Source organism: Haloplanus sp. GCM10025708 (assembly GCF_042663985.1).
Lineage (GTDB): Archaea > Halobacteriota > Halobacteria > Halobacteriales > Haloferacaceae > Salinirarus > Salinirarus marinus.
This window is the reverse complement of the sequence record NZ_JBHSZA010000011.1, coordinates 1,564,873-1,619,022: the sequence shown is the minus strand read 5'-3', so window position 1 is coordinate 1,619,022 and position 54,150 is coordinate 1,564,873. Positions and strand designations below refer to the sequence as shown.

The following is a 54,150-nucleotide window of genomic DNA, read 5'->3' as shown; positions in this document are numbered from 1 at the left end:
CAACGCCCCGAGCGAGTCACCGGCGACGACGCCCGCGACGGCCCACGGGAGTTCGCCGATCGCCGTCCCGACGACGAACGCGCCGGGCGAGACGCCGGCGACGCCGGCCCCCGCCGACACCACGTCCGACGGGGCCGGCATCAGGCGACTCGCGGTGACGCCGCGCAGATCGCCCGTCTCGTCGACGAAGCGTTCGCCGATCGACGCGAGGCGGCCGTCGCGGAGCCGATGGGCGAACAGGAACGGCGGGACGCTCGTGAGGACGATGAGCGCGAGCGCAAACGGGATCGCGGCGAGGCCGAACCCGTAGCCGGCCGCGACGGCGATGAGCGTCGTCGGCCACGCGAACAGTGGGCGGACCAGCGCCAGCACGCAGAGCGCGACCGCCAACCGAAGGGGATCGGCGGCGATCCACGACAACCGCGAGAGGGCGGCGTCGGGCGAGACGACCCACCCCAGTGCCGCGATCGCGCCGACCAGCGCCGAACTGACGGCCAGTCGCCTCCGGCGGTCCATGGGCGCTCTCCGTCCTCGGGGTGCAAACCGCTTGCGTTTCCTCCACATTCTTGCTCGTCGGCTCCGAACCCCCGTCCGTGACGGACGCACGGGAACGCAAACGCGAACTCGCGCTGGAGCTGCTCGCCCACGTCGAACGGGAGGAGCTCCCGCTTTCGGACGCCGTCGACCGCATCGAGACGGTGACGACCGACCCCGGACTCGTCCGCGAAATCCTCGACACCGCGGAACTGCGGGGTATCGTCGATCGGGAGGACGGCCGCCTCCGCGTCCGCCGGGGCGACTACGTCGCCTTCGAGCGACAGGTAATACGGAAAGAGGGGAGTTCGACTGCCGACGGTGCGGGGCCGGCCTCTCGACCGGGCATTTCGTCCGGTTCGACGCCGGTGAACTCGGCCCGTTCGGGCCGTCATGCGTCCGGAAAGTGATGGGACGGGAGTAGCAGACCGACCCGATGTCGGAGCTTCGCGACTCTCCCGGCGGGATTGCCGGTCGAGCTAGCGACTATCGGCCTTGCCGGAGTTCCTCAATCAACCGCTCGATGACCTGCTCCTGTCGTTCGAGTTGCCGGCTCTGCGTCTCGACGGCCTGCCGGAGGCGAGCGAGTTCCGCTGCCACCTCGTCGTCGACGACGCCGGCGGATTCGAACCCCGATCCGGCGAACCCCTCGTCGGTGGTCGCCCGCCTCTCCGGCGGGTCGCTCTTCTCGGCGGCGACCCCCGTCTCCGGCGAATCGACCTTCTCGGCGGCGACTCCCGTCTCCGACGAATCGACCTTCTCGTCGCCGTTCGACGCCACGAGGGGGTCGTCCGTCTCCGGCGTCCCCGTCGAGAGCGGATCGGGTCCGTCGCCGAAGGAGACGTTGTCTTTCGCCTCGGTCTCGCCGTCGTCGTCCGGCGTCATCTTCTCGCGGAACGCCTCCAGACCGTCGACGTCGTGGTAGGCACACAGCGCCGAGACGAGTCCCTCACGCACCGCCCGCGCCTGGTCGTTCGGCGCTTTGAAGCGCTCCTGCCCGCCGTCGACGGTGACGACGACCGACGTCGCGACGCTGCCTTCCTCGAAGTCGAGGTCCGTCACGTCGTCGTAGTGGTACTCGTCGTACTCCTCGTCCCAGACGGCCTCGCCGATGTGGCGCACCAGCCGCGAACTCGTGATGACGACGGTGAGTTCGCTGAAGCGGAAGGTCTGTTTGACCGTCTCGCCGCGGTCGGTGATCCCCGTGGCGTTGAGGACGCCCGCGAGCACCGGGTGGAGCGCCTGGTCGAGACGGGCCGTCGGGACGGCGAACGTCTTCTCGCCGTCGAGGCCGTAGTCGAGCGTCACCTTCGACTTGCGTCGCCCCTCCGACACCTCGATTCGCTCGGCTCCGTGGGGGTACTCGTCGACCGATTCGTCCGAGAGCAGTCCCTCCGACCGGTAGACGACGGTCCGCGTCGGGGTCACGAAGAGCGCGTCCTCGCCGCCGAGGCTCACCCGGGCCGCGACCGACTCGTCTCCGAGGGTCGACTGGACGATGTCCGGCAGGTCCATGCGTTGGGTGTCCCCGTGTTCAGCCATAAATCCGGTGGGTCCCGTCGGTCGATATGGGAAGCTTAAAGGTGAACATCCGGCTACGAAGAGACGAGCCCGGGTGGCTTAGCTGGACATAGCGCCGCACTCATAGGGTATTCGAGCTTCGGTGCGGTACCGCCTTGGAAGCCTCCGCCCCTTCGAGGCCCGCCGAGCCTCGATTCCTGGGTTATGCGGAGATCGTGGGTTCGGAGCCCACCCCGGGCATGTTTCGATCCGTCGACGACCACCGAGTCGCCGCGCTCCGCCGCCGCGTTACGACCCGCTTCTTCTGCCCGATTCGGCTCGGAGCGACGCCCCCGATCGCTTCCAGTGGTTGCCAGCGCGATCTCTTTATTCAGAGAGGTACTAACGCGGCTGAATCGGCGAGTAGAACAGCGAAGTTACCGTTTCCCCGTCACTACTAGACGGTATTAGCGGAGGGCGCGTCGAAGGGAGCATATGCAGCAGACGAGGGTGGCAGAGAGAAAGACGGTCCGGCATCCTTATTTCACTTATCGTTGTGTAACGGGGTGTGAGAGCAATTCGATATCACGATGGCGGTGGCCCGGACGTTCTTCGCGTCGACGAACTCGAGCGTCCTGAACCGGCGCGCGACGAGGTACTCGTCGAGATGCGTGCGGCGAGTATTAACCCCGTAGACGCGGTACTCCGCGAGCAGGGGGCGCCGAGGGTGCCGAAAACCACCGGGTCGGACATCGCCGGGGTCGTCACCGCGGTTGGGACCGACGTCGACGCCTACGAGGAGGGTGACCGCGTCTTCGCGACCGGCTTGCACGTGGGGCGGTTCGCGGGCGGGTCCTTTGCCGACTTCGCGGTCGTCCCGACTGACCTGCTCGCTCCCCTGCCCGAAGGTGTAGACTTCGAAGAGGGCGCTGCCGTCGCCCTCGTCGGTGTCACTGCCTGGCGGGCGATGGTCCACCACGCCCGCCTCGAGCCGGGCGCGACGGCGTTCATACACGGGGGCAACGGTGGCGTGGGTCACGTGGCTATCGGCCTCGCTGACGCGCTGGGAGCCACATCTGTCTCGACGGCACGTCCGGAGTACCACGACGCGGTTCGAAAGCTGGGCGCCGAGACGGTGCTCGACTACACGCGTGATGATCTGACCGAGGCGGCTGTCGAGGCGACGGGGGTGCGGACCTCGTTCTCGACTCCATGGCCGGAACCTACTTCGAGATGGACGTCGAACTCGCGGCGTTTGGCGGAGACGTGTCCGTCATCGCGGGTGGAGAGGCGACACTTTCGGACGTCTCGGCGGCGCGGTCGAAGGAACTCGACATTCACATGATGAGCATGTCGAATCTCGCTACCCACCCGGACGCCCCGGATATCGGACCCATTCTCGCCCGTCTCGGACGACTCGTGGCGGAGGACCGACTCGAGGTGGTCATCGACCGCACCTATCCGTTAGAGGACGCCGCTGCGGCCCATCGGGCGGTCGTGGAGGAGAGTTTCCTCGGCAAAATCGTTCTCACTCCCTGATCTCGCGTCCCGGCAGATCCGTTCCGTAGACTTCTTGTGCTGCCGTTACTGGTCCGCTGCATGTCTTCCGGTGTCTCGCGTCCTTCTGCCGAAGGGACGAAACCAGCACCGAGGGCCAGAAAGCCCGCGTTGGCAGCCAGACGCGATCAGAGTTCGGTGTGTATCGAGCCGCTGTTTCGACCTTGACTCCGAATAAAGAAACCGTACTGGCAACTACTGCTTCGTAGGGGTCCGCGATGCGGCCGCCGTCTCCGACGTGCGTCGGGTATAGAGTTTTGTATCTCCGCCCCGCCGTGACGGATGTTCACACGGGGTGACCGATGTCGGACTGGCTAGCGAAACGGCGCGAGTACGAGGAAGAGCGCGCCCGGGCGGCGGGCATGGAACGGGTAGCCGACCCGCCGGAGAGCGTGCGGGCGGCCGTTCCGGACTCGCTCGCGCGCCCCCGAAACGAGGGGATGTACGAGACGTTCGAGGACGACGCCTACGCCTATCGCGCCGTCTCGACGGGCGACGACTGCGTCTTCTTCCGGGCGCGAAAGAGCGACTACTACACCACCACCCGGAACGCCGGCGTCTGTCCCGACTGCCAGTCCACCGTCCGCCGCTCCGCCGACGAGCCGTTTCTCGCCTGTCGCCGGTGCGAGTGGACGGTCGGTCACAGGCTCTGGCGGTGGATCAGATATCCGTCGTGGATCTCCTATCTCGCGACGAGCGTGCGCGGGTGAGCATCGCCGGTCCACACCGGAAGCAGTGAGTCGTGACGAAAGGGTGCCCAACGGCCCGACAGGCCAAGAGTGTCCTGGCCTGCGAAGGGATGGGGTGCCTCCTGTGGGGAAAGGGATGGGCCGCGGACGACTGTCCGTTGTGCCAAACTTATTATAAATGTAGGGGGTCGCCTTTCTCCACGTTAATGGCTATCATTATACGATATATGCCATATCCCCCCATGATAGAACAAACATGTAACGGCGCTCGCGTCGTCAGCGGTGGGCGTCAGTACGATCGGGGGAGACCGAGAACGTTCTCGCCGAGGTAGTTGAGGACGAGCTCCTGTGCGATGGGGACGAGCCGAGTCAGACGGGCCTCGCGCATGTAGCGTTCGACGTCGTACTCACGGGCCACGCCGAACCCGCCGTGTGTCTGTACCGCGGCGTCGGCCGCTTCGAACGCCGCGTCCGCCGAGAGGTACTTCGCCATGTTGGCTTCAGCCCCCAGTTCGCGCCGGGACGTACCGGCCTTCGACGCTGCGTTGTAGGTGACGTGTTTCGCTGCCATCACCCGCGCGTACGCCTCCGCGAGGGGGTGCTGGATGGCCTGGTTCTTGCCGATCGCGCGCCCGAACACCTCGCGTTCGTTGGCGTAGTCGATGCCCGCCTCCAGGGCCGCCTCGCCGAGGCCGACACACTCGGCCGCGATGACGAGTCGCTCCTCGTTCAGTCCGTCGAGGACCTGATAGAACCCCTCTCCCTCCTCGCCGACGAGGCGGTCCTCGGGCACGCGCAGGCCCTCGAAGAACAGTTCGTAGGAGTGGACCGGGCCGCTCACCGTCTTGGGTATCTTTCGCATCTCCATCCCGCCGGAGTCGAGCGCTCGCTCCTTGTCCACGAGGAACATCGAGATCCCGTGGGTGCGCTTTTCGACCTCCTCTTTGGGCGTCGTCCGCGCGATGACGAGGACGTAGTCCGTGGCGTCGACGCGAGAGATCCAGATCTTCTGGCCGTCGATGACGTATTCGTCGCCGTCTCGCTCGGCGAACGTCTCGATGGACGTGGAGTCGGACCCCGCGTTCGGCTCCGTCAGCGCCATCGACTGGATGGACTTCTCACCTGTAGCGACCTTCGGAAGCACCTCCTCTTTGAGTTCCTCGGAGGCGTGGTTGACGATGGTCGGCGAGTTGTAGATACCGCCGTGGACGGCCTGTGCCGCGCTGAATCCGCCGCCGCTGGCGGCGATCTCCTCCATGATGACGACGGCTTCGGCCGTTCCCATCCCCGCACCGCCGTACTCCTCGGGGACGAGCGCGCCCATCCAGCCGTGGTCGGCCAGCGTGTCGACGAACTCGTGTGGATACTCCTCGTTTTCGTCTTTCTCGCGCCAGTACTCGGCGTCGAAGTCCTCACAGACCTCGCGAACGGCGTCTCTGACCATCCGCTGTTCCTCGTTCAGTTCGACCGTCTCCATCGCGGACAACATCGTCTGAGGGTGGGGTACTGTGGGTGATAAATCCTCTCAAGCACGCCCGCGACGGCGTGGAAAGGTTCTTTTGCGGTGCGAGATTCGAAGGCACATGGAATCGCGCGACGATACCGGACCGACGCGACGGGAGCAGCGATGACCGGCGAAGCCAGGGAGCCGAGCGGGGAGACGGGCCCCCTCGACGGCGTGACCGTCCTCGACGCCTCGCGAGTCCTCGCGGGGCCGTTCTGCGGGATGCAGCTCGGCGACCTCGGCGCGGAGGTCGTCAAGGTCGAACGCCCCGATACGGGCGACCAGACGCGCGGGTGGACGCCGCCCGCCTACGGCGACAGCGAGGAGGCCGCCTACTACCTCAGCATCAACCGGAACAAGCGCTCGTTCACCCTCAACCTCGCCAGCGAGGAGGGGCGCGACCTGTTTCGCGAACTCGCCGCCGAGGCCGACGTCCTCCTCAACAACTTCCGGGTCGGGAAGATGGAGGAGTGGGGGCTCGGCTACGACGAGCTGCGCGCCGAGAACCCCGGCCTCGTCTACTGTTCGATCACGGGCTACGGCGAGTGGGGTCCCGACAAGGACCGGCCGGCGTACGACCTCGTCATCCAGGGCGAGAGCGGTATCATGAGCTACACCGGTGATCCCGACGGCGACCCCGTCCGCGTCGGCGTCGCCATCGCCGACCTCGCGACGGGGCTGTACGCCACCCAGTCCGTACTGGCGGCGCTCCTCGACCGCGAACTCGGCGACGGGGAGGGACAGAAACTCGACCTCAGCCTCCTCGACTCGGCCGTCGCCCTCGACACCTACATGGCCGAGGCGTACTTCGCCACCGGTGACTCGCCGGGGCGACAGGGCGGCAAGCACAACAACATCACTCCGTATCAGGTGTTCGAGACGCAGGACGGCTACGCCGTCGTCGCCGTCCCCTCGGAACACATGTGGCCCGACTTCTGTGCCGCACTTGACCGCGAGGACCTCGTCGACGACGAGCGATTCGCGACCAACTCCGACCGCGTCGAACACCGGGACGTCCTCGATCCGATGCTCGAAGCCGAAATCGCCGCGTACGAGACCGACGAGATCGTCGCATTGATGCAGGAGTACGACGTGCCCGCGACGCCCATCAACGACATGGAAGACGTCTTCGACCACCCGCAGGTCCGCGCCCGCGGGATGCGTGCAAAAGTCGACCATCCGACCGCCGGCACCGTCGAGATGCCCGGCGTCCCGATGCATTTCTCGCGGACGCCCGCGACGGTTCGCTCACACCCGCCGCTCTTGGGCGAACACACCGACGAAATCCTCGCCGAACTCGGTTATTCGAGGGACGAAATCGAGCGGTTCCACGAGGACGACGTCGTCTGAACTCCCCGACGGGTCCCCGCTTACAGCGGTTCGAGGTCGGTAAAGCCCGACCGACGCACCCGTTTCGGATCGACGTCCTCCAGCAGTCGCAGTTCCTCGTCGGTCGGTCGGGGCGTCCGCCGGTCATCTCCGACTGTCCGCCGGTCATCTCCGACTGTCCGCCGGTCGTCCGCGAACGTCACATCCCATCCCGTTCGCTCCCGCACCGTCGTCCGCGAGACGCCCGGATGTAGCGAGACGACCCGAAGTTCGCCGTCGAGTCGTTCGAACTCACAGAGCGGCGTCACCAGATACGTCAGGTTCCCCTCGGCGGTCACGAAGTCCACGTCTTCGGGGAGCGACCGGGCGGTGTGTTCCGTCCGCCACGCCCACGCCTCCTCGACGAGGGGTAACAGCGACCCGCTTCCGCCCCCGCCGCCGAACTTCACCTTGGGGTCGTCCCACGACCCGACGACGGTGCCGTTCATGCGCCCGCGGCGGTCGAACTGCGGACTGCCGACGAACATCACGTCGACGCCGCCGCGCGCGGCCAGATCGAACGCCTCCGGCGAGGTGAACTGCGCCGTCGACCCCGCCAGTAGTCGCTGGTCCTCCGTCGAGAGCGGGGCCGTCTCCGGCCGGCCGTTCACCGCACCCGACGCGCTGAGGTGGGTCACGCCGTCCCGTTCGTGGGCCATCCGCAACGCCACCGTCGGCAACGGCGATGCGAACCCCTGAAACGCCGTCTCGACGGACGCGAGCCGGCGGGCGATGGCCGCACACATCACCTCGGCCACCGTGACGTCGGTCGCCGGCGCGGGGTCGGTTGCGGCCACCTACGCCACCTCCGGCGTCCACGCGAGGGCGTCGGCCCGACCGTCGAGTGCGCGTTCCCGGTAGTCGGCCTCGCCGTCGCCGAGATACGCCGACAGATACGCTTCGAACGCCCCCGATTTCGATCGGTTGAGATACTCGCGGAGGTGGTCGGCGTCGTAGTCGTACGTCCCCGGACTGCTACAGGGGTGTGCGCCGTAGGGGACCTCGGCGACGCCGTCGACGAGAAACCCCGGGACGTCCGTCGCCGCCGGGTCCGCGGCGAACGTCTCGGTGTCGACGATCCGCTCGGCGGTGACGAACACCCGGTCCGCCGCCTTCGCGACGAGGCTCTCGGTCAGGTCCGCGCCGTCGTAGCGGACGTTCCCCTCTTCGTCGGCCTCGGTGGCGTGGACGACGCCGACGTCGGGCGTCACCGTCCGCACGGCCGCCGTCCGTTCGCCGGTGAACGGCCCCGTCGTCTCGGTCAGCCACTCCCCGCTCACGTCCAGCAGGTCGCTCCCCTCCAGGCCGGCGACGGGGAGGAAAGGAACCCCTGTTTCGCGCCGCGGAGCATCGTCGCGACCGTGTAACAGGTCCCTTCGCGCGCGTCGACCTCATCCGCCTCGACGCGCCGGCGGAAGTTGGGCGCGAGGCCGAGCGCCTCGAACCCGACGTAGCCGTAGTGGACCGCCGTGGCCTGTCCCGTCCCACAGAGGAGGTCCACGTCCATCGAGTTGGCGAGCCCCATCAGCGTCAGGTCGCTCACGTCGCGCCGGGCGAGTTCCCGGACGAACGCCATCGGCGCGCGGTGGAGCGTCTTGCCGCCGAGTGCCACCACGTCGCCGTCGTCGACGGCGGCCGCGAGGTCCGCGAGCGGGCGACGCTTCACGACGGCCCCCTCCTCGACCAGTCCTGGAACGTCCGGGTCGACGTCGAGCGTGTCATCTCCCGCGAGGTGGGATACCAGTCGGTATAACAGTTGTGTCTGGTCTTCCGGACGGCGCTCGCCGCCTCGAATACGGCCCGTCGCCTTCCAACCCGAGGCGGTTCAGGCTGGTCGGCCGCCGACGTCGGTGCCGATGAAGTAGGTGCCGAGCGTCAACAGCGCCGTCGCCGCGACTGCCAGCACGTAACTCGTCGTTCCCGCCGCCGGTCCGATGGTGGGGAGAAACGCCGCCGCGCCGATCACCATCAGTATCGCGCCCGTCGTGCCCTTGCCGGAGAGTCCGAACATAGTCGACTCGTCGTCCCCGGCGACGTAATGAATTTCGTTTTTGCTTCGCGAAGGTCGCTCGTCCCACCCTGTCGGCGACTCCTGGGTCGCGCGGCTACTGTCCGTAATCGTGGCCGAGTACCAGCGCCACGACGTTGACCACGACGAGCAGGCCGAAGACGAGCACCTGCTGGCCTTCCAGTCCGCCGTAGAGCAACGGGAGGTAGAGAAACGGCAGTGCGACGGCGGCCCAGAACGAGACGAAGCGGAGCGGGGCCGTGATCAGTTCGACGCCCAAGTGGAGCTGCTGGACGTCGAGCGATTCGCGGAGGCGGGCGGTCGGAACCGTCGGGGAGGAACTGGACATGGTGGGGGGACTCCTCACTCACCCAGTGGACCCGGAGGGTCATATAGTCGCCAGAGCGTTGACGTCGTTTCCGGTCATTTCACCCACTCGACGTTCGCCCGCGGACGTTTCACGAACGGCGCAAAATAGCCGAGACGTTTTATCGACGCGTCTTACTCTTTTACCTCGCGCCGAGACGGGCGAGTTTAGTCGTTCACGAACGCGCCGAGCCCGGCGGACGAGCCGGCTCCCGGCGGCTCGCGTCGACTCGCGTACGCCGTCATTATTTATATCGGTGCTACGTACGCCGCCACGAGTCTACATGTCCCCTGACTCCGCGAGCGACTCCACGGCCGACGAACGGCCTCTCGATACGAACCTCTTCGTCACCGTCTCCGGACCGCCGGGCTGTGGGGCGACGACTCTCGCGGCGGGCCTCGCCGACGCGTTCGACTGCGCGTACGTGAGCGGCGGCGACATCTTCCGCGAACTCGCCGACGAGCGCGGCGTGTCGCTGTCGCAACTCATCGCCAAGGCCGACGAGGACGACGAACTCGATCGGGCGCTGGACCGGCGACTCCGGCGCATCGCGGAGAAGTGGGGAACGTCGAGCAAGCCGTTCGTCCTCGAATCGCGCCTCGCCGGCTGGCTGGCGGGCAATCGCGCCGATCTGCGCATCTGGCTCGACGCTCCCGAGGAAGTACGCGTCGAACGAACGTCGAACCGGGTAGAGACGGAGGCCGAGATGCGGGTCCGCGAGGTGAGCGAGGCCGGCCGGTACGAGAGCTACTACGGGGTCGACGTCGACGACCGATCGTTCTACGATCTCTGTATCAACACCGCTCGCTGGGACGCCGACGGCGTCCTCGACGTCGTCCTGACCGCCGTCGACAGCTACGACCCCGACGCCGACGAGGGCGCGTTCGAGACGGAGGACGTCGACGTTTAATCTTCGAAGAGGGAAACGGCTTCCCGGCGGAGTTTCGGCAGTTCGTCCCGGATGGCCCGGCGTTTGATGAGGACGAACCCAGCGAAGACGAGGAGAAATCCGCCGGCGGTCGCGGGCGTCGGCTGCTCGCCGAGAAACGCCCACCCCGCCGCGGCAGCGGAGAGAGGTGCGACGTACGAGACGAGGTTGATCTCGATGGCTCCGAGTCTGTCGAGCAGGTCGAAGTAGATCAGAAAGCCCACCGCGCTCGCCGCCAGCGAGAGATAGAGGAGGGCGACGACGGCCTCGGTCGACCAGACCACCTCGGCCGTCGACTCGCCGATGCCGACCGAGAGGCCGTGCATCAACAGCGCACCGCCCAGCATCGACCACGCCTCCATCGATTCGATGTGCATCGACGCGTCCACCCACCGCGTGAGCACCGATCCAAGGGCGAACGACGCCGCCGCAGCCAGGACGAGGAATTTGGCGACGAAGCCGCCCGCGAGGAGGTTGTTCGGGTCGGGCTGTGAGAGGACGACGATGCCGACGAGACCCAACAGGAGGCCGACGACGCCGGCCGCCGTCAGGCGTTCGCTCGGCAGGAACGCCCGGGCGAACCCCGTCGTCAGGACGGGGCTGAGGCTGACGATGACCGCCGCGGCGGCGCTCGTCACCGCGGGGTCCGTCTCGCCGACGAACAGGAGGGCGTGATAGCCGGCGATGAGGAACACCGATCCGATGGCGACGAGCGTCCACTGCCCGCGCCCGCGCGGAACCGGGTCGTCGAGGACGTAGGCGGCGTATCCCAGCATGACGACGCCCGCGACGTCGTATCTGACGGCGGCGAACAGCACCGGCGGGAAGTACGCCAGCCCGGCCTTGATGGCCATGAACGCCGACCCCCAGACCGCTGCGAGGATCAGAAAGAGCGCGAGGTTCCGATATCGTGACACACCCGACCTCGGGCGGGATTTCGTCTCAAGCTTTCGTTTCGCGACGTTCGTCACGGACCGCCCGGAGGACGTCCTGTCGGGCGATTATCCCGACGAGTTCCCCGTTCTCGACCACCGGCAGTCGGTTGATGTCGCGGTCGTCGTCCGCCAGCAGGTCGAGGATTCGATCGAGGTCGGCGTCGGTCGTGACCGTCACGACGTCCTCGGTCATCACCTCGCGCACCGGCCGGTTCGCGTTCTTCGCGAGGTCGATGCCGAGGTCGAGGTCCTCCCACGAGACGTCCACCGCGTAGGTGAGCGTCTGCGTGAACGGCGGGAGGCCGACCGGGATCCAGAGCGTTCGGTCTTCCGTCTGGAAGAGGTGGACCAGGTCGTGTTGCGTGACGATTCCGACGACGCGACCGGCGTCGTCGACGACCGGAAAGCCGTTGAACTCCACCTCGGCGAGACGGGCGAGCACCTCGCTCACCTCGTCGTCCGGTGCGACCGTCTCCACGTCCGTCTCCATCAGCTCGCGTGCGTTCATACGTCGTCCCGACGGGCGGCCGCGTGGTAGATGTTCCGGGTCGGGCGCATTTCCCCCACGCTGCCGTACGTTTAAGTTGGGTGACCGCCAACGACGAGTATGGCCGTTCACGGCCGGTCGACGCTCCGGGACCTGTTCGACGAGTCGCCGACGCCGCACATCGCCCATCCGCCGCGGACACATCACCGACACTTCTACGTCGCCAGCGACGGCTCGTATCGCTCCGACGGCGGCGGCCTCGGCGCGGTCATCGAGACGCGGGACGGCACGCGCGTCGCCCGGGTCGCCCTCCCGGACGCACCGCCGAACAACAACGTCGCCGAGTACCGCGCGCTCCACCTCGGACTCGACGTCCTCGCCGCCCGCGCCCCACCGGACGCCCGCGTGGGCGTCCTCGTCGACCACGACGACCTCGCGGCGAACGTCAACCACTCCGTCCTCGCGGCGGACCACCCCGACTGGCGACCCGCCCACCCCGTCTCGGTTCCGTCGGGGAGCGAACACCACTGGCGCGGCATCCGCGCCCGCATCGCCGGCTTCGGCGAACTCCGGGCGGCGCGCATCGACAGCCGCGTCAACCCCGCCCACCCCCTCGCCAACGCTCCGGAGGAGTACGCCCACGTCAACCACCGGCCCGACCGTTGTGTCGTCCCCGACGTCGCCGACCCTGACGACGACCCGCAGATTCCGCCACCGTCCCGTCACGAACGCCAGGCGAGCGACTGATCGCTCGTCGCTCGGCTCCCTGACCGACGGCTCCGTGTTTCGAGACTGCGAAAAACCGCTATCCGCGTCGCGACGGTCGTCAGTTTTCCTGTGCGTCGACGACGGCGACGCCAGCGAGGTTGACGATGTCTTTGACCTCGTCGCCGCGCTGGAGGACGTGGACGGGTTCGTCCATGCCGACGAGCATCGGGCCGATGGCGTCCGCGCCGCCCAGGCGCTGGAGGAGTTTGTAGGCGATGTTCCCCGATTCGAGGTTGGGGAAGATGAGGACGTTCGCCGGATCGTCCAGCTCGGAGAAGCCGTAGGTGCCTTCGAGGATGTCCTCGACGACGGCGGTGTCGGCCTGCATCTCGCCGTCGACGGGGAAGTCCACTGCGGGGTCCTCGCGGAGCATCTCCGCCGCCTCGCGGGGTTTTCGCGTGCCTTCGTTGTCGACGCTCCCGAAGTTGGAGTACGAGAGGAACGCCGCCCGCGGTTCGACGTTGAACCGCCGCGCGAGTTCGGCGGTGTGCCGGCCGATCTCCGCGAGTTCCTTCGATCCGGGGTTCAGGTTGACCGTCGCGTCGGCGACGAAGACGACGCGGTTTTTGAACGTGAGCATGTAGACGCCGGCGGCGTAGTCGGCGTCCTCGGCGGTGCCGACGACCTGTAGCGGCGGGCGGAGCGCCGACGGGTAGTGGTGCATCAGGCCCGTCAGCATCGCGTCGGCGTCGCCGACCTCGACCATGACGCTCCCGAGGTAGTTGCCGTCGCGGATCAGTTCCTCCGCTTCGTGGCGGGTGACGCCCTTGCGCTGGCGCAGTTCGTGGAGCCGCTCCGCGTAGGGTTCGAGGCTGTCCTCGCTCGGATCGACGATCTCGGGGGTGAAGTCGAGCCCCAGCCGTTCCATCTTCCCCCATATCTCGTCGCGATCCCCGATGAGGATCGGATCGGCGATGCCCTGTTCCTGTATCTGGTAGGCGGCGCGGATCATCTTCTCGTCGCTCCTCCGCGAGAACGACCCGCTTGGGGTCGGTCTTGGCCTTGTTGATGACGACGCGCATCATCTCGCGGGACTTGCCCAGGCGGGCCTCCAGTCGCTCGCGGTAGGCCTCGGCGTCGATCTCCTGGCGGGCCGCGCCGCTCTCCATCGCCGCCACCGCGACGGCCGGCGCGAGTTCGAACATGACGCGCGGATCGACCGGCTTGGGCAGGATGTACTCGGGGCCGTAGTGGAGCGGTTGGTCACCGTAGGCCTTGACGACGGCGTCGGGGACGTCCTTGCGGGCGAGTTCCGCGAGGGCGCGGGCCGCGGCGAGTTTCATCTCCTCGTTGATCTCGGTCGCGCGAACGTCGAGCGCGCCCCGGAAGAGGAACGGGAACCCGAGTACGTTGTTCACCTGATTCGGGTAGTCGGACCGCCCCGTCCCCATGATGACGGTGTCGTCGCGGGCCTCCTTGGCCTCGTGGTAGCCGATCTCCGGTTCGGGGTTGGCCATCGCGAAGATGATCGGGTTGTCGGCCATCGAACGGACCATCTCCTGGCTGACGATGCCGGCGACGGAGAGGCCGACGAGGACGTCCGCGCCTTCGACGGCGTCGGCCAGTCCGCCCTCGGGCACGTCGCGGGCGAACTCGGCTTTGTAGTCGTTGACGTCGCCGGCCTCCGCGCGCTCGCGGGTGATGATGCCGGTGGAGTCACACATGGTGATGTTCTCCCGCTTTACGCCGAGCGAGACGTAGAAGCGCGCCGTCGCCAGCGCACTCGCGCCCGCGCCGGAGATCGTCACCTCCAGCGTTTCGAGGTCCTTCCCGGCGATGTCGGCGGCGTTGATGAGGCCGGCCCCGCTGATGATGGCGGTGCCGTGCTGGTCGTCGTGAAAGACCGGAATGTCCATCTCCGCGCGGAGCGTCTCCTCGATCTCGAAGCACTCCGGCGCTTTGATGTCTTCCAGGTTGATGCCGCCGAAGGTGGGCTCCATCGCCTTCACGCTGCGGATGATGTCCTCGGCCGTCGTCTGGTCGAGTTCGATGTCGAAGACGTCGATGTCGGCGAAGCGCTTGAAGAGGACGCCCTTGCCTTCCATGACGGGTTTGGAGGCCTGTGCGCCGATGTCGCCGAGTCCGAGGACGGCCGATCCGTTCGAGACGACGCCCACGAGATTGCCTTTGGCCGTGTAGTCGTAGGCCAGATCGGGGTTCTCGTGGATGTCCTTACACGGCGCGGCGACGCCCGGCGAATACGCCAGGCTCAGATCCCGCTGCGTGTTCGTCGGCTTCGTCGTCGAAATTTCGATCTTCCCCGGCGGATCCGTCCGGTGATACTCCCGAGCGTCGTCGTCGAGTCCCATGAACGCGTTCACATTGGGGGCAAGCAAAAAACTATCCGTATCTGTCGATTGTTAAATTCGTCAATCGTCGAATAATGAACGGGGTCACTCGACGAGTAACACTCGGTGTCGCGGGAGCGCCGCGTCGTAGTCCCACGAGACGACGGGGCTCGTGGGCCACTCGCCCGTCTTCGTCAGTACCTCGATCCCCTCGTCGGCGACGAGGACGGTGTCCTGACTTCGGGCCCCGCCGACGACGGGGCCGAACGCGCAGGCGACGGGCGTCTGCACCGGCACGTCGGCCCCCGGCCGCGCGGTCCACTCCTCGGCGACGTACCCCGTCGCGCCGCCGACCGGGCCGTCGCGCCACCCGTCCTCGTCGTCGAGGAACTCGTAGGTGGCCTCGACGCCGTCGAAGACGCTCCCCACGTCCCCGCCGAGGCGACCGACGGCCCGTGTGGCCCCCAGCGCACTCACCTCGATCTGCGCCGCGCGCGTCAGGTCGTCCGCCAGCGAATCCGGCGTGTCGAAGGCGACGTGGCGGGTGAGCGGCGCGTGGAGGCCGTCGCGTTCGGCGACGACGGTGACGCGGGCGTACCCCTCGACCGGTTCGTCGGTCGGCGTCGGCGTCCGGTACCGCTGCGCTCGGCGTTCGCCCCCGACGAGGATCGTCGGCGCGGCGACGTCGCGTTCCGCGAGGAGGGTCCGGACGCCGAAGGCGATGTCCCGTTCGCTGTCGTCCGGGTCGACCGCGCGGCAGGCGCGTTCGACCGCCTCGGCGGCGTCGTGGCCGAGTGCGCGGTACCGGTCCACCTCGCCGTCGGTCAGGGGCAGGCGAATCTGCGACCCGTCGACCCGTTCGAACCCCGGCACGTCGACGTCTGCGGCCGCGGGCGTCGGTGACCGCTCGGCCACCGCTTCGGCGAGGGTCGTCGCGTGCCACTCGACCGTCTCGACGTCAATCCGTTCGGGGAGTTCCTCCGCCCGCAACCGGTCGGCTTCGGCGTTCGTCGAGACGACGGTGAACGACCCGTCGTAGCCGACGGCGGCGTCGCCGACGCGCGCCGCCCGGTCGGTCGCCACCGACCCGCCGGTCAGCCACTTGACCGTTTCCGGTCGGCCGAACCACACGGCGTCGAGGCCGGCGGCGTCGAGGTAGTCGTCGAGACGATCGGCTCGCCGGTCGAGTTCCGTCGCGTCCATAACGGGCGATTCGCGGCCACCGACTTGAAACGGGCGTTCGCGCGGCGGTTCGGACAGGTCTAAGTACGCGCGGGGCTGAACCGCGACCATGAGCCGTTCGCGCCTGCGGTCCGCGCTCTCGTTCCCCCGCTTCGCCGCGCTCACCACGGGGCTGACGCTCACGCTCGTCATGCTCGGTATCTACACCGCTGCGACGGGGTCCGGGCTGGCCTGCTCGGCCCAGTGGCCCCTCTGTGACGGCGGCCTCCTCCCCCAGACGATTCCGAGTTTCGTCGAGTGGTTCCACCGCCTCGTAGCGATGATCACCGGCTTTTTCATCCTCGGAACGGCGCTGTGGGCGTGGCGACGACCCGACGCCCGGACGCGATCGGCGGCGACGCTGGCCGTCCTTCTTCTCCCCTACAGATCAGCATCGGGGCGGTCACCGTCACCCTCAGCGGAATGTTCCCGTCGGGCTACTCCCCGCCCGCGCAGGGCGCACACCTCGTCGTCGCGCTGACGATCTTCACGCTGCTGGTGTTGACGACGCTCTACGCTCACGAGGGGCGCTTCTCCGCTCCCCGCTCGCCCTGGCGCGACGAGCGCTCGCCGTCGGCCTCGTCGCGCTCGTCGTCAGCGTCCTCTTCAGCCGCGTCGTTCCGGTGCCGGCGTACACGCCCGCCGCGCAGGCGGCCTACTACGGCGCGTCGCTCGTGCTGTTCGCCACGCTCGTCGCCGCCACTCGCTGGCTCGGCGCGTCGCCGTCGCCCGCCCTCCGGTATCTCTCGGGGAGTGCGATCGCGCTCGTGTTCGTCGGCATGCTGCTCGGCCGTGACCTGGTCTACTACACGCCGACGGTCCGGACGCTGAACGCCGGCCTGTTCGTCGCCGCAGGGGTCGTTCTCGCGGCGACGACGTGGCTCGCCGGCCGGGTGGACGCGTCGAATGGGGGCGTGGTTCGGGCGTCCCCGTCGACTGACCGAACGCGGGGAGCGGTTCCTCTCGAAACTGCTCTAGAACTCCGTCACGACCTCGACGCCCGTCGTCTCGTACTCCGTCATCGCGGCGAGTCGCTCGGGCACGTCTTCGAGGGACACCTCGCGACGGACGAGCTTCCCGGGGTCGATCTCGCCCGACTGCAGGAGGCCGAGCAGTTCGTCGTACCGCGTCGGCGGCATTCCCCGCGCGCCGTGGAAGTCAGCCTCCATCATCGCCATCCGTTCGACCGGGAGCGACACCTCGCCCGCCTCTTCCTCCGTGGTGAGGCCGACCTGCACGTGGGTCCCCCGTCGCCGGAGGCTGAAAACCGAGTTCGTACAGGTCTCGGCGATGCCGAGGGCGTCGACGGAGACGTGCGCGCCGCCGTCGGTCGCCGACCGAACCGCGCCCGTGACTTCGCGCCCGGACTCGCCGTCGGCGTTCACCACGGCGTCCGCGCCGAGTTCGGTCGCCAGATCGAGCGCGGCCTCGCGGACGTCGACGGCGACGACGCGCGCGCCGAGCGCGTCGGCGACGTGGACCGCCGAGAGGCCGACCCCGCCACATCCGTGGACGGCGACCCAGTCGCCCGCGCCGACGTCGCCCCGGGCGGTCAGGGCGTGGAAGGCGGTCATGAACCGACAGCCCAGCGCGGCCATGTCGCGCGCCGAGACGTCCTCGGGGAGGGCCATCGCGTTGTAGTCCGCGTGGGGCACGTGGACGCGCTCGGCGAACGCCCCCGGTGCCGACGGCTGGAAGCCGAGGGCGTAGCCGTCCTCGCAGACGTTGCCGTGGCCGCTCAGACACTGCGGGCAGGTGCCGTCGCCGAGGTTGAACGGGACGGCGATCCGGTCGCCTTCCGAGAGGCGGTCGACCCGCTCGCCCACCTCGACGACGTGGCCGGCGGGTTCGTGGCCGAGGATCTGTCCCCGCGGGACTCTGTCGCCGACCCACTCGCCGTGGCCTTGCCAGGCGTGCCAGTCGCTCCGGCAGATCCCGCAGGCCGTCACCTCGACGACGACGCCGTGCGGTTCGACGTCCGGCGGCGCGACCTCCGTCAGCTGTAACGGCTCTCCGTACTCCTCCAGTACTATGGCGCGCATGGCCGTCCCACGACGGGAGGGGACAAAAAGCGTCGCCCGGGTTCACATGAAGTCCGTCAGCCCGGCCTGTCCGTCGTCGCCGTCGTCCGCGTCGTCCGCGTCGTCGCCGCCGTTCGCCGCGGCGGCCAGTTCGTCGGCCGCCGTGGCTTCGTCGGCCGCCGTCGCTTCGTCGTCCGTCTCGACGTCCGCCGTCGCCTCGGCGCCGTCCGCGCCGTCGGCCGACTCGCCCGCCGGGATGCCGCCGAACGCGCCGGAGTGGTCCTCCATCGCCTCCTCGCGGAGCGTCTGGGCGTCTTCGACGATGGACTGGACCTTGTTCGTCGTCTCGCCGCTCCCGGTGACGAAAGAGACGTGGTCCTCCTCGAAATCGTAGTAGGCGGCCATCGCGACGGTCAGTTCGCGGGGCTTGCAGTGGTGGGTCATCGCGGCGAGGTACGGGAGCAGTTCGCGCCGCGCCGTCGCCATGCTGGTGCCCGCGGACTCGGCGACTCTCCGCACCACTTCGTCGGCCGTCCCGTCCGACGAGGGCCAGAACTGCGGGCGCGAGAACCGCGTCCACCCGCCCTTGGTGTCGTCGCGCGCGGCGGCGACGCCCGCGGCGAGGTTGTCCGTCGCGTAGCGCCAGTAGCCGTACTCCTGCGTGGCGCGCACCCGCCCGAGCCACCGGTCGGCGTTCGCGAGGAACTCGTAGGCGCGGGCGAGTTCCTCGCCCTCGCACACCTTCGGGGCGTTCTCCGCGACCCACTTCGTCAGGTCGTCCGGCGTCTCGTCCACCCGGTAGGCCGACTGGAGTGCCTCCTCGGGTGACTCCTCTTTCAGGACGGCGTCGAGAAACGGAAAGACGCCGAGGCTCCGGTCTCGGTCGCCGTCTAACACGTCGTCGGTGGTGAGGCGTCTGTCCTCCTCGGCGGCGGCCTGCAGATCGTTGACGGCCGATCGCAGGTCGCCGCTGTTTGCCTCCGCGATGGCTTGCAGCGCCTCCTCGTCGAACTCGACGTTTTCGCGCCGGCAGATGTCGCGGAGGACCGGAACGATCGAGCGCGCGGCGACGTCGCGAAACTCGATCTCCTGGCAGGCGTTGCGCAGGCCGCGGCTCATGTCGTAGTAGTCGTTGGCGATGAGCACGATCGGCTGATCGGCCTCTTTCACCAGGCGAGTGATGGCGCTGGACCCGCCCCGGTCGTAGTTGCCGTGGATGTTGTCCGCCTCGTCTACGATGACGAGCTGTCGCCCGCCGGTCTCGTTCGCCGCGCCGGCGAGCGTCGCGTTCTTTGCCGCACGGCCGGCGTAGCGTTCGATGACGTCCGCCGTTCGCTGGTCCGAGGCGTTGAGTTCGACCGTCTCCCACCCCTCGTCGGACGCGAGGGCGTGTGCGGCCGACGTCTTGCCGACGCCGGGGCTCCCGTAGACGACGACCGCCTCGCGGTGGTCGTCCCACGTCTCCGCCCACTCCCGGAGGGCGTCACGGGCCTTGTCGTTCCCCCGGATCGCCGAGAGCGTCGACGGCCGGTACGTTTCGGTCCAGTCGGTCATTACCGTAGGAAGGCGCGAGACGCGTTTAGTGGTTGCGGAGGCGGGACAGCGGCGGCACCGGACGGCGAGCGATGCTCCCCGTTTGCCACCAAGCACTTGCCGACACGCGCCGTCGCCTCCGGTATGTCCGACAGCGCCGCGCTGACGACGCGAGTCGACGGCCGATCCACCCCATCGACGGTCGCCGCTGGCGTCCTCGGCGGCGGCGCGTATCTCCTCGGCTACGTGGCGACGTATCTGCTGGCGAGCGACCCCGTCCGGGCGTCGGTCGCCCGGCGACTCGTGGAGTTCGTCACCGGTGACCCCGCGACGTGGAAACTGGTCGGCTGGGTGTTCTACGCGGCCCACTTCGTCGAGACGGTGCTCCCCGGTCTCTTCGGGTCGTCGCGCACCGTCGACCTCGTCGCCGCCATCGACGCCGTCCCCGTCCTCGTCTACCTCGTTCCGCCCGTCGCCCTCGCCGCGTCGGGCGCGTTGCTCGCGCGGTGGGCCGGTGCGGCCGGCGTTCGTCGGGGGCCACGGCGGGCGCGGCCGTCGTCCTCGGCTACTTCCCCCTCGCCGTCGCCGGCGCGTTTCTCTTCGTCGTCGTCGCCGGCGACGCGACCGTGCGCCCCGACCTGATACCCGCCGCCTTCGTCGCCGGCGTGGCCTACCCCGTCGTCTTCGGCGCGCTCGGTGGCGTCGTCGGCGCGGCCGCTACAGGTCGCGAGCGACCACCTCGCCCCAGCGCGTGAAGCCGTGGCGGCCGTGGAACGCTCTCGCCCGTTCGTTCTCTGCGTCGAGGACCGGTCGGTCGCGCGGCAGGTCCTGCTCGCGGGCGAGGTCGACTGCGGCGGCCAGCAGGTCGTCGGCGACGGTCACGCACAGGGGGTCGGAGCCGACGCAGCGGTCGACCCGATCGAGATAGCACGCCCGGTAGTCGTCGGTCCGTTCGGGTTCGTAGGCGGCTTTCCCGTCGCCGTCCGTCTCCGTGCCGATGCCCCGCTCGAACGCGCGCTGCATCGCCTGCATCCGCCGGCTCGCACGGTCGAACGGGCGTGTGAGACGGTCGCCGAGACGCGACGTGAATCGTTCGGACTCAGTCCCGCCGCTCGCTCTCCAGCAGCCGACCGCCGACGGTCAGCGCGCCGAGCAACACGACGAGCAACTGGAGGCCCGACCGGACCACGGGGAAGACGCGCTCTACGCTCTCCGGTTCCTCCCCGCGGGCCACGTCGACGCCCGTCCAGTAGTGGGTGTTCCCCGTCGTTCGGGGCTGTTCGGGCGGCGACAGTTCGACGAACGTCTGGACGAGGCCGCGTTGATTCGAGAGCAACAGCTCCCCGTCGACGGTGTAGAACTGGTCGTGGAGCGGGTAGAGGACGTTCACGCCGTTGGTCATCAGGTCGGGGAGGATGCCGCCGAACAGGAGCGACAGCAGCGCCACCCCCGCCACGCGGACGCCGCGGGCCCCCCACCGGTCCCGAACGATCGATCGGGGTCGGGCCCGGGCGTCGTAGAGGAGGACGCCGCCCACTGCCGCCGGCAGCACGAACGTGTGCAACAGCGCCCGGTGCGTGCCGAGCAGGTAGATGCCGGTGAAGGTGTCGAGGTCGGGGACGGCCGCGGCCACCAGGACGACGGCGACGCTGCGGCGGTCGAACTCCGCCGCGAGCAGCGCCGCACCGACGATACCGCCCACCGCGACGTGGACCAGTGTCGATGGCATATCCGCCCGTTAGACGCTCTCGTTTGAATCGTTATCGCCTCGCACACCTCGGCTTTCGGTAGCCTTTTGCGACGCCTCGCCCCAGTGCGATCATGGAACGCTCCGACGGGTGGGAGGTGAGATGAGCGAGGCACCGCGCGACGACCTCGCTCGACGCATCGCCGGCGAGATCACGCTGAGCGAGGACCCTGGGGCGACCCTCCGGAAGTGGCGGACGGACTTCGGCGTCTCCCAGACCGAGCTCGCCGACCGCCTCGACGTCTCGTCGTCCGTCATCTCCGACTACGAGAGCGGGCGGCGCGAGAGCCCCGGCATCGGCGTCGTCTCCCGCATCGTCCGCGCACTGCTCGACATCGACGAGTCCCGCGGCGGCGCGCGCATCCGCCAGTACGCCCGCGTCATCTCGGCCGGGTTCGAGAGCGACATCGTCCACGACCTGCGGGAGTATCCCACGTCGGTCCCGCTCGACCGATTCTACGAGGCGATGGACGCGACGGAAGTCGTCAGCGGCGACGACGACCGGGTGTCCGGCCACACCGTCATCAACAGCATCCAGGCGATCACCCGTCTCTCCAGCGAGGAGTTCTACCGCCTCTACGGTCAGAGCACGAACCGGGCGCTCGTCTTCACCGACGTCACCCGGGGGAGTCGCCGCTGGTCGCCCTCCGCGTCGTCGACCCGACGCCGAACGCCGTCGTCCTCCACGGCCTCACGCCCGAGAACCTGTGGGAACACGCGCCGAAACTCGCCACCATCGACGGCTTCTCGCTGGCCGTCTCGACGCGACCGCTGGAGGACTGTCTCGCCGACCTGCGCGAGTTGCCCAGCAGACCCGACGCTGGAAGAACGGCGAGGGGGCGAAGCCTCGTTCGGCGAGCGCTCGCGTCGTCGTCGACGAGAGGAACTGGTCGTCGCCGTGGCTGAGCCACCCGCTTTGGGTGTGATAGCCCGCGTCGACTTCCCCGGCGACGTTGTGGAGGAGTTCGTGAGTGATGACCGCCACGCGCAGGCTCACCTCTCCTTCGCGCCGGGTGAGGCGGCCGTCGACCATCGACGCGTAACCGGGAGCGGTAGCCCGCCCCGCGAGGTTCGCCGGGCGCACGACGCCCATCACGACGTGGCGATACGTGCAGGTCCGGTTTCCGAGTCGGTCGGCGGTGTAATACTGCCGGAGCGTCCCGTCGCGGGGATCCGTCACGTCGACCGGTTCGCCGAGCGACCCGCCGCGGGGCGCGTCGGCGTCGAGGTGGATGGCGATGCCGGTGCTCCCGTCCGGGTTTTCGAGCGGCATCGACGCCCACACCTGCCGGAGTTGTCGGCGCTCGGCCGCCGAGAGCGGCGGGACGTTCGTCCCGTGATTCACCTGTACGTAGAGGTCCATCCGGCCGGGGTTCGCGTCCGGAAGGGCCGTTCCGTCGGGCGTCCGCCCCCGCCGTTCCCAGTCGTCGTTCAACAGGTCGCCGTCGACGTCCGGTTCCGGTCGGCTGACGGCTTTCGTCTCGACGTCGTGGGTGACCGCGTCCCGGCGGACGATGGATTCGGGGCTCGATCCGGATTCGGAGAACGCCCCCTCGACGGCGGTGTCGAGCGTCGGACCGAGCGAGGGTCCACCCGCCGACCCGGCTACGGCTGCGGTGAGCGACCCGCTGATGCCGAGAATCGATCCGAAGACGCCGACCACCAGGATGCCGCTCAGCAGGAACGCCGTCCCCATCGTGCTCTCGGGCCGGACGAACCCCCGACCGTTCGGACCACGCTGACGACGCGGTGGACCACCGGTACGACGACGCGCAAGAGGAGCAGGCCGACGACGACCGCGACGAACAGACACGCGACTGCGGCGACGGCGACCGTTCGAACGTCGAGACCGGCGTTCACACCCTCGCGTTCTCCACACGGTGTGAAAAGTGTCCCGTCGGCCGTGGGTCCCGCTCGGCTGGCGGCGTTGCGAGCTTCAGCTCGACATCTCGGTCACGTCGTTCGAGAGACACTCGGGGCAGCTGGCTCGTTCCGGCGTCTTCGCCGAGTCGTGCGTCGCACCGCAGTCTCGACACTCGTAGGTCCGGACGCCGGCTTCCTCGTCGCTTCCGATAGCGCTTTTGATCTTGTTGACGAGTGACATCACCGGAAGGTGGGGCGCTGGCGGTTTCAACCCGGCGTGTAGTTACGGAGGCTGAAAACGCGCCCAAAGGGTTTTTCAGCCTCGCTCCCCGTCGGTTTCGTGTGAGCACCGATTGGGAGCCGGAGAACGTCTTCGACGTGTTCGGCAACGAACACGCGAGGGACATTCTCGTGCTGGCGAGTGCGAAACCGATGTCAGCCGAGGAGATCGCCGAGCAGTGCGGCCTCTCGCTTCCGACCGTCTACCGGCGCGTGAACGTCCTCGAATCGTGGGACCTCCTGCGCGCGGACGTCCAGATGGACGCCGACGGCAACCACTACCAGACCTACGAGACGAAGTTCCGGGAGGCCCGGTTCGCCGTCGAAGACGGCGGGTTCACCATCGACGTCGAGCGCAGACACGACCTGATCGACAAGTTCGAATCGTTCTGGGAGGGTCTCGAATCGGACGGTGGTCGGCGTGGCTGAACCCCCGAATTCTGGGCGTTCATCGCCTCGAACCTGCTCGTCCTCGCGGCGGGGACCGTCCTGACCGTACTCAGCTACCGGGCGTATCGCCGATCGCGCACGCTCGCCTTCCGGACTGCTGCCGCCGGCTTCGGGTTCATCACCGCGGGCGCGCTCGCCGAAGCGGTGTACGAACTCGGCGTCCGGCGGAGTTACCACCTCGGCGGCCGGGAACTCCTCTTGCTTCACACCGTCGAAGGCATCCTCATCGGTGCCGGACTGATGTCGCTGTTCTACTCGCTCCATCGGTACTGACCGGACCGCGTTTTCGCGGCGTGAAAACGACCCGTAGGGCGGGAGAATCGTCGGTCCTCGACCCGCCGACGCTCGTTACTCGACGTAGTCGTACTTCCGTTCGTTCATCCGACCCCAACCCGTGAAGACGAACTCGCCGTCGGGCTGGGTGAACTCCTCGAGTTCCGTCTCCTTCTCGTGGTTGTGGACGTCGTGGACGCGTTCGTACTCCTCGAAGGAGAGTTCGTACCGGCGCGAGAGCTGCTCGTCGAGCGTGAGCGCCTGGATCTCCTCTTTCCAGCCGTCGGCGACGGTTTCGGCGTGGATCTCGGCCTGTGCACCCGAGCCGTAGGAGCCGACCAGCAGATGTTCGCCGGCGAGTTCACGCCCGGTTTCGGCGGCGGATTTGAGCGCGCTCGCGCGGGCGACGTGGACCGATCCGGTGTACCAGTTGCCGACCTGTCGGGCGATGTTGAGCGTCGGTTCGATGGTTCGGGCGTACCAGTCGCGGTACATCTCGGTCCGCTTCAGCGAGTCCATGTAGTCGCGAATCGCCTCCTCGTACTCCTCCCACGAGTCGAACGCCTCCTCGCGGGGCTGGCGGCCGATTTCGTCCGTGAGTTCGTCCTCGATGTCAGTCCCGCGGAGCGTGTGGCGATAGCCGAACAGCCCCGCCTTGCGGACCATCCCCGGGAACGGGGTGTGGAACGGGACGTACGCGAAGTCGTCGGGGTGGGTGTCGCCGGCGACGCTCTCGAAATCCTCCAGCGCCTCGCGCATCCGCGCGAGATACACCTGCACCGAACGCTTGCCGTCGACGCTCGGAAACTGCTGGTTCGGCTTCAGGAAATCCGTCTCGTCGGCGCTCCCGTACCCCTGCTCCGTCGAGAGTTCGACCAGGCTCGGATTCTCGGTGATGAGCATCGCCACCGCGCCCGCGCCCTGCGTCGCCTCGCCCGGATCGCCGCGTTCGTAGAGCGCGGTGTCGGTGGCGACGACGAGGGCGGCCCGTCCCCGGTTGCGGCCGGCCTTGATCCAGTTGTACGCGTCGTCGATGCTCTGGGTGCCGGCGACGCAGGCGAACTTCCGCTCGCCCTTGTTCGCGTGGTGGAAGTCGCCGTCGAACACCTGCTCTAAACACCCCGCGATGTACGTCGAGACGGGCTTGGAGTTGTCGAACGCGCTCTCGGTCGCCACGTCGATGCGGCCGATGTCGTCGGGCGTCAGCCCCTTCCGGTCCATCAGTCGCTTCGCGGCGTTCGCCCCCATCGTGACGATGTCCTCGTACGTGTCGGGGAACGACGACGTGACGAGGCCGAGCCCCTTCGTGTACTTCTCCGGGTCTTCGCCTTTCGCCTGCGCGAACGTCCCCGGGAGGTCGAGCTCGAGTTTGCCCGTCCAGATCTCCATGGCGTCGATGCCGACGGCTGTCATGCCAGGAGCTACTGCCAGCCGATATATGTTTTTGTCGATGATTATTTCGTCATATGTCGAAACTCCCCGGGAGAGTCGCCGCTCGCGACGCCCGGCGCGTCGTCGCCGACGTTCGAGAGGGCGTAGTAGCCGACGACGCTCGCCAGCACCACGGCCGTCGCCGCGAGGAGCACCGTCCCAGGAGTCCGGAGCCGCCGCGACACCGATCGCGGATGTGGGGCCGCTTCGACGCGGAGTCCTCCCGTCCGTCGGTAATAACCGTTCGGACGCCGGTGCAACAAGCCTTTACTCCCGGCCCGACTCTCCGCCCGTAATGAGGCTTCGCGCCGACGACCGCGGACAGACCGTGCAGGTCGGGGTGATTCTCCTGTTCGGCATCCTCGTCATCGGCCTCTCGATCTACCAGGCGACGGTCGTCCCCCAGCAGAACGAGCGCGTCGAGTACGAGGCCTATCAGCAGGCCACGGAGGACCTGCTCTCGCTCGGAAACGGCGTGACGACGGCGGCCACGCGGGACGTCGTAACCGGGACGAACGTCCAGACGGGCGCGCGGTACCCCTCGCGCACGATCTTCGTCAACGCCCCGCCGCCGACGGGGTCGATCGGCACCGCGAACGCGCCGAACGTGACGCTCCGTGACGTGCGCGCCATCGGGAGCGAGCCGCGAAACGTCCGCGAGTTCTGGAGCGCCGTCGGCGCGAACCAGCAGTACGAGGCCAGCCGCGTACGGTTCAGCCCGAACTACAACCACTTCGACGCCTCGCCCGTCGTCCTCACGGGGTCGGGCGCGTACCGGTCGGTCGACGACACGGTCGTTCCGCTGACCAGCCAGACCCTGGTCTCGGGGAACCGTATCACCGTCGTCACGCTCCGCGGCGACATGAGCACCGCCGGCTACGTTACGCCCGTCACCGCCACTCCGGTGACTGCGTCGACCCGGACGGTGACGATCACGGGCGACGGCGAGGACTTCTCCATCACCGTCCCGACGCCGGACGACGCCGCCGCGTGGAACGAGCGGGTCGGCCAGTCGCTGGTCGACGGCAACCCGAACGTCGTCTCGGCGACGCCGCACGGAAACGGGTCGGCGACGGTCACGTTCGACGGATTGCGGCAGTACGAACTCCGCCTCGCCGCCGTCGAACTGCGCACGCGGTCGGATTCGAGCGTCGTGGCGTCGCCCGGTCCGGCGTATCTCCTCGGCGTGACCGAAAACGAGACCGCCTTCTCCGGGAAGCCGAAGACGCTCGTCGTCGAAGTGCGCGACCGATACAACAACCCCGTCACCGGTGCGCCGGTGAACTTCTCGGTGACGGCGGGGAGCGGGACGCTCTCGTCGAGCGTCGCGAGCACGGACGACGAGGGCGCGCACGCGTCACGTTCACGCCCGACGGCGACTACACGGGGAACGCGACCGTCGAAGCGTGGCGTGACTACGACGGCGACGGGACGAACGACTCCTACGAGACGACGGCGTTCGAGTTGGTCGTTCTCGACGCTGGCAACCTCGCGGGCGGTGCAGACGACGTCAGCGAGGATATCAATCCGTCCGGCCCGGACGATATGCTGTTCGTTAGTGCGAGCGAAGCCGCGAAAGATAGGGTGAATATGACCTTCGATGCCGGCGGGTCGACGAGGACGCTCACGCACGCCCGCGTCTCGTTTTACTACCCCGACAGTTCGCCGATTGCCAAGTCGTGGACGCTCCAGAACAATCAGTACCTCGCCATTGGCGGACCGCTGACGAAGCTGAACAACAACATTACAATCTCCGGGACGACGTCGATCTCCATCACGTTCGACGACGATACGAATCAGAACAGCAAATCGAAGGTGGACGTCGACCTGGACTTCTTCATCATCTCGTTCAAGTTCGCCGACGGCTCGACCGATTCCTACTTCGTGCCGGTGCAGAAGTGACGTTCTGTTAGCCTTCGTCTTCTTCGACGACTTCGGGGTCGCTCATCGCGCTCTGGAGGCTGTCGAGCCCGTTGACCCACTCGGAGACGAGACCGTATTCGAGTTCGTCCACGAGTTCGATGTCGAGTTCGTCGCCGTCGATGATGCGGGTGCCGGCCTGCACGAGGTAGCCGAGGGCAGCGTCGACGTCGTCCTCGGCTTCGGCGTCGGCCGCGGCGCGGACGTACTCCTCGACGCTCGCCTCCTCGGCCGCCCCCGCGTGGACGTACTCCTCGGCGGCGTAGAAGACACAGACGAGGCTCGTCTGGACGCCGTCGATGAGCATCCGCTTTTCCTCGTCGTCGAAATCGACCTCCGCGAGGACGATCTCGCGGACCTCCTCCAGTTCCTGGACGGCCTCCTCCTCGTCGAGCTGTCCCTCCCGGTAGGCTTTGAGTATCTTCGCGACCGCGATCGCGGCGTCGTCCTGTAGGTTCAACAGGAGGCGCGCGGACTCCTCGTCCTCGGGGTCGAGATCCTCCTCCGCCACCCGATCGAGCCAGTTTTGCCAGCGTTCTTCGGTGTAGAACGTATCCTCCGCCTCAGTCATACCTTGACCGAGCGCACCACGACTCAAATGCCTTTCCTATCTCACGTTCGGTGGAGAACGGCAAACGATTACGTTCCCCGCGAGAGCGTCGCTTCCGTGTCGATTCCGTACACCGACTCCGGCGTCTCGACGTGGGCCACCCTGACGGCGTCGTCGTATCCCTCCGAGCGGAGCCACCGCACGCGCCGCGGGACGGTCTTCGGCCCGAGCACCGCGCCGGGTCGGTCCGGGTCGTCGACGAAATCCGTCTCCATCAGGAACGGGTCGCCCCGTTCGGCCGCCTCCCGGAGCCACTCCTTCCGGCTCATCACGCTCGGCGTCGGCCCGTCGAGTTTCGGCCCGGCGTAATGTTTGACCACCTTCGAGGGGTCGAGACCCCGCTCGCTCGCCCACGCCGCGACGTCGGTCAGGTCTGCCGTCTCCTCCGTGTGGAGCTGGACGGCACAGCCGCGGTCGGCCCCGAGCGACAGCGCGTGTTTCAGAACGGCGTTCGACGCCTCCCACGCGTCGTCGGACACGTCGTAGTGGGGCCGACCGGACTTGAGCGCGAGCGCGCGCCCGTCGGCGACGTAGTCGGCCGCGACGTCGAGACCGGCCTGCATCAACTCCCGCGCCTCGGCGGGCGAGAACCCTCGCTCGTCGGTCAGGCGCGTCATCAGGCCGGGGTGGACGCCGAGGACGGGCCACGCGCGGCCGTCGAGCACCTCGCTCGCCGCCGCCACCGTCTCCAGCGTCTCGTCGAAGACGGCGCGAAAGTCCATGCCCGTCTCCGCCTCGACGCCCAGTTGCCACGAGGGTTTGTTGACCACGAGCAGGTGCGTGCCGCCGAGGTGGGCGAACTCCCGTGCGGCGTCGACCCCGCGCCCGTTCGCCGGATCGAGGTGCAGGTGATTGTCCAGAACGGGCGTGTCGAGTTCCTCCATACGCCCCGTCGGCGTCGCGGGCGAAAAAGGCTGTCACTCCCCGAGCGTGACGCTCTCGGCGGCGGCGTTCCGGAGGGCGTCGGACCGGCCGTACGCGCCCGGCGCGATGGCGATGGTCCGCAGACCGCAGGCGTTGGCCGTCTCGATGGCGGGCTTGAAGTCCGTGTCGCGCGAGGCGACGGCGACGACGTCCGCCTCGCCCTCGACGGCGATGCGCGTCAGATCGACGGCGAGTTTCACGTCCACGTCGCCGCTGGTGACGACGACTTCGAAGCCCCGCGCCTCCGCCGCCTGGATGAGTTCCGGCGTCGCGTGTTCGTCGACGTAGAGGCGCGTGACGGCCGGCCGGCCGACGGCCTCCGCCGCCTCCCGCACGTCGTCGAGGTCGACGTCGAACTCCTCGCGGAGGACGTTCGGCCCGTCGACGAAGAGGGCGACGCGCACGTCGCCGCTCCCCTGCACTGGTTCGTCCATACGTCCGATAGGTGGTCGTGCGCGCAAATACTGTGCGATTCCGGAGCGACGGATGCGGTGCGATCTCCACTCGCCTCGAAACGTTCGACCGCGAACTCTACGCCGCCGAAGTCGCCCTCCGAGCCACCCCAGAGCACGCGTATCGCCGGCTGTCGGATTTAATATAGCGGATAGTAATTTATCAGAGGGCGACACCAAAGCATTACTTCTCCGTGTTCCGAGTAGGTAATATGGCCTTACGGAACCCACCTCTCCGCGACGTCCACACAGCCCGTGGCGCGAAGTTCACCGAGTTCGGCGGCTGGGACATGCCGGTCGAGTTCGACTCGATCCGCCAGGAACACGAGGCGGTCCGCGAGTCCGCCGGTATCTTCGACGTCTCGCACATGGGTGAGATCTCGGTGTTCGGCCCCGACGCGACGACGCTGATGCAACGGCTGACGACCAACGACGTGACCGAACTCGATCCCGGCGAGTCGCAGTACGCCTGCATCACGGACGAAGAGGGTATCATTCTCGACGACACGGTGGTCTATCGCCTTCCGGACGACGTCGACGGCGACGCCGACACGCCGTCGTATCTGTTCATCCCGAACGCGGGCCACGACGACCAGATGTACGACCGCTGGGAGCGCCACCGCGCGGAGTGGGGGCTCGACGCCACCGTCCGCGACGACACCGAGGAGTGGGCGATGTTCGCGGTGCAAGGATCGGACGCCCCCGGACTCGTCTCCGACGTCGCCGGGGGCGACGTTCTCGACCTCTCGCGGTTCGAAGCGGCGTACGCGACGGTCGCGGGCGTGCGGTGCTGGGTCGCCCGAACGGGCTACACCGGCGAGGACGGCTTCGAACTCCTCTGTCCGTGGGACGACGCGGAGACGGTCTGGTCGGCCATCGACTGCCAGCCCTGCGGCCTCGGCGCGCGCGACACCCTCCGCATGGAGATGGGCTTTCTCCTCTCCGGGCAGGATTTCGACCCCGAAGCGAACCCCGGAACCCCTACGAGGCGGGCGTCGGCTTCACCGTCAAACTCGACACCGAGTTCGTCGGCCGCGACGCCCTCGAACGGATCGACAGGGAGGGCGTCGAGGCGCGTTTCCGCGGCTTCGAACTCCTCGAACGCGGAATCCCCCGTCACGGCTACGCGGTGACCGACGCCGACGGCACGGAGATCGGCGAGATAACGAGCGGGACGATGAGCCCGACGCTCGGCGAACCCATCGCCCTGGGGTACCTGCCCGTCGAACACGCGGATCCGGGCACGAAAGTGAGAATCGTCGTCCGCGGCGACGGCAAGCGCGCGCGGGTGGTCACGCCGCCGTTCGTCGAAACCTGGTGTTCTGAGCTGTCGACGCCGTTTATCAGGACGAGCCCGTAGTCGCACTCGGTACACCGGTATTTCGTCTTCTCGCCGAGGTGGACGTTCGTGCTCGCCGTCTGCCAGAAGGCGTCGTTGCCGCACTCCGGGCAGTCGTGTTCGAGTTCGAGGCTCATGCGCCCGACTCCGGGAGCAGCGGTGTTGAAGATGTTGATTTCCGCACTCTGATAAACTCCATATCGCGATACGAAATCCGTCTGGCCAGAAGATGAGACCATTCTCAATGCATACGCCATGCGTGGTCAGCCGTCGTTTACCACGAACTCGTCGACTCACAGCTCTCTCGTTCGAATCCTAGTCAGTCATTTCGGCAGGCTCGACGGGTTGGAAGATGTCGACTACCAAGATCATCTCCTGGTTCTCGGAGAATAGCCCCGCGCACCGATGTCGGTTTCTCCGGCGACTCTGACGACGGGTACACAAGGGTTACTTTTCTGCTCTGGTAATAGCCGGTATTGATGGTGTCATCTGTGCTCACAGCAGTATCTGAGGCCAGTATCATACTGTCCACTGTCCCGATTATCGGTGTCGAACTGGGGCAGGCTGGAATCACTGCGATCGGTATCTGCCTGATTCTCCTACTCCTCTTGGGTTCTGGGTTCTTCTCGTCGTCCGAGATAGCGTTGTTCTCCCTGCCCGCTCACCAAGTTGACGCGATGGTTGAGCAGGGCTTGCGCGGCGCGCGCGCGGTGAAGTCCCTCAAGGAGGACCCCCACCGCCTTCTCGTGACGATTCTCGTGGGAAACAACATGGTCAACATCACGATGTCCTCGATCTCGACGACACTCGTTGGCTTTTACTTTGATCCGGGCACGGCAGTCATCGTCTCGTCGCTTGGTATCACGTCGATGGTCCTGATATTCGGCGAGACTGCGCCCAAGTCCTACGCTGTCGAGAACACCGAGTTGCACGCACGGCGCGTCGCCCGTGGCCTGAAAATCGTCGAGAAAGTGCTGTGGCCGCTCATCATCTTGTTCCACTACGTGACCTCACTCGTAAACAAGGTCGTCGGTGGCAGCTCGGCCATCGAATCCTCGTACGTCAGCCGTGACGAGATCCGGAACATGATCAAGACAGGCGAGCGAGAGGGTATCCTCAACGAGGAAGAACGCCAGATGCTCCAGCGCGCTCTGCGATTCACCGATGCCACCGCCAAGGAGGTGATGACCCCCGCCTCGACATGGCCGCAATCTCCAGCGACTCGACTGTCGAGGAGGCTATCAAGACCTGCGTCCAGTCAGGACATGCCCGGCTGCCGGTCTACGCGGACACGCTGGACAACGTGATTGGTATCTTCGATATCCGTGATTTAGAGGATTCTAACTACGACGATTTCGCGGATCTCAATGTGGAAGAAGTGATCAATCCAACGCTCCACGTCCCCGAGTCGAAGAACGTTGACGTACTTCTCTCGGAGATGCGTGAAAACCGGATGCACATGGTCGTCGTCATCGACGAGTTCGGCGCCACAGAGGGCCTCATCACGATGGAGGACATGACCGAGGAGATCGTCGGCGAGATACTGGCGGGTGATGAGGAGCACCCGATTGAGTTCGTCGACGACGATACTGCCCTGGTTAACGGCTCAGTCAACATCCATGAAGTCAACGAGGCGCTCGACATCGTCCTGCCGGAGGGCGAGGAGTTCGAAACGATCGCGGGCTTCATCTTCAACCTCGCGGGCCGTCTCGTCGAGCAAGGCGAGGAGTTCGAGTACGAGAACGTCGACCTGCGCGTCGAACAGGTGGAGGACACTCGCATTCAGAAGGTCCGAGTGACCGTCGATCGTGATACTCCAGATCCGGCCACGGGGGAACCGCCGGCCGGAGCGGACGAAACAGACTGAGCCGCAGTATCGAAGCGGCGGAGACAAACGTCAGAAACCCACTGCTCGATGGACAAATTCGAGTGTATACACCGGTATAGGGACGCAGGAATGAGCGTCCGCTGGGCGGTCTCCGAGCGTTGAAAACGACTCTCTCGAGTATAGGTGCAAACCATTAGGAGACGGGTACACGTATCATGTTCTACCGAGCTATGTACGAGAACATTCTCATCCCGTACGACGGTAGCGACGGGGCAGCCGAGGTGCTCCACCACACCAGCGAGATCGCTCACTTGGCCGACGCGACCATCCACGTACTCTACGTTGCCGACACGACACGTGACAGCGTCACCGTCGTTGAGGGCCAAACGGTCGATGCGCTCGAACAACACGGCGAAGACGTGGTCGACGAGGCGGCAAAAACGCTCGATACACTCGGGGTTTCATACGACACCGACGTCGTCCAGGGCAATCCGGCGCCGACGATCGTGGATTACGCCGAGCGGTACGACCAGGATTTAGTCGTGATGGCGACTCACGGTCGTGAAGGGGCCTCACGATATCTTATCGGAAGTGTCTCCGAGAAGGTCGTCCGGCTCTCCTCGGTTCCCGTCCTCACAGCTCGGATGCAGCCCGATGAAACGCTCGAATTCCCCTACGAGAAAATCCTCATCCCAACGGATGGGAGTCCCGCGGCGACGCACGCTTCCGAGCACGTCGTCGAACTTGCGGCGTCGCTTGATGCAACCATACACGTCCTGTCTGTCGTGGACGACTCTGTACTCGGGCCGGATGTCCGGTCGACGATTTCCGGGAAAGAAAGCGAGCAGGCCGCGACCGACGCTGTCGAGACCGTCGTCTCGGAGGCCGAAACACACGGGGTGACGAATACTATCCGCCATATCGAACACGGAGCGCCTGCTGAGGTAATTCTCGACTGTATCGAAGCGAACGATATCCACGCCGTTGGGATGGGGACCACAGGGAGACGGGGAACGGATCGGATTCTACTCGGGAGCGTCGCCGAGAAGACCGTCCGCGCTGCACCAGTTCCCGTCATCACGGTTGGACGCGGGAAGTAGCGGTTCCATGAGGTGTCTCGCGCCTATCGAACTTCCTTACTTATTTACTGCGAGGATTCAGTAGCCGGACACAATGACCCGCTTGAGCTTAGCCTCCGCTTGGTCGCTGGTCTCGCTCTCATCTTGGCCAACGGCTTCTTCGTCGCTATCGAGTTCGCATTGACGCGCGCTCGACCGTTCAGCGAACAAGAGTTCATTGATGGCACCGGCCCTCGAACGGGCATGGGAGATGACGAACGACCTGGAGATCTATCTCACGACGTGTCAGGTCGGGATAACTGCATCTAGCATCGCGGTCGGGATCGTCGCAGAGCCCGCCCTGGCGGCGTTATTCGAACCGTATTTCGCCGCCACACCGCTCGCGTCGATCGGAGCGGGTGCGATAATCGCATTCGGGATTATCAATCTCGTCCATCTCACGCACGGCGAACAGACGCCGACCTATCTCGGTGTCGAGCGCTCCCGGATGGTGTGCCGGTACGGAGCGACACCGCTGTACTGGTTTAATTGGCTTATCTCTCCGCTCATTACGCTCGGCGACTGGATCGCCAAGGCCGCGCTCAAGTTGTTCGTATCGAGATGACCGGGGCGTGGCTGGAAACTGAAGAAGAGATTCTCGAATCACGAGCCCGGCTCCGTAATCGGCTGCATTCGCTTCTTGAGGAGGGTGAACCCCCGGAGGAGCGGCGCGACGAAGTCCTTGGCGCACTCGACATCGACGAACTCTCAGTCAGCGAGATCATGGTTCCGACAGACGACATTATCGCGCTCTCGACCACACTCTCGGTCGACGAGAATTTCGACCGTATCCGAAACACGCCACACACCCGATTTCCACCAGTCGGTGAGGAGCTGACCGACTTCCACGGAATTGTGTACGCACCGTCGATTATCGACCATTACGAGGACCTTGTGGAGGGCAGTATCTCCTTCACCGAGATCGCGGCACCCCCGATGACACTCGCGACGGAGACGAACGTCAGCGACGCATTCGACCAGTTCCAAGCCGAGGACCAGGAACTCGCGCTCGTCCTCGAAGATGGTGACGTCGTGGGACTCCTCACGGCGACGGATGCCCTCGAAGCGGTAATGGGCGAACTTGAGGATCCACTCGACCAGCAGGCATCAACCTGACTCGGCTAACGGGGGTGCGAAGGTCGTTAGAACGCCATTTTACCGAATTACTCGATCTCGAGACTACCAGAGCTCCCCTCAGCACCCTCACTGTTTTCATCCCACTCGAGTTCGAACTCGATGCTCAACTCTCCACGGCCATCCGTCGGCCCTTCGCGTTCGGCTTTCACTTCGAACGTCGGCCGTGCCGGGGGATCCATCGTGACGGACTCTGACCCTGCCTTCAGGGTGATCGAGCCCCCTGTTCGAGCTTTTCGGCGACGCTCCGGAGGTACGACGCGATTTCGTCTCGGCTCTGGGCGCTCTCAGATTTAAACAGGACTTCTTCAGGCATACACCAGCTGCTACACGCCCCAGTCAGATAAGCACGCTCCCGTTGCATCAACTGGCGATTTAACTACCATCGAATAGGTCGAAACCTAACACTGGTTTGTCAGCGAAGCGGGTCCGGCACAAGCTTCATATCGGTGGCCCTGTGGCTTCCGTGTATGCTTGAAGCAGAGTTCGAAGTCTGTGCTGAGTGTGGAAATCTACACATGGAAGGTGGTCCCGCCCCGGATAGTCTCTCCGAATGCGCGGTCTGTGGCGGCGACCTGCGTGACGTGGAGTTAGACGATCTGATCGGGTTGTAGTAGCCGGGTTTATACGTCCGACCTCGTAATCTCCCCTATGAGACATTTCGGGCTCAAGGTACGGATGGCCGTCGTCGGTGTCATCCTCGCGGGATTCTATCTCGTCGCCGTCGCTGCCGCGATGGTGGCGTTCGGCCAGGAATCCTTCCGTTCGCCATCGTCGGAAGTCTCCTCCTCGTCGTCGTCCAGTACAAGATCGGGAAGTGGTCCGCCTTACGGAGCGTCGGTGCCGAGGACCTCCCCGAGAGCCAGTACTCGCAGATTCACCAGTTCGTCGAGCAGGTTTGCCGCGATAAGAACATGGAGAAGCCGTCGCTGAAGATTGCCAATATGGGTGTGCCGAACGCGTTCGCGGTCGGCCGCCGCGGCAACGGCACCGTCGTCATCTCCCGGGAGCTCATCCAGCTGCTCGACCGCGACGAACTCGAGGGCGTCATCGCTCACGAACTCGCGCACATCGACAACCGTGACGTCATCACGATGCAGCTCGGACAGGGCATCGCCTCGATCGTCGCCATCGTCGCGCAGTTCGCTGTCCTGTTCACCGGCGAGAACGACCTCGCGGACTTCTTTCTCGCCATCGTCGTCGGCAACATCGTCCAGTTCGTCGTGATGATCTTCGTCCTCGCCATCTCGCGGTACCGCGAGTACGTCGCCGACGCCGATGCGAGACGTGCCATCGGTTCCGGCGACCCGCTCGCTCGTGCCCTCGAGAAAATTCACCAGGGCAACCAGCAGACCCGAGAACCGGCTCGGCATACCCAGCACGGTCGTGGTCGCGCCCGCGGCGACCGGCGCCGCGACGCGAACGTCGACCAGCAGGTGAGCGCGCTCTGCATCTCCAGCCCCGACCGTGGCTTCCTCCAGCGGATCGTCTCGACGCACCCGCCGATGGAAAAGCGCATCGAACGGCTTCGCTCGTAGATGGCCGGGGTACGCGAACTCCTTGCGATCGTCCTTGGTGCCGCGCTCGGCGTCGCGTTACTTGTTGCGCCGCGAACCATGCTTCGGCTGTCCGTGTTTGTCGGCCCGAATCGTCGACGCCGCGGTGAATACGGCATTGACAAAGCGATTCCTGCCCGGTGGACGTGGATTGCCCGCGGGCTTGGCGTCGTTTGTGTCGCAATAGCCGCGTTCATCGCCTACCAGACGTACGCCTAACCACTCTGTCTACCGGTTCGGGAACGTGGGTTGAGGGCCTGTGTTGGGATGTGAGTCCGCATCGCCCGAGAACGGCAACGTACACTTCGGCAGACGACCGCAAAGGATGGACAGGTGGCAATTACTCACCGTTCGCTCGTACAGTACCTCTATTCGACTTTTTCTGTGACGTATCCTGTCTTAGTAACGGTTGTGCGACTCGCCGAATTGTGTCAATCCTGCCAGCGAACTGTACGGGATCATCTGACTTGTCGAGCCTGAAATCTGTAGCCAAACTGCTTCTTGTCGCGGGCAAAATCGGCTGATACAGACGAGTTTCGGGTAGAATAGATGACTATCACCGATTTTGATAAGTGAAAACGACGTGGTGAGGACACGCCGGCAGAACAAATTCATCGATCCAACCTTAGCACTACAGCATAACCTCTGGGGTCTATTCTAGTCCGTTGGACGAATTCTTGAGAGAGCAGCGGCTAGAATCATTAGTGACAGCGACTCGCGCGTCACAGCGGATAGTGTTCCGTCACATCGCACAACGTTCCCATTACGAATGGCCCAGTTACGATTCCACACCACTCTACGATCAAAACTCACTGGACGCTGTTGAGGTAGCGTTGCGATAAGGAACGAGGCAGTCAAAGATTTGAGTGGCCTATGCTCGATCTCGACCGCCTCAGCGGCGATAGCGGTTGTATCGAGTTAGAATTTCTGGAGCGAGAGGCGACACCTGAGCCGGCGATGAAGCTCGGTATCCAACTCCATCTGACTGGATTATCACTCTCGGATACCGTCTCTATTCTTGAGATGTTGGGTGTCGATCGCCATCGAAGCACCGTGCATCGATGGGTACAGAAGGCCGATTTACAGCCGACAGACGGTGCTGATCCGAATCACGTTGCGGTCGATGAAACCGTAATTCAACTCAACGATGAGCGATATTGGCTGTACGCTGCTGTCGATCCCAATACCAACCGCCTGCTCCTTCGGCTCTATCCGACGAGAACCACCGCGATTACCTCGATGTTTCTCTCAGAATTACGTGAGAAACATCAGATCGACGATGCCACCTTTCTTGTCGACGGTGCTCCGTGGTTGCAGGCGGCTTGCCACCGTCATGGACTCCGATTCCAGCATATTACACATGGGAATCGGAAGGCCGTCGAACGTGTCTTTCATGAAGTAAAACGACAAACTCACCAGTTTTCAAATACGTTCAGCCACGTCGAACCGAGTACCGCTGAAAATTGGTTACAAGCGTTTGCCTTCGCATGGAACCAGCTTATCTGGACACTACCCGTCGTACGAGGCGAAATTACTTGCCGGCGGCGACCCAACTCGTGGGTATGGCTATCACGCTCTACGCCCTCGACGGGTGCCCGTACTGCGAGAAAGTCCACGACGCCCTCGACGCCAACGACGTCGACTACGACACCGTCTGGGTAGAGGCGCTCCACTCGAAGCGAAACGAGGTAAAGCGGGTGAGCGGCCAGCGCGGCGTCCCCGTCCTCGTCGACGACGCCCGCGGCGTCGTGATGCCCGAGAGCGACAACATCCTCGACTACGTCGAACGGACGCTCGCATGAAGATCTACACCGGCCGCGGCGACGAAGGAATGACCGACCTGCGGGACATGTCCCGCGTCTCGAAGACGAGCGCCCGCATCGAAGCCTACGGCACCGTCGACGAGGCGAACGCGCTCGTCGGCACCGCGCGCCCGACGGGCTACGGCGACGTCGACGAGTGGCTCGGAGCGATCCAGAACCACCTCCACGTCGTGCAGGCGGACTTCGCCAACCCAGACCCCGACGAGGACGACCCGCAGGTGCGGGCCGACCACGTCGACCAACTCGAGTCGTGGATCGACGAGGCTACCGCGGAACTCGACCCGCTCCAGTCGTTCATCCTGCCGGGCGGGAGCGAGGCGGGAGCCACCCTCCATCACGCACGCGCCGTCTCCCGCCGCGCCGAGCGCCGGGCGGTGGCGCTGGCGGCGGACGAGTCCGTCAACGAGGAGGCTATCGCCTATCTCAATCGCCTGTCGGACGCCCTCTTTACGTTCGCTCGGCTGGTGAACGCACGCGACGGCGTCCCCGAGGAAGCGCCGTCGTACGAGTAGCGCCGTCGTCCGATTATCCCTCGTAGCCCGCGTGCGTCATCAACTGCGAGAAGACGTCGCTCTGCATGGCCTCCTTGTAGACGACGCCGCCGAGCATCCCGCCGGGGTAGAAGTTCCCGTTCATCACGTGGCTGACCTTGTGGCAGTGCAGGAGGTAGATCCCGGGGTCGGCGTCGGCCTCGAACTCGACGGTGTGGCGTTCCGCGGGGGCGACGTTGGTGACGTCCTGCGTGTACTGGGCGGCCGACGGAATCTGTCCGCCGTCTTTCTCAACGAGGCGGAACCGGTGGTTGTGGACGTGCAGCGGGTGGGACATGTAGCCTGCGTTGACGAAGTGGAGGCGGACGCTGTCGCCGCGTTCGACGATGATGGGCGACCCGTCTTCGGGGTGGAGCGTCCGGGGGCGCTCTTGCCGTTGACGGTGAACACGTCCGGATCCCGGGAACGGGGACTGTAGGAGACGTCCTCCCCGGCGAACTTCCGCGGGAGCCGCGAGTCCCAGTCCTTGACCGTCATGAAGTACTCCCGGTCGGCGGGTTCGTACCCCTCGGGGTCGACCCGGAAGATGCCGTACATCCCCATGTCGATGTGGCGGTGGGTCTGGAAGTGACAGTGATAGAGGTGGGTTCCGGGGACGTTCGCCGGGATGGTGTAGGTGTGTTTCTCGCCCGGTTTGACGGTGATACCCGTCGTCGTCGGCACGCCATCGTCCTTCCAGGCCTTGCGCGCACCGTGGAAGTGGAGGGTGTGCGGACGCATCCCGTCGGTGTTGTCGAGGGTCACCTCCATGTCCTCGCCCTCCGTCGTCCGGAGGATGGGGCCGGGGACGCTCGGATCGCCGTCGTCGGCGCTGAACGCCCACACCTGCGGGAGTTCGATGGGGCCGCCCATCGAATCGAGGGGATGGACGGCGTGGCGGGCCGGTTGCGAGGAGACCGTGACCTGGCCGCCCTGCTCGTCGACGTTCACGACTTCGGGCGGACTCGTCGTCGGGAGCGACGGCGACGACGTGGCCGCCGTCTGAGTGTGGCCCTCGGCCGCCGCCATCGAGTCGGTTCGGGTCGGCGCGGCACAGCCGGCGAGTCCGGCCGCGCCCGCACCGCCAGTGAGAGCGAGAAATTCGCGTCGCGACACACGACTTCCGGGTGCACCGATTCGGTCGGTCATAACAGTTCGGCGTTCGGCGTTCGAGACTATATACACGGAACCACGTTCTCCCGACGGTGGAACGAGGCCGAACGTGTTCGGGAACAGGCGGTAGTTCGATCGGCGAAAACGGACGTGGGCCCGGCCGTCCGTAATCGCCGTCGCGCTCTCGTCGCGTCGACGTCGCTGTGCCGGACGGCGTTCGTGGGTAGATTCCGGAACGCGGTCTCGTCGGCCACGCCTCGTCCGTATCGGGCCGCAGTCGGACGAATCCCCGATCTGACACAAGAGTTTTATCTGTCGTCGTTGTAAGAACAGATATGAACAAGCATTTCGAGGACGCCCGATATTATCTCGGGCGAGCGAGCGAACACGCCAAGGAAGGAATCGTCGAGGAACTCGAACCGGTCGAACGGCGCTTCCGCGATCTGACTGGCCGTGACGAGAAACCGGAACCGTCGCGCCTGGAGAAGATCCAGTCGGAACTGAAGGAACTCGAAACGCGTGCGGAGGGAGAGACGCAGAAGGCCATCGCGGACGCTCGCGAACGGATCAAGCGGTACAGCGGCGAGTCGGGCGAGTAAAGGAATCCTTAAGTTACGGGACCGGATACGATCCGGTGCCTCGGGTTGGTGGTCAGCCAGGTTATGACGGCTCCTTCACACGGAGCAGGCCGGCGGTTCGAATCCGCCCCAACCCATCCGCTTTCCTGCCGTTCGTGAAGGAGATAGAACAGGCCGGCGACCGACAAGCGGAGCGACCTCAGTCGGTGCGTAAGCCGCCCTCGCTGAACGATCCCTTCGGATCGCTTCTGCCCGGACGCCGTCCTCTCTGAATCGCCGTTTTTCACGGTCGACTACGCGGTGTGCCGACACTGATTCTATGCCGTCGACGGACACTTCTCGTCCGATGCCACACGTGGAGCGGCGTGTGCCTCCAGTGGAAACGGACAGACGTTGTTCCGTCGATGGAACTATATTTCGTGGCGCAGATTGACGGATATGACATCGAAATTACAGGACATCTACGCCGAAACCCTGGCCGTCTTCGACCGGCGTGAGTTCCGAAACGAACCGCTCACTACCCCTGAGGTGGCGGATGCCCTCGACGCCGAACGCCGGACCGTGTACGAGCGGTTACGAAAACTGGCCGATCGCGGCAAACTCGAAACGAAGGAGGCGGGCGCTAATTCTCGGGTCTGGTGGCGGCCCCCGCCGATTCGTCCGCTGCGTGTACCGGTAGCGGCGGCGAATCGAAACCCTCCCCGGGGAACGCGACCGAGACGTAGAGCAACGGTCGCGGGCGATGGAGTCCGTGATCGACGGGGTCGCAATCGTCGACGAGGCCGGCGAGTACCGCTACGTCAATCAGCCCCACGTGGAAGTGTACGGGTACGACGACGCCGAGGCGTTTCTCGGCGAACACTGGCGGATGTGTTACCAGGAGGAGGAGCTTTCCCGATTCGAGGACGACATCATCCCGGCCCTCTACGAGGAGGGGTCGTGGCGCGGCGAAACGACCGGGAAACGCAAGGACGGCACGACTTTTCCGCAAGAACTCTCACTGACGGTCGCCGACGACGGGGGGATCGTCTGTGTCGTCCGCGACATCACCGACCGCAAGGAACACGAACGACGGCTTCGTGACGCCCGCCAGTTCAACGAGGAACTGGTAGAAAACGCCCCGTTCGGAATGTTCCGGCTCGACGACGAGCTCCGAATCACGTACGAAAACCCGCGAGCGGAGGAGATCATCGGCCTCCCGGACGAGAAGGACTCGTCGGACGCGATCGGAACGGACATCAGTAAGCTCCCGCCGATCGTCGAGACGGGCCAGGCAGATCTCTTTACGAGCCTCCAGGACGGCGAGACGATCGAATTCGCGTTCCCCTTCGAGTCGATCTACGGCAAGGAAGCGTACTTCACCGGACGTGCCGTTCCGGTGTATCGCGACGGCGAATTCGACGGTGCGATCCTGATGGCGACCGACATTTCGGAGCGCCGACAGTACGAGCGGGAGCTGGAACGCCAGCGCGAACAGCTCGCTGCTCTCGACGAACTCAACGACGTCGTTCGCGGAATCACGGAGGCGGTCATCGAGCAGTCCACCCGGGACGAGATCGAGCAGGTGGTGTGTGACCGGCTGGCGGAGTCCGATTCGTACCGGTTCGCCTGGATCGGCGCGATCGACTCGGATCTCCAGTTGGAAACGCGGGCCGAAGTCGGAATCGACGGGTATCTCGACGAACTCTCGCACTCGCCGGCACCGGACGACCCGACGGATCAGGACCCGACCGCGAGAGCCGTCCACACACAGGAGATACAGATCATCCAGAACGCACTCGAAGTCTCCGACGAGACGTTGCGCGATCACGCGCGCGAGTTCGAATACCGGTCGTCGGCCGTGATTCCGATCGTCCATCAAGGAGTCCTGTACGGGATACTCGGCGTCTGCTCGGAGCGCCCCGACGCGTTCGCCGAGGAGGAACGGGAGGTTATCGGGCAGCTGGGCGACGTCGTCGGCCACGCTATCGCCGCGGTCGATCGCAAACGGGCGCTCATGAGCAACGAGGTCGTCGAACTCGAGATTCGGATTCCGAAACTGCTGGAGCCACGAGACGACTCGGTGACTACCGACGAACCGGTTACGATCGATCGGGTGACACCACTGGGTGACGACGAGCACCTGATGTACGGCACGGCGACCGGAGACGCCGTCGAGGTGATCGACGCGCTCTGCGAACAGCTCCCGAACTGGAAGGACGTACGCACGTTCGACGAAACGGGCAGCGAGGTCCGGTTCGAAGGACGCCTCTCGGACGCACCGATCACGTCGATCGTCGCGGACCACGGAGGCAACTTCAAGCGCGGACGGATCGAGGACGGAGCGTACAGCGTGACCGTCCAGATCCCGCCGGGGATGGACGTTCGGCGAGTCGTCGATACGATTCGAGAGACGCATCCGAACGTCCGCGTCATCCGTCAGCGACAGGTGTCGCGGAGGGATCCGTTGTCACAGCAGTCGCTGAACAGCCTCGCCGAGGACCTGACCGAGCGCCAGCGGGTCGCGCTCGAAGCCGGATACTTCGGGGGTTCTTCGATTGGCCCCGGCACCGGTCCGGCGAAGAGGTCGCCGATTCGATCGGCATCGGGGCATCGACGTACCATCAGCACGTCCGAAAGGCCGAAAAGAAACTCCTCGACGTCGTGTTCACCGAACTCTAGTCTCAGTCACAAATTTTGGGCAGCCAAATTATGCGCCTGTAGGAGGTGGCTACTATCATGGATAGTGAGCCGGAATCACTGGGGATGGGGACTACTTCGAGAAGTCGTCGATCGTCGGCGACCTTCGCCAGCGACGGATTCTCGCGATTCTACTGGATCGATCTCGGCCGATGACTGCTCGCGAGATCAGCGTCCAGATCGCGGCGCGAGAGACGGATGTCGAACCGGCGGACGTAACCGAGGAGGGCTCCCGGTCCATTCGGATGGATCTCCATCACCGCTGCCTTCCGAAACTGGAACCGGTCGGCTGGATCGAACGGCGTCCGAACGGCGTCGTCGCCGAAGAACCCCTCCCCCTCGGCGTCGAGAAACTGTCGCTGCCCGAACTGCGCGAGCCGGAGCATCCGTTCTGGGACGCGGTTAGCGTCCTCCTGGCCCAACCCCGCCGACGGGAGTTGGTGTCGGTCATCGCCAACCAGCGCCACCGAGTCACGCTGGACGAACTCGCTACCGGACTTCGAACGCGTGGACGACCGTCCCGTCGAGGCTGGCCTGACGACGAACGGGACCTGCTCTGTACGCTCCATCACGTCGACCTGCCGAAGCTGGCGGAAACCGGGCTGATCGAGTACGACGCCGACGGGAAAACGATCGCTCGCACCCGCCGTCTGGCGGCGTTCGTCGACCGGATGGACATCGAGTAGGCGGGAGAGCCTGACTCCGACAGATCCGGGCCGTCGGTCCGGAGTCGGGACGTCTCCCGGATCGACGGATCCGTGCGACGTCGAGCGTCTGCCGGACGCCCGTGGGGTGCGCGGCGACGAGGTGGCCGACAGAGCGGCCGGCGGCGAGGTGACGGCCGCGAGCGTTCGTGTCTGCTACGACCGCAGTTCGTCGAACTCCCGGTTCGTGTCCGGATTGCTCCGCGTTCGGGTCCCGTGGCAGACGGCCCGACACGCGCTGGCTACGTCGACCGGCCTCCGCTGACGTGTGACTCGGCTGGGAAGCAGGTCCCTCTCACCGGGCTTGGCCGCACTTTTTACTCCGGAGTCGTCGTGCATCACGTATGTCGCGGACAGTCGAACTCAGCGACGACCTCGTGGAGCGTCTGGAAGACCACTGTGAGGAAGACGAAACGCTCGAAGAGTTCATCGGGGAACTCGTGCGGATCTACGAACAGGAGGGGCGGTTCACCGACCCGGGTCTGTAGGTGCCTTTCGTCGGTTCGGGCTCTCGGCACACCGTCCGATCGCCGTTCCGTCAGCGCGGCGCGAGACCGACGCCGTCGGCGAGCAGTTCGTGCGATCGGAGCGCGTCGCCGTGGTCGGTGACGACGTGCTGGATCATCACCTCGTCGACGCCGACGCGGTCGGCGAGCTGTGCCAGTAGCGCGTCGAGCGTGTCCGGACTCCCGGAAATCGCCCGTGGCCACTCGTCGGGATCGAGCGTGGCGGGCGTCGGCTCGGGGACCGAACCGAGTTCGTCGACGGCTTCCTCGACCGACGGTCTGGTCCCGACGACCCCGCGTTGCATCCGCGCGTAGGTCGCCTCGGCCGTCGCCCGAAGCCGCGCGGCCGCCTCGTCGGTCTCCGCACAGACCGCGTTCACCGCGACCATCCCCGCGGATCGTCGACGCCGCCGGCCAGCGGCGACGGCCGGAAGTGCTCGCGGTACTCCTCGAACGAGCGCGTGGCGAACTGCGGTCGGATGAACGCCGCGAAACAGTACGGCAACCCGAGTTCGCCCGCGACCGCCGCGCTCGACGGACTCGACCCGAGTACCCACGGCGACGGCGGGCCGTCGTCCGAGCGCGCGATCTCCAGGTCGCTGTAGGCGTGGTCGTCGGGGTAGTCGTCGTAGAGGTGGTTGACGACGGCCTCGATTTTCTCGGCGTGGTCCTCGTCCGGATTCCGGACGTGCCGTTCCGTCCCGAGCGCGCGATCGGCCGCGGGAGAGCCATTCGCCCGACCGAGGCCGGCGTCGATCCGACCCGGCGCGAGCGCGTCGAGCGCGCCGAACAGCTCCGCGACCTTGAACGGGCTGTAGTGGTTGAGCAACACCGCTCCCGACCCCAGCCGGATCGAGTCGGTTTCGGCTGCCAGGTGGCCGAGCAGCACCTCGGGGGACGTCCCCGCGAGGGAGCTCGCCCGGCCGTGGTGTTCGGCCACCCAGAACCGTGAGTAACCGAGCCGTTCGGCCTGCCGTGCGGTCTCGGCGGTGTTCGCGTAGGCGTCGGTCGCCGTGCCGTCGCTGGGAACCGGAGAGAGGTCTACGACCGAGAGATCCATATCCGGTCTCGGCGATTGCGAGAGAAAACGGTTGGCTTTCGGCCGTCGACCGCGCGGGTAGCGACGCTACCGCGCGTGCCGTTCGAGGACGTCGAGAAATCCCTGTCGGTCGATCGGTTTGGTCAGGTAATCGGCGACCATGCTCTCGTTCAGGTCGGCGTCCGGCTCGAAGGCGCTCACGACGACCACGCGCCCGTCGAACGGCTGTTCGTCGAGCCGTTCGATCACGGTCGGACCGGAGACGGTCGGCATACCGCGGTCCAGCACGAGGATGTCGACGGTGCCGTCGAGTTTCTCCAGCGCTTCCGCCCCGTCCGCCGCCTCTCGGATCTCCCAGCGTTCGTCGGCCATCCACAGGGCCAGCGTCTCGCGAAAGTCCTCGTCGTCGTCGACCAGAAGCACCGTCGCTCGGGACGGGCGCTGCACCGGCGGTTCCGAATTGGACCGGTCAGAGTTCCTGTTTTCCCTCTCGCTCATGGTCGTGATCACCGTTCGGAACGGAGTTGCTCGTCGCAATCCAGGTGACCGCGACCCGCGGAGAGAACGTGCCCCCTCCACGACGATACGGACACTGATGCAGTCGTTGCTCCGTTCTAACCATCCACGTTCTGGACCTCCATAAGCGTTGCCGCCGCGGGACGCCCGCGTCGACGGCCCGAATCGGAGTCCGCTCGGCCGGTCCGCCCCACCGACGAGGCGACGATCGCCCGCCGACACGTAACGCAACCTTCATTTCCGAATAGCCTCGTGTCGGCGTATGGTCTCCCGCAGAATCACGCTCCGGGCCGCCGGTGCCCTCCTCGGCGGCGTCGGTGCCGGCTGTCTCGGCCAGTCGGGGCCGACCGACGAACGGATCCGCTGGCAAAAGCGCGTCCGCGGCAGCCCGGTCCTCGACGGCGACTCCCTCTACGTGCTCGACCGGTTGACGCTCTACGCTCTCTCGCCCACCGACGGAAGCGCGCAGTGGATCGTCGAATACGACGAGAGCGAGTTCGACGAACGGCTCTGTCTGGGCAGTGCGCTCGCCGTCGACGACAGCCGAATCTACGTCCCGGCGTGCGACGGTCTCAGAGCGCTCGGGCGGGCGAACGGGACCCAGGAGTGGTTCGTCGGCTCCCCGCTCAGGAACGGCGTCGCCGTCGGCCACGGCCGGGTGTACGCCAACGGCGAGGGCCTGCTCGCGATCGACGCCGGGTCGGGGTCGGTCGACTGGCGCGCACCGCTGGGTGGCGACCGCCTCACGAGGCCCGCCGTGGCCGGAGACGCCGTCGTCGTCACCAACCGGCGCGACGGGGTCGTCGTCGCGTACGACGCCGCCGCTGAGCGCCGCTGGCGACGCCGGACCGACGTCGAGACGCGGAGTCCGACCGTCGCCGACGGGACCGTCTACGTCGCCACCACGTCCGACCCCGGTCGTTCGGGGCGGTTGCTCGCGCTGGATCTCTCGGACGGGAGCGAGCAGTGGGCCGTCGACACCCCCTCGCCGAGACGCGGGACGCGACCGGTCGTCGGGTCCGACGCGGTGTATCTCGGCTGTACCGGGCGCAACCACGGGACGCTGGTCGCGCTGCGTCGGTCCGACGGCTCCGAGCGGTGGTCGTTCACGGACGGGAACAGCGGCGTCTACGAACCCGTGGTCGCTGGGGGGACCGTCTACGCCGGGTCGAACGACGACCGTCTGTACGCGTTTTCGACGGACGGTGACCGCCGGTGGACCATCGACACGGGCAGCACCGTCGGTGACGTCGCCGTCGGCGACGGCCTCGTCTACGCGTCGAACAACGAGCGCCTCCTCGCCGTCGACCGGACGTGACCGGAGCGCGCCGACCCACTCGCCCCGTTCGACGCCCGTCACGCGGCGCAGGCGTACCGGCGCACCGGCGCGCCGAACGGGCCGACGACCACTGCCGCTATCAGCGTCGGGATGAACCGCTTTCGGGCGGTGTGTCCGCGAGCAGAGCGCATGGCCGAGAGTACGCGCCCGACGGGCTTGAAATGCTCAGTCCGGGCCGCCGTCTTCCGAACCGCGGTCGAGCGACGTCCCGGGAGTCACGAGCCCTCCGAGACGTACAGCGCGTACCGGTAGAGGCCGCCGTCGTACCACAGCAAGTTGTCGTTCGACAGCCGATCGACCGCCCCCAGACCGAGCGCTCGAAGCAGCGCGTCGTACGACTCGGAGAGCGGCGTCTGTTCGACGTACGACCCCCGAGCGATGGCTCTTTCGAGGACGTCCCGCGTCTCCGGCGCGAGCGCGTCCGCTTCGAGTTCGACATCGATTCGGGATCCGAAGACGACGTCTCGGAACCGCTCGCGCGAGTCGGCGACGGCGACGGCGAGGGCCGTGTGCGCCGTCTCGAGGAGGCGCTCCGTGGTGACGTCGACCCGATAGGCCCAGGCTCCGTCCGCCGTCATCGTCACGACGCGGCCGTCCAGGTCGCCGGCTCCGAGTCGACTCTCCCGTTCGGCCGGCCGCCGCAGGACGTAGGCGTCGCCGCGAAGCAGGTCCGCGGTGCTCGTCTCGCCGTCGGTCTGGGTGTAGCTGTGGAGTATCTTGAGCGCCCGCGCGCTCGGTCGGGGAGCGAGTCGACGAGGACGGCGTCCTCCGGGACCTGGTCTCTCGGCACGGTGTCGACGCGGACGAGCGCGCGTTCCAGCCGCTCGCGCCCGGTGACGACGTGTTTGATCTGGTAGTACGCTCCGTCGCGTGCCACGTAGGCGTCGTCGGGGAGCGGTCTGTAGCCGTACGTCGTGTGCCGGCCGTCGGGGAGGACGGCGTCGAGCGCCGTCCGGGCCGGGTCGCCGAACAGCGCCCCGTCCCCGGGTCGATAGAGCGCGTGTTCGACCGGCGAGGCGTCGACGGATTCGACGTCGAGGGTGTACTCGGGCGTCGAATCCTCGGAGCCGAGCGGCGAGGCCGACGAACAGCCGGCCAGCGCCGCGAGCGTCGTCGCTCCGGCCGTCTGGAGGAGGCGTCGGCGGGTGGGGACCATAGCGGAACGGGCGGCCGCGGCTATTTGTCTCTGTTGACTGGGGAGCGACGCGCCGGCCAGTTCACGCCAGGGTGTAGCGCCGGTACCGTCGGATCGCGTACCGATACGACCCGTACGACAGGCCGGCCGTCAGCGCGACGTAGACGCCGACCCCCGCGACGAACGCGGGCGTTACGGCGAGATGACCGGTGACGGCGTACCACGTCGCGACCAGTCCGACGATCGATCCGCCCCCGACGACGAAGAGGTACGCGACCGTCACGAGCGTCGACGGGACGACCATCTCGGTCCCCCAGAACTCGCGCTCCTCGTAGATGGGGTAGGCGCATCCGAGGCCGACAGCGAAGGGGCCGGCCGCGAGACACATCCACACCCCCGTCGCTGCGAAGACGGCGACGTACAGCGGGTCCGTCCCGACGAGCGCCGACGCGAGCGGGACGCCCACCGCGACGGGCAGCCCGACTCCGAGACCGGCGAGGACGCGTCCCCGAACGAGAGTCCGGGGATCGGCCGCGGTGAGCAGGAGGAAGGGCATCTGCGGTCGGTCGTCGCCGAGCGGGTTCAGGCCGAACGTCGCTCCGGCGAGATACGCCCCGAGACCGACGCCCGCCGCCGCCACCAGCGGTCCGAGCGCTTCCCTGGACGGCTGGACGACGGTCGTCCCGAGCGGGCCGACGAAAAAGAGCACTATCACGAGATGGCCGAGTCGCTGTGGCCGTCGAGCCGTGCGGACGAGAACGCCCCACGCGATCCGGCCGGCCGGCTGCCACGCGAACGGCGCGGGGGCGTGAGCCACCCCGTCGACGTCTTCGCCTCCCGGGCGTCGGTTCGCGCCGGCGTGTCGGTGAACCAGAGACGGGACGCCTGCCGCGTCGCGACGGCGAGTCCGACGGGCGTGAGCGCGGCCAGGCCGGCGAAGACGGTGAGCGCCCACGGCGACGTCGGGCGGGCGAGCGGCGTCCCGACGAACGCGAGCGCGACGTAGTCGGTCAGTGGATCGAACGCGAGCGGCGAGAGGAGCGCCCGGACCGACGTGTCGTCGGCGACGAGATACCGGCCGAGGAACTGGGACGCCACGACGAACCCGACGAGCACGAGGAGGCCCGCGCCTTTCAGGACGCGCCGGACGCCGGGCAGTCGTCGGAGCAGTCGAAGGACGCCGACGCCGGCGGTGTACCCCCAGACGGCCGCCCAGCAGACCAGCGGGAGCGCGACGACGCCGGCCGAAAGGAGGAGCCACGGCGCGCCGACCCCGAGTCCGAACGCGGTGACGGTCGCCGCCAGCGGCACGCCGAACCAGACCGCCAGCCGACCGAGTTCCGCGCCGACGAGGCCGAGGACGACGGCTCGCGGGTGAACGGCCGTCAGAACCAACTCCTCGGCGTCGACGCGGCCGATGCGTTCCAGCGTCCGGAGCGCCGCGAGGCCGAGGAGGACGACCGGCACCGCCGTGGCGGCGGGCGCGAAAAACGGGATCGCGTCGACGGAGCGGGCGGTCCGGCCGACCACGTACGCCGTCGGGAGGGCGAAGGCGAAGTTGCCGCCGAAAAACAGGAGGACGACGGCGAGGCCGGCGAGGCGGCGCTTGCTCCCGACGTAGCCCCGGAGGCTCCGGACGAACTCGGCGCGGGCGATGCGGCCGCCGTGGCGGACGTCGGTCCGGAGGCTCATCCTTCCTCGGCCGATCGCGCGTCGCTCGTGACCGCGAGGAAGGCGTCTTCGAGCGAACTGCTCTCGCCCATCTCCGCGCGGGCCTTCACGTCCATCGGCGACCCCTCGGCGACGAGTCGACCCTCGAAGAGGACGGCGACCTCGTCGGCGACGGCCTCCACGACCGGGAGGATGTGCGTCGAGAGGAAGACGGTCGTGCCCGCGTCCGCGAACTCGACGATCGACTCGCGGATGCGGCGGGCGGCCCGCGGGTCCAGCCCCGACGTGGGTTCGTCGAGAAACAGCACCTCGGGGTCGTGCAAGACGCTCTGGACGAAGGCGGTCTTCTGTCGCATCCCCTTCGAGTACGACCCGATGCGCCTGTCGGCGTCCTCGGTCAGGTCGAACCGGTCGAGGTAGTCGTCGATCCGTTCGCGAGCCACGTCCCGCGGGACGTCCCGGAGATCGGCGACGTAGTCGAGTTGCTCTCGGGCGCTGAACTCGTCGTACAGCGGCGGCGTCTCGGGGAGGTAGCCGACGTGGGCGGCAAGTGCGCGCCGGTCGTCGACCGAAACGCCGCAGACGCGGACGGTGCCGGACGTCGGCTGTGCGAGTCCGGTCAGAAGCCGCATCGTTGTCGTCTTGCCCGCGCCGTTCGGCCCGAGGAAGCCGTACACGGTCCCGGTCGAGATCGAGAGCGACACCCCGTCGAGGGCGACCTCCGGGCCGTACTCCTTCCGGAGGTCGGTCGCCTCGACGGCGAGGTCGGCGTCGGTGGAGGGCATCGAACGCGTCTCCCTTCCGACGGGCACCGCCTAACCGTTACGGTCGGCGTCCCTCGCGTTCACTCGTCGCGCGGCGGGAGGTCGCCGAGCGCGACGACGCCCGTGCTCTCGTTGCTCGCGTACAGGACCGCCCCGTCCGCCAGCACCGGGGGCGTGCTGACCACCGCGTCGAACCCCTCGATGCCGTGTTCCCACCGCACGGAGCCGTCGGATCGCTCCAGTGCGACGATACCGGGACCGCCCGATTCCGGGAGTCCGGTGGCGGCCGCGACGACCGCCTCCCGGCCGACGCTGACTCCGGTGTCGACGGTCACGTGGACGTCCGCCCGCCACGCCTGCGTGCCGTCCGCGATCGAACGGGCGAGGAGGCGTCCGTCCGTGGTCGCCACGAACGCCGTTCCGTCGGCGATCGCCGGCGGCACGTCGACGTGGTCGCCGACGGAGCCGAGCGTCCGCGTCCGGGTGCCGTCGGCGGGGTCGTGGACGGCGAGCGTCCCGCCGTCGGCGACGATCACCCCGCCGTCCGCGACGACGGGTGCCGTGTCGGGGTGGCCGAGTTCCGTCTCCCACTGTCGCGTCCCGTCGGTCGCCGCCAGGCCGCGGAGGACGCCGGTGTCGCCGTCCCGTTTGTAGCCGGCGGCGTAGACGCGTCCGTCGGCGATCGCCGGCCGCCTGGCTCCCAGCATCGGCGCTCGCCACGACTCCTCGCCCGTCCCCGCGTCGAACGCCACCAGGCCGGTTTCGGCCACGGGAACGGCGAGTAGCGACTGGTCGGCCGCGACCGTCGGCCCGCCACGCGCCGGCCGGGGCAACGGCCTCGACCACAGTTCCGAGCCGTCGTCGCGCGCGAGCGCCACGAGGCGCGTCTCGGCGGCGACGACCAGTCGGTCGTCGAGGAGCGCGGGCGTGTGGTCCGCCGTCCCCTCGAGTTCGACCCGCCACCGTTCGCTCCCGGTGCGGGCGTCGACGGCCGTCGCCTCCGCGGCGACCGAGAACGCTGTTCCGTCGGCGACGAGGGGCGCGGCGAGCTGGGCGACCCCTTCGTCCCAGGCCGGCGCGGCGCGCGCTGGCACGGTGACGTCGGCAGCCCCCGTGTTCCGGGCGTCGTGTGCGTGCTGCATCCACTGTCCGGCGGGACGCGTCGGCAGTTCTCGATTCGGCCCGCCGGAACAGCCGGCCAGCAGGGAGAGCCCCCGGCAGTCGTCGCGAGGAACGTCCGTCGGTTCATAGCGGAGGTAGTCGCAAACCCACCTTCATCCCTCCGGTAACTAAAGGCGCGATTCGTGTTACTCGGCCGCCCGCCTTCGGCCGGCGTCGAGACGGATTCACAGCCAGTCGCGGACCGGCGGCACGAGTTCGAGCGCCGCCGCCGCGAGATAGAGGCCGAACGCGACGGCGACGACGCCGATGGTTATCGTGCCCGGGGACAGTCCCCAGAGGACGGCCTGTACGCCGGCGACGACGAGGACGAACGCGACGCCGACCAGCAGCAGGGTTCCGACGACGTCGAGGAGGGCGTCCTTGACGGCGTTCCGGACGACGGTGTAGAGGCGCGCTTCGTCGAAGCCGGCCGCCCCGCCGTCCGCCTTCGGCGCGTCGTCGTCGGAGCGATCGGGCCGCGAGCCGTTCGAATCGGGGACCATGATCGCAGGTGTCGTCGCCGGCGTTCGTAAACGTACGGGTGCGAACGCCGGCGACGCCCGAGGACGTCGACTTTTCAGGGACGACCCCGTAGCGACGCCCATGCCGCCGGACGAACTCGCCCAGTTCCTCGCTGGCTCCCCGGAGCGACGCCGACTCCTGACGCATTTGGCCGACCGGCCGGGGACGCCGGCCGACCTCGCCGACGCCCTCTCGCTTTCGCGGCGGAGCGTCCAGCGCCACCTCGGTCAGTTCGCCGACCGCGGGTGGGCCGAGAAGGCGGACGGAGCGTATCGACTCACGACGACCGGCGACCTCGTCGTCGACGAACACACCGCGTATCTGGAGTCGCTGGATCGGATCGAGACGTTCCGTCCGTTCTTCGACGCGCTCCCGGACCGCGAACACGCGCCCGACCCACGGTGGCTGGACGACGCGACGCTGGTCACGGCGACCCCGGAGAACCCGCAGGCACCGGTTCGCGAGTATCTCGACGAGGTCCGCGGGCTCGCGACCGACCGCGTTCGGATGCTCTCGCCGATTCTGAGTCGGGGCTTCCACGACGCCCACGCGGCGCTGGCGAGGCGCGGCGTCCACACCGAACTCGTGATGGACGCGGCGACGATTCGACGCGCGCGGGAACTCAACCCCGCCGAGTTCGAGGTCGTCGTCGGCCTCGACGTACTGGACCTCTACCGACATCCCGAGCCGATCGGATTCGGTCTCACCCTCGGCGACGACCGGATACTGGTCGGTGCGTACGACGAGGAGGGCCACCTCCGCGCCTGCGTCGCGTCCGCCGACGGCGACTTGCTCCGGTGGGGAGACGACTGTTCGACCGCTACCGCGACGCCGCGGAGCCGGTCGACTCGTCGCTCCCGCTGGGATAGGTTGGCGGTCCGCGGCGAACGCGCTCGACGGTCAGCGGACGTGCAACGACAGTCGGTGGCGGACGTGCCACGGTCCGTCACAGCCGCCGGGAGATATCGTAAACTCCCCGCGGGCCGCCCGACCACGTATGCAGATACTCGTCGTCGGTGGCACTGGATTCGTCGGAACGGCGCTCGTTCGCGAACTGTGCGCCCGAGACCACGCGGTGACGGTGCTCTCCCGGACGGCCGAAGCGGAGCCGAGCGACGACGTCCGGGCGGTCGACGGCGACGTGACCGACTACGAATCCATCGAGGGCGCGTTCGCAGGGCAAGACGCCGTCGTCAATCTGGTCGCGCTGTCGCCGCTGTTCACGCCGCCCGGTGGGAACGAGATGCACGAACGCGTCCACCTCGACGGAACGAGACACGTCGTCGAGGCGGCGGCGGCACACGGCGTCGACAAGCTGGTTCAGATGAGCGCCCTCGGCGCTGACCCCGAGGACCGACCGCGTATCTCCGCGCGAAGGGGAACGCGGAACGGGTCGTCCGGGCGTCGACGCTCGGCTGGGTCCTCGTCCGGCCGTCGG

General features: G+C 66.9%; 53 protein-coding genes, 2 tRNA genes and 16 pseudogenes (2 of these 71 cut by a window edge). 36 read left to right on the top strand and 35 right to left on the bottom strand.

All coding sequences use genetic code 11. From position 1 onward, the window contains the following. Positions 1–516, bottom strand: partial view of a TVP38/TMEM64 family protein gene (locus ACFQJD_RS12095; protein ID WP_379798519.1) — the 5' portion only. The gene continues 120 nt to the left of window position 1, outside the view; 516 of the gene's 636 nt are visible here — the first part of the coding sequence; its start codon is at positions 514–516; the stop codon falls past the left edge of the window. A gap of 77 nt (positions 517–593) precedes the next feature. Here ACFQJD_RS12095 and ACFQJD_RS12090 point away from each other — a divergent pair. Then, positions 594–958: pseudogene (locus ACFQJD_RS12090) on the top strand (DUF5830 family protein). A gap of 62 nt (positions 959–1,020) precedes the next feature. On the opposite strand, the gene ACFQJD_RS12085 reads toward ACFQJD_RS12090, so the two are convergent. Next, positions 1,021–2,049: a DUF7115 domain-containing protein gene (locus ACFQJD_RS12085; protein ID WP_379798517.1), complete on the bottom strand. Its 1,029-nt coding sequence runs from the start codon at positions 2,047–2,049 to the stop codon at positions 1,021–1,023. A gap of 94 nt (positions 2,050–2,143) precedes the next feature. Between ACFQJD_RS12085 and ACFQJD_RS12080 the strand changes: the two genes are divergently transcribed. The 4 genes and pseudogenes from ACFQJD_RS12080 (at position 2,144) to ACFQJD_RS12065 (ending at position 4,301) form a co-directional block, all read left to right on the top strand. Continuing rightward, positions 2,144–2,295 (top strand) — tRNA-Met (locus ACFQJD_RS12080). Between the two features lie 406 nt (positions 2,296–2,701). Then, positions 2,702–2,881: pseudogene (locus ACFQJD_RS12075) on the top strand (alcohol dehydrogenase catalytic domain-containing protein); the annotation flags it as partial. A gap of 365 nt (positions 2,882–3,246) precedes the next feature. After that, the gene (locus ACFQJD_RS12070) at positions 3,247–3,573 is read left to right on the top strand and encodes a zinc-binding dehydrogenase (RefSeq protein ID WP_379798515.1); all 327 of its coding nucleotides are present in this window, start codon (positions 3,247–3,249) and stop codon (positions 3,571–3,573) included. Positions 3,574–3,893: 320 nt separating this feature from the next. Beyond that, positions 3,894–4,301, top strand: coding sequence for a hypothetical protein (locus ACFQJD_RS12065; RefSeq protein ID WP_379798514.1), 408 nt, complete (start codon positions 3,894–3,896; stop codon positions 4,299–4,301). Between the two features lie 268 nt (positions 4,302–4,569). Here ACFQJD_RS12065 and ACFQJD_RS12060 read toward each other — a convergent pair whose 3' ends face one another. Then, entirely contained in the window at positions 4,570–5,769 is a 1,200-nt protein-coding gene (locus ACFQJD_RS12060) for an acyl-CoA dehydrogenase family protein (protein ID WP_379798512.1), read from the bottom strand. 138 nt (positions 5,770–5,907) lie between these two features. On the opposite strand from ACFQJD_RS12060, the gene ACFQJD_RS12055 reads away from it, so the two are divergent. Continuing rightward, positions 5,908–7,134 carry a CaiB/BaiF CoA transferase family protein gene (locus ACFQJD_RS12055; protein WP_379798510.1) on the top strand — a complete coding sequence of 409 codons (1,227 nt, stop codon included), beginning with the start codon at positions 5,908–5,910 and terminating at the stop codon, positions 7,132–7,134. A 20-nt stretch (positions 7,135–7,154) separates the two neighbouring features. Here ACFQJD_RS12055 and ACFQJD_RS12050 read toward each other — a convergent pair whose 3' ends face one another. The 5 genes from ACFQJD_RS12050 to ACFQJD_RS12030 form a co-directional block, all read right to left on the bottom strand. Next, positions 7,155–7,949, bottom strand: a complete 795-nt coding sequence (locus tag ACFQJD_RS12050) for a hypothetical protein (protein ID WP_379798509.1) — start codon at positions 7,947–7,949, stop codon at positions 7,155–7,157. Continuing rightward, entirely contained in the window at positions 7,950–8,432 is a 483-nt protein-coding gene (locus tag ACFQJD_RS12045) for a CoA-transferase (RefSeq protein ID WP_379798507.1), read from the bottom strand. After that, a complete protein-coding gene (locus ACFQJD_RS12040; RefSeq protein WP_379798505.1) occupies positions 8,429–8,818 on the bottom strand; it encodes a CoA-transferase in 390 nt (129 codons plus the stop codon). The genes ACFQJD_RS12045 and ACFQJD_RS12040 overlap by 4 nt, the downstream gene beginning before the upstream one ends. A 159-nt stretch (positions 8,819–8,977) precedes the next feature. Continuing rightward, a complete protein-coding gene (locus tag ACFQJD_RS12035; RefSeq protein WP_379798504.1) occupies positions 8,978–9,163 on the bottom strand; it encodes a hypothetical protein in 186 nt (61 codons plus the stop codon). Between the two features lie 94 nt (positions 9,164–9,257). Continuing rightward, the gene (locus tag ACFQJD_RS12030; RefSeq protein ID WP_379798502.1) at positions 9,258–9,509 is read right to left on the bottom strand and encodes a hypothetical protein; all 252 of its coding nucleotides are present in this window, start codon (positions 9,507–9,509) and stop codon (positions 9,258–9,260) included. A gap of 301 nt (positions 9,510–9,810) precedes the next feature. Between ACFQJD_RS12030 and cmk the strand changes: the two genes are divergently transcribed. Then, entirely contained in the window at positions 9,811–10,437 is a 627-nt protein-coding gene (gene cmk, locus ACFQJD_RS12025) for a (d)CMP kinase (protein WP_379798500.1), read from the top strand. Here cmk and ACFQJD_RS12020 read toward each other — a convergent pair. Both ACFQJD_RS12020 and ACFQJD_RS12015 read right to left on the bottom strand, forming a co-directional pair. Beyond that, positions 10,434–11,372, bottom strand: a complete 939-nt coding sequence (locus ACFQJD_RS12020) for a DMT family transporter (RefSeq protein ID WP_379798498.1) — start codon at positions 11,370–11,372, stop codon at positions 10,434–10,436. The genes cmk and ACFQJD_RS12020 overlap by 4 nt on opposite strands. A gap of 25 nt (positions 11,373–11,397) precedes the next feature. After that, complete coding sequence (locus tag ACFQJD_RS12015) at positions 11,398–11,898, bottom strand: CBS domain-containing protein (RefSeq protein WP_379798496.1); 501 nt, start codon at positions 11,896–11,898, stop codon at positions 11,398–11,400. Between the two features lie 99 nt (positions 11,899–11,997). Between ACFQJD_RS12015 and ACFQJD_RS12010 the strand changes: the two genes are divergently transcribed. Next, positions 11,998–12,624, top strand: a complete 627-nt coding sequence (locus ACFQJD_RS12010) for a ribonuclease H (protein WP_379798494.1) — start codon at positions 11,998–12,000, stop codon at positions 12,622–12,624. 79 nt (positions 12,625–12,703) lie between these two features. Here ACFQJD_RS12010 and ACFQJD_RS12005 read toward each other — a convergent pair. Further along, positions 12,704–14,954, bottom strand: a pseudogene (locus tag ACFQJD_RS12005) (NADP-dependent malic enzyme). 84 nt (positions 14,955–15,038) lie between these two features. Continuing rightward, positions 15,039–16,136 (bottom strand): M24 family metallopeptidase, encoded by a 1,098-nt coding sequence (locus ACFQJD_RS12000; protein WP_379798492.1) that lies wholly within the window; start codon positions 16,134–16,136, stop codon positions 15,039–15,041. An 88-nt stretch (positions 16,137–16,224) separates the two neighbouring features. On the opposite strand from ACFQJD_RS12000, the gene ACFQJD_RS11995 reads away from it, so the two are divergent. Continuing rightward, positions 16,225–16,635 (top strand): hypothetical protein, encoded by a 411-nt coding sequence (locus tag ACFQJD_RS11995; protein ID WP_379798490.1) that lies wholly within the window; start codon positions 16,225–16,227, stop codon positions 16,633–16,635. 177 nt (positions 16,636–16,812) lie between these two features. Here ACFQJD_RS11995 and ACFQJD_RS11990 read toward each other — a convergent pair whose 3' ends face one another. The 3 genes from ACFQJD_RS11990 to ACFQJD_RS11980 all read right to left on the bottom strand — a co-directional run bounded on the left by ACFQJD_RS11990 (position 16,813) and on the right by ACFQJD_RS11980 (position 19,729). After that, entirely contained in the window at positions 16,813–16,935 is a 123-nt protein-coding gene (locus tag ACFQJD_RS11990) for a hypothetical protein (protein ID WP_379798488.1), read from the bottom strand. A gap of 193 nt (positions 16,936–17,128) precedes the next feature. Next, entirely contained in the window at positions 17,129–18,196 is a 1,068-nt protein-coding gene (locus ACFQJD_RS11985; RefSeq protein ID WP_379798486.1) for a zinc-dependent alcohol dehydrogenase family protein, read from the bottom strand. Positions 18,197–18,238: 42 nt separating this feature from the next. Next, complete coding sequence (locus tag ACFQJD_RS11980) at positions 18,239–19,729, bottom strand: replication factor C large subunit (protein WP_379798484.1); 1,491 nt, start codon at positions 19,727–19,729, stop codon at positions 18,239–18,241. Positions 19,730–19,852: 123 nt separating this feature from the next. Between ACFQJD_RS11980 and ACFQJD_RS11975 the strand changes: the two genes are divergently transcribed. Together ACFQJD_RS11975 and ACFQJD_RS11970 are read left to right on the top strand one after the other, a co-directional pair. Continuing rightward, entirely contained in the window at positions 19,853–20,350 is a 498-nt protein-coding gene (locus tag ACFQJD_RS11975; protein WP_379798483.1) for a hypothetical protein, read from the top strand. Next, positions 20,335–20,463: a hypothetical protein gene (locus tag ACFQJD_RS11970; RefSeq protein ID WP_379798481.1), complete on the top strand. Its 129-nt coding sequence runs from the start codon at positions 20,335–20,337 to the stop codon at positions 20,461–20,463. The genes ACFQJD_RS11975 and ACFQJD_RS11970 overlap by 16 nt, the downstream gene beginning before the upstream one ends. On the opposite strand, the gene ACFQJD_RS11965 is transcribed toward ACFQJD_RS11970, so the two are convergent. Beyond that, positions 20,426–20,740 carry a hypothetical protein gene (locus tag ACFQJD_RS11965; protein WP_379798479.1) on the bottom strand — a complete coding sequence of 105 codons (315 nt, stop codon included), beginning with the start codon at positions 20,738–20,740 and terminating at the stop codon, positions 20,426–20,428. The two genes, ACFQJD_RS11970 and ACFQJD_RS11965, sit on opposite strands and share 38 nt — an antisense overlap. 67 nt (positions 20,741–20,807) lie before the next feature. Further along, positions 20,808–21,437 (bottom strand): metal-dependent hydrolase, encoded by a 630-nt coding sequence (locus ACFQJD_RS11960; protein WP_379798477.1) that lies wholly within the window; start codon positions 21,435–21,437, stop codon positions 20,808–20,810. 121 nt (positions 21,438–21,558) lie between these two features. Between ACFQJD_RS11960 and ACFQJD_RS11955 the strand changes: the two are divergent. Continuing rightward, a pseudogene (locus ACFQJD_RS11955) lies at positions 21,559–22,262 on the top strand (helix-turn-helix domain-containing protein); the annotation flags it as partial. Here ACFQJD_RS11955 and ACFQJD_RS11950 read toward each other — a convergent pair. The 3 genes from ACFQJD_RS11950 to ACFQJD_RS11940 form a co-directional block, all read right to left on the bottom strand. Then, positions 22,147–23,151: a hypothetical protein gene (locus ACFQJD_RS11950; protein WP_379798474.1), complete on the bottom strand. Its 1,005-nt coding sequence runs from the start codon at positions 23,149–23,151 to the stop codon at positions 22,147–22,149. The pseudogene ACFQJD_RS11955 and the gene ACFQJD_RS11950 overlap by 116 nt on opposite strands. Beyond that, a complete protein-coding gene (locus tag ACFQJD_RS11945) occupies positions 23,130–23,315 on the bottom strand; it encodes a hypothetical protein (RefSeq protein WP_379798472.1) in 186 nt (61 codons plus the stop codon). The genes ACFQJD_RS11950 and ACFQJD_RS11945 overlap by 22 nt, the downstream gene beginning before the upstream one ends. A gap of 76 nt (positions 23,316–23,391) precedes the next feature. Then, positions 23,392–23,559, bottom strand: a complete 168-nt coding sequence (locus ACFQJD_RS11940) for a hypothetical protein (protein ID WP_379798470.1) — start codon at positions 23,557–23,559, stop codon at positions 23,392–23,394. Between the two features lie 101 nt (positions 23,560–23,660). Here ACFQJD_RS11940 and ACFQJD_RS11935 point away from each other — a divergent pair, with 101 nt between their 5' ends. Both ACFQJD_RS11935 and ACFQJD_RS11930 read left to right on the top strand, forming a co-directional pair. Next, on the top strand, positions 23,661–24,026 hold the full coding sequence (locus ACFQJD_RS11935) for an ArsR/SmtB family transcription factor (protein ID WP_379798468.1): 366 nt from the start codon (positions 23,661–23,663) through the stop codon (positions 24,024–24,026). A 165-nt stretch (positions 24,027–24,191) separates the two neighbouring features. Next, complete coding sequence (locus ACFQJD_RS11930) at positions 24,192–24,320, top strand: hypothetical protein (RefSeq protein WP_379798466.1); 129 nt, start codon at positions 24,192–24,194, stop codon at positions 24,318–24,320. A gap of 75 nt (positions 24,321–24,395) precedes the next feature. Here the strand turns inward: ACFQJD_RS11930 and hmgB are convergent, their stop codons facing one another. Both hmgB and ACFQJD_RS11920 read right to left on the bottom strand, forming a co-directional pair. Further along, positions 24,396–25,733 (bottom strand): hydroxymethylglutaryl-CoA synthase, encoded by a 1,338-nt coding sequence (gene hmgB, locus ACFQJD_RS11925; RefSeq protein ID WP_379798464.1) that lies wholly within the window; start codon positions 25,731–25,733, stop codon positions 24,396–24,398. Between the two features lie 41 nt (positions 25,734–25,774). Then, positions 25,775–25,906 (bottom strand): hypothetical protein, encoded by a 132-nt coding sequence (locus tag ACFQJD_RS11920; RefSeq protein WP_379798462.1) that lies wholly within the window; start codon positions 25,904–25,906, stop codon positions 25,775–25,777. 140 nt (positions 25,907–26,046) lie between these two features. Between ACFQJD_RS11920 and ACFQJD_RS11915 the strand changes: the two genes are divergently transcribed. Both ACFQJD_RS11915 and ACFQJD_RS11910 read left to right on the top strand, forming a co-directional pair. Then, positions 26,047–27,339 (top strand): Ig-like domain-containing protein, encoded by a 1,293-nt coding sequence (locus ACFQJD_RS11915; protein ID WP_379798460.1) that lies wholly within the window; start codon positions 26,047–26,049, stop codon positions 27,337–27,339. 2 nt (positions 27,340–27,341) lie between these two features. After that, positions 27,342–27,653, top strand: a complete 312-nt coding sequence (locus tag ACFQJD_RS11910; RefSeq protein ID WP_379798458.1) for a hypothetical protein — start codon at positions 27,342–27,344, stop codon at positions 27,651–27,653. A gap of 7 nt (positions 27,654–27,660) precedes the next feature. Here ACFQJD_RS11910 and ACFQJD_RS11905 read toward each other — a convergent pair whose 3' ends face one another. From ACFQJD_RS11905 to ACFQJD_RS11895, 3 genes are all read right to left on the bottom strand, one after another. Next, positions 27,661–28,242, bottom strand: a complete 582-nt coding sequence (locus ACFQJD_RS11905; RefSeq protein ID WP_379798456.1) for a DUF2150 family protein — start codon at positions 28,240–28,242, stop codon at positions 27,661–27,663. Between the two features lie 68 nt (positions 28,243–28,310). Beyond that, positions 28,311–29,165 carry a TatD family hydrolase gene (locus ACFQJD_RS11900; protein ID WP_379798454.1) on the bottom strand — a complete coding sequence of 285 codons (855 nt, stop codon included), beginning with the start codon at positions 29,163–29,165 and terminating at the stop codon, positions 28,311–28,313. 33 nt (positions 29,166–29,198) lie between these two features. Then, positions 29,199–29,639 (bottom strand): NYN domain-containing protein, encoded by a 441-nt coding sequence (locus ACFQJD_RS11895; protein ID WP_379798453.1) that lies wholly within the window; start codon positions 29,637–29,639, stop codon positions 29,199–29,201. 230 nt (positions 29,640–29,869) lie between these two features. On the opposite strand from ACFQJD_RS11895, the pseudogene gcvT reads away from it, so the two are divergent. From gcvT to ACFQJD_RS11875, 4 genes and pseudogenes are all read left to right on the top strand, one after another. Next, a pseudogene (gcvT, locus tag ACFQJD_RS11890) lies at positions 29,870–31,017 on the top strand (glycine cleavage system aminomethyltransferase GcvT). Positions 31,018–31,475: 458 nt separating this feature from the next. Next, a pseudogene (locus ACFQJD_RS11885) lies at positions 31,476–32,863 on the top strand (hemolysin family protein). Between the two features lie 191 nt (positions 32,864–33,054). Continuing rightward, entirely contained in the window at positions 33,055–33,924 is an 870-nt protein-coding gene (locus tag ACFQJD_RS11880; protein ID WP_379798451.1) for a universal stress protein, read from the top strand. 42 nt (positions 33,925–33,966) lie between these two features. Beyond that, positions 33,967–35,058: pseudogene (locus ACFQJD_RS11875) on the top strand (CNNM domain-containing protein). 47 nt (positions 35,059–35,105) lie between these two features. On the opposite strand, the pseudogene ACFQJD_RS11870 reads toward ACFQJD_RS11875, so the two are convergent. After that, positions 35,106–35,392, bottom strand: a pseudogene (locus ACFQJD_RS11870) (amphi-Trp domain-containing protein). A 154-nt stretch (positions 35,393–35,546) separates the two neighbouring features. On the opposite strand from ACFQJD_RS11870, the gene ACFQJD_RS11865 reads away from it, so the two are divergent. The 6 genes and pseudogenes from ACFQJD_RS11865 to ACFQJD_RS11840 all read left to right on the top strand — a co-directional run bounded on the left by ACFQJD_RS11865 (position 35,547) and on the right by ACFQJD_RS11840 (position 38,967). Continuing rightward, a complete protein-coding gene (locus ACFQJD_RS11865; protein ID WP_379798450.1) occupies positions 35,547–35,690 on the top strand; it encodes a hypothetical protein in 144 nt (47 codons plus the stop codon). A 64-nt stretch (positions 35,691–35,754) separates the two neighbouring features. Then, a pseudogene (locus ACFQJD_RS11860) lies at positions 35,755–36,614 on the top strand (M48 family metallopeptidase). Then, complete coding sequence (locus ACFQJD_RS11855) at positions 36,615–36,851, top strand: hypothetical protein (protein ID WP_379798448.1); 237 nt, start codon at positions 36,615–36,617, stop codon at positions 36,849–36,851. A gap of 654 nt (positions 36,852–37,505) precedes the next feature. Next, positions 37,506–38,135, top strand: a pseudogene (locus tag ACFQJD_RS11850) (IS6 family transposase); the annotation flags it as partial. A 59-nt stretch (positions 38,136–38,194) separates the two neighbouring features. Continuing rightward, entirely contained in the window at positions 38,195–38,434 is a 240-nt protein-coding gene (locus ACFQJD_RS11845; RefSeq protein ID WP_379798446.1) for a glutaredoxin family protein, read from the top strand. Next, on the top strand, positions 38,431–38,967 hold the full coding sequence (locus ACFQJD_RS11840; RefSeq protein ID WP_379798444.1) for a cob(I)yrinic acid a,c-diamide adenosyltransferase: 537 nt from the start codon (positions 38,431–38,433) through the stop codon (positions 38,965–38,967). The genes ACFQJD_RS11845 and ACFQJD_RS11840 overlap by 4 nt, the downstream gene beginning before the upstream one ends. A 13-nt stretch (positions 38,968–38,980) precedes the next feature. On the opposite strand, the pseudogene ACFQJD_RS11835 reads toward ACFQJD_RS11840, so the two are convergent. Further along, positions 38,981–40,134, bottom strand: a pseudogene (locus ACFQJD_RS11835) (multicopper oxidase domain-containing protein). Positions 40,135–40,433: 299 nt separating this feature from the next. Between ACFQJD_RS11835 and ACFQJD_RS11830 the strand changes: the two are divergent. From ACFQJD_RS11830 to ACFQJD_RS11800, 7 genes and pseudogenes are all read left to right on the top strand, one after another. Further along, on the top strand, positions 40,434–40,697 hold the full coding sequence (locus ACFQJD_RS11830) for a DUF7553 family protein (RefSeq protein ID WP_379798442.1): 264 nt from the start codon (positions 40,434–40,436) through the stop codon (positions 40,695–40,697). A gap of 42 nt (positions 40,698–40,739) precedes the next feature. Next, positions 40,740–40,813, top strand: a tRNA-Val gene (locus ACFQJD_RS11825). Between the two features lie 551 nt (positions 40,814–41,364). Continuing rightward, positions 41,365–43,110, top strand: a pseudogene (locus ACFQJD_RS11820) (bacterio-opsin activator domain-containing protein); the annotation flags it as partial. Positions 43,111–43,193: 83 nt separating this feature from the next. Continuing rightward, the gene (locus tag ACFQJD_RS11815; protein ID WP_379800506.1) at positions 43,194–43,337 is read left to right on the top strand and encodes a helix-turn-helix domain-containing protein; all 144 of its coding nucleotides are present in this window, start codon (positions 43,194–43,196) and stop codon (positions 43,335–43,337) included. 458 nt (positions 43,338–43,795) lie between these two features. Next, positions 43,796–44,041, top strand: a complete 246-nt coding sequence (locus ACFQJD_RS11810) for a DUF7344 domain-containing protein (protein WP_379798440.1) — start codon at positions 43,796–43,798, stop codon at positions 44,039–44,041. 121 nt (positions 44,042–44,162) lie between these two features. Beyond that, positions 44,163–44,324: a hypothetical protein gene (locus tag ACFQJD_RS11805; RefSeq protein WP_379798438.1), complete on the top strand. Its 162-nt coding sequence runs from the start codon at positions 44,163–44,165 to the stop codon at positions 44,322–44,324. A gap of 79 nt (positions 44,325–44,403) precedes the next feature. Then, positions 44,404–44,547, top strand: coding sequence for a DUF7557 family protein (locus ACFQJD_RS11800; protein ID WP_379798436.1), 144 nt, complete (start codon positions 44,404–44,406; stop codon positions 44,545–44,547). Positions 44,548–44,597: 50 nt separating this feature from the next. Here ACFQJD_RS11800 and ACFQJD_RS11795 read toward each other — a convergent pair. Then, positions 44,598–45,625, bottom strand: a pseudogene (locus ACFQJD_RS11795) (LLM class flavin-dependent oxidoreductase). 66 nt (positions 45,626–45,691) lie between these two features. Beyond that, entirely contained in the window at positions 45,692–46,102 is a 411-nt protein-coding gene (locus ACFQJD_RS11790; protein ID WP_379798434.1) for a response regulator transcription factor, read from the bottom strand. Positions 46,103–46,382: 280 nt separating this feature from the next. On the opposite strand from ACFQJD_RS11790, the gene ACFQJD_RS11785 reads away from it, so the two are divergent. After that, the gene (locus tag ACFQJD_RS11785) at positions 46,383–47,438 is read left to right on the top strand and encodes a PQQ-binding-like beta-propeller repeat protein (protein WP_379798432.1); all 1,056 of its coding nucleotides are present in this window, start codon (positions 46,383–46,385) and stop codon (positions 47,436–47,438) included. Between the two features lie 236 nt (positions 47,439–47,674). On the opposite strand, the gene ACFQJD_RS11780 is transcribed toward ACFQJD_RS11785, so the two are convergent. From ACFQJD_RS11780 to ACFQJD_RS11755, 6 genes and pseudogenes are all read right to left on the bottom strand, one after another. After that, the gene (locus tag ACFQJD_RS11780; RefSeq protein WP_379798430.1) at positions 47,675–48,037 is read right to left on the bottom strand and encodes a hypothetical protein; all 363 of its coding nucleotides are present in this window, start codon (positions 48,035–48,037) and stop codon (positions 47,675–47,677) included. Between the two features lie 2 nt (positions 48,038–48,039). After that, on the bottom strand, positions 48,040–48,615 hold the full coding sequence (locus ACFQJD_RS11775) for a hypothetical protein (RefSeq protein ID WP_379798428.1): 576 nt from the start codon (positions 48,613–48,615) through the stop codon (positions 48,040–48,042). Positions 48,616–48,676: 61 nt separating this feature from the next. Continuing rightward, positions 48,677–50,286, bottom strand: a pseudogene (locus ACFQJD_RS11770) (hypothetical protein). Continuing rightward, positions 50,283–51,050, bottom strand: coding sequence for an ABC transporter ATP-binding protein (locus tag ACFQJD_RS11765; protein ID WP_379800504.1), 768 nt, complete (start codon positions 51,048–51,050; stop codon positions 50,283–50,285). Before ACFQJD_RS11765 ends, ACFQJD_RS11770 begins: the two are co-directional and overlap by 4 nt. A 59-nt stretch (positions 51,051–51,109) precedes the next feature. Further along, a complete protein-coding gene (locus ACFQJD_RS11760) occupies positions 51,110–52,171 on the bottom strand; it encodes a PQQ-binding-like beta-propeller repeat protein (protein ID WP_379798426.1) in 1,062 nt (353 codons plus the stop codon). 204 nt (positions 52,172–52,375) lie between these two features. Further along, positions 52,376–52,693 (bottom strand): hypothetical protein, encoded by a 318-nt coding sequence (locus tag ACFQJD_RS11755; RefSeq protein ID WP_379798424.1) that lies wholly within the window; start codon positions 52,691–52,693, stop codon positions 52,376–52,378. Here ACFQJD_RS11755 and ACFQJD_RS11750 point away from each other — a divergent pair. Continuing rightward, positions 52,692–52,895: pseudogene (locus ACFQJD_RS11750) on the top strand (hypothetical protein); the annotation flags it as partial. The gene ACFQJD_RS11755 and the pseudogene ACFQJD_RS11750 sit on opposite strands and share 2 nt — an antisense overlap. An 814-nt stretch (positions 52,896–53,709) precedes the next feature. After that, positions 53,710–54,150: pseudogene (locus ACFQJD_RS11745) on the top strand (complex I NDUFA9 subunit family protein) (it continues 443 nt past the right edge of the window).

Bases quoted from the DNA above. Each gene is read 5' to 3' on its own strand.
- ACFQJD_RS12085 (WP_379798517.1), bottom strand. From the start codon at position 2,049: ATGGACCTGCCGGACATCGTCCAGTCGACCCTCGGAGACGAGTCGGTC.
- ACFQJD_RS12070 (WP_379798515.1), top strand. From the start codon at position 3,247: ATGGCCGGAACCTACTTCGAGATGGACGTCGAACTCGCGGCGTTTGGC.
- ACFQJD_RS12065 (WP_379798514.1), top strand. From the start codon at position 3,894: ATGTCGGACTGGCTAGCGAAACGGCGCGAGTACGAGGAAGAGCGCGCC.
- ACFQJD_RS12060 (WP_379798512.1), bottom strand. From the start codon at position 5,769: ATGTTGTCCGCGATGGAGACGGTCGAACTGAACGAGGAACAGCGGATG.
- ACFQJD_RS12055 (WP_379798510.1), top strand. From the start codon at position 5,908: ATGACCGGCGAAGCCAGGGAGCCGAGCGGGGAGACGGGCCCCCTCGAC.
- ACFQJD_RS12035 (WP_379798504.1), bottom strand. From the start codon at position 9,163: ATGTTCGGACTCTCCGGCAAGGGCACGACGGGCGCGATACTGATGGTG.
- ACFQJD_RS12030 (WP_379798502.1), bottom strand. From the start codon at position 9,509: ATGTCCAGTTCCTCCCCGACGGTTCCGACCGCCCGCCTCCGCGAATCG.
- cmk (WP_379798500.1), top strand. From the start codon at position 9,811: ATGTCCCCTGACTCCGCGAGCGACTCCACGGCCGACGAACGGCCTCTC.
- ACFQJD_RS12015 (WP_379798496.1), bottom strand. From the start codon at position 11,898: ATGAACGCACGCGAGCTGATGGAGACGGACGTGGAGACGGTCGCACCG.
- ACFQJD_RS12010 (WP_379798494.1), top strand. From the start codon at position 11,998: ATGGCCGTTCACGGCCGGTCGACGCTCCGGGACCTGTTCGACGAGTCG.
- ACFQJD_RS12000 (WP_379798492.1), bottom strand. From the start codon at position 16,136: ATGGACGCGACGGAACTCGACCGGCGAGCCGATCGTCTCGACGACTAC.
- ACFQJD_RS11995 (WP_379798490.1), top strand. From the start codon at position 16,225: ATGAGCCGTTCGCGCCTGCGGTCCGCGCTCTCGTTCCCCCGCTTCGCC.
- ACFQJD_RS11990 (WP_379798488.1), bottom strand. From the start codon at position 16,935: ATGCCGACGAACACGAGCGCGATCGCACTCCCCGAGAGATACCGGAGG.
- ACFQJD_RS11985 (WP_379798486.1), bottom strand. From the start codon at position 18,196: ATGCGCGCCATAGTACTGGAGGAGTACGGAGAGCCGTTACAGCTGACG.
- ACFQJD_RS11980 (WP_379798484.1), bottom strand. From the start codon at position 19,729: ATGACCGACTGGACCGAAACGTACCGGCCGTCGACGCTCTCGGCGATC.
- ACFQJD_RS11975 (WP_379798483.1), top strand. From the start codon at position 19,853: ATGTCCGACAGCGCCGCGCTGACGACGCGAGTCGACGGCCGATCCACC.
- ACFQJD_RS11965 (WP_379798479.1), bottom strand. From the start codon at position 20,740: ATGCAGGCGATGCAGCGCGCGTTCGAGCGGGGCATCGGCACGGAGACG.
- ACFQJD_RS11960 (WP_379798477.1), bottom strand. From the start codon at position 21,437: ATGCCATCGACACTGGTCCACGTCGCGGTGGGCGGTATCGTCGGTGCG.
- ACFQJD_RS11950 (WP_379798474.1), bottom strand. From the start codon at position 23,151: ATGGGGACGGCGTTCCTGCTGAGCGGCATCCTGGTGGTCGGCGTCTTC.
- ACFQJD_RS11940 (WP_379798470.1), bottom strand. From the start codon at position 23,559: ATGTCACTCGTCAACAAGATCAAAAGCGCTATCGGAAGCGACGAGGAA.
- hmgB (WP_379798464.1), bottom strand. From the start codon at position 25,733: ATGACAGCCGTCGGCATCGACGCCATGGAGATCTGGACGGGCAAACTC.
- ACFQJD_RS11915 (WP_379798460.1), top strand. From the start codon at position 26,047: ATGAGGCTTCGCGCCGACGACCGCGGACAGACCGTGCAGGTCGGGGTG.
- ACFQJD_RS11910 (WP_379798458.1), top strand. From the start codon at position 27,342: ATGACCTTCGATGCCGGCGGGTCGACGAGGACGCTCACGCACGCCCGC.
- ACFQJD_RS11905 (WP_379798456.1), bottom strand. From the start codon at position 28,242: ATGACTGAGGCGGAGGATACGTTCTACACCGAAGAACGCTGGCAAAAC.
- ACFQJD_RS11900 (WP_379798454.1), bottom strand. From the start codon at position 29,165: ATGGAGGAACTCGACACGCCCGTTCTGGACAATCACCTGCACCTCGAT.
- ACFQJD_RS11895 (WP_379798453.1), bottom strand. From the start codon at position 29,639: ATGGACGAACCAGTGCAGGGGAGCGGCGACGTGCGCGTCGCCCTCTTC.
- ACFQJD_RS11880 (WP_379798451.1), top strand. From the start codon at position 33,055: ATGTACGAGAACATTCTCATCCCGTACGACGGTAGCGACGGGGCAGCC.
- ACFQJD_RS11865 (WP_379798450.1), top strand. From the start codon at position 35,547: ATGCTTGAAGCAGAGTTCGAAGTCTGTGCTGAGTGTGGAAATCTACAC.
- ACFQJD_RS11855 (WP_379798448.1), top strand. From the start codon at position 36,615: ATGGCCGGGGTACGCGAACTCCTTGCGATCGTCCTTGGTGCCGCGCTC.
- ACFQJD_RS11845 (WP_379798446.1), top strand. From the start codon at position 38,195: ATGGCTATCACGCTCTACGCCCTCGACGGGTGCCCGTACTGCGAGAAA.
- ACFQJD_RS11840 (WP_379798444.1), top strand. From the start codon at position 38,431: ATGAAGATCTACACCGGCCGCGGCGACGAAGGAATGACCGACCTGCGG.
- ACFQJD_RS11830 (WP_379798442.1), top strand. From the start codon at position 40,434: ATGAACAAGCATTTCGAGGACGCCCGATATTATCTCGGGCGAGCGAGC.
- ACFQJD_RS11800 (WP_379798436.1), top strand. From the start codon at position 44,404: ATGTCGCGGACAGTCGAACTCAGCGACGACCTCGTGGAGCGTCTGGAA.
- ACFQJD_RS11790 (WP_379798434.1), bottom strand. From the start codon at position 46,102: ATGAGCGAGAGGGAAAACAGGAACTCTGACCGGTCCAATTCGGAACCG.
- ACFQJD_RS11785 (WP_379798432.1), top strand. From the start codon at position 46,383: ATGGTCTCCCGCAGAATCACGCTCCGGGCCGCCGGTGCCCTCCTCGGC.
- ACFQJD_RS11780 (WP_379798430.1), bottom strand. From the start codon at position 48,037: ATGACGGCGGACGGAGCCTGGGCCTATCGGGTCGACGTCACCACGGAG.
- ACFQJD_RS11775 (WP_379798428.1), bottom strand. From the start codon at position 48,615: ATGGTCCCCACCCGCCGACGCCTCCTCCAGACGGCCGGAGCGACGACG.
- ACFQJD_RS11765 (WP_379800504.1), bottom strand. From the start codon at position 51,050: ATGCCCTCCACCGACGCCGACCTCGCCGTCGAGGCGACCGACCTCCGG.
- ACFQJD_RS11760 (WP_379798426.1), bottom strand. From the start codon at position 52,171: ATGCAGCACGCACACGACGCCCGGAACACGGGGGCTGCCGACGTCACC.
- ACFQJD_RS11755 (WP_379798424.1), bottom strand. From the start codon at position 52,693: ATGGTCCCCGATTCGAACGGCTCGCGGCCCGATCGCTCCGACGACGAC.